General features: G+C 60.2%; 58 protein-coding genes, 1 other RNA gene and 1 pseudogene (2 of these 60 cut by a window edge). 8 read left to right on the forward strand and 52 right to left on the reverse strand.

Features of this window, described 5'->3' with window-relative positions:
• From G485_RS0101665 to G485_RS0101700, 8 genes are all read right to left on the reverse strand, one after another.
• Positions 1–913: the 5' portion of an ABC transporter ATP-binding protein gene (locus G485_RS0101665; RefSeq protein ID WP_084423052.1), read on the reverse strand. 98 nt of this gene lie to the left of the window's left edge; the window shows 913 of its 1,011 coding nt (coding positions 1–913); it begins with the start codon at positions 911–913; its stop codon lies beyond the left edge, outside the window.
• Positions 910–1,905 (reverse strand): ABC transporter ATP-binding protein, encoded by a 996-nt coding sequence (locus G485_RS0101670; protein ID WP_027091087.1) that lies wholly within the window; start codon positions 1,903–1,905, stop codon positions 910–912. Before G485_RS0101670 ends, G485_RS0101665 begins: the two co-directional genes overlap by 4 nt.
• A gap of 28 nt (positions 1,906–1,933) precedes the next feature.
• On the reverse strand, positions 1,934–2,827 hold the full coding sequence (locus G485_RS0101675; protein ID WP_205620103.1) for an ABC transporter permease: 894 nt from the start codon (positions 2,825–2,827) through the stop codon (positions 1,934–1,936).
• A gap of 32 nt (positions 2,828–2,859) precedes the next feature.
• A complete protein-coding gene (locus tag G485_RS0101680) occupies positions 2,860–3,798 on the reverse strand; it encodes an ABC transporter permease (RefSeq protein ID WP_027091089.1) in 939 nt (312 codons plus the stop codon).
• A 90-nt stretch (positions 3,799–3,888) separates the two neighbouring features.
• The gene (locus G485_RS0101685; RefSeq protein WP_027091090.1) at positions 3,889–5,532 is read right to left on the reverse strand and encodes a peptide ABC transporter substrate-binding protein; all 1,644 of its coding nucleotides are present in this window, start codon (positions 5,530–5,532) and stop codon (positions 3,889–3,891) included.
• A 248-nt stretch (positions 5,533–5,780) separates the two neighbouring features.
• A complete protein-coding gene (locus tag G485_RS0101690; protein WP_027091091.1) occupies positions 5,781–6,179 on the reverse strand; it encodes a DUF3397 domain-containing protein in 399 nt (132 codons plus the stop codon).
• Positions 6,180–6,191: 12 nt separating this feature from the next.
• On the reverse strand, positions 6,192–7,145 hold the full coding sequence (locus G485_RS0101695; RefSeq protein WP_027091092.1) for a ketopantoate reductase family protein: 954 nt from the start codon (positions 7,143–7,145) through the stop codon (positions 6,192–6,194).
• Between the two features lie 139 nt (positions 7,146–7,284).
• Positions 7,285–7,929, reverse strand: coding sequence for an RsfA family transcriptional regulator (locus G485_RS0101700; protein ID WP_027091093.1), 645 nt, complete (start codon positions 7,927–7,929; stop codon positions 7,285–7,287).
• A gap of 301 nt (positions 7,930–8,230) precedes the next feature.
• On the opposite strand from G485_RS0101700, the gene G485_RS0101705 reads away from it, so the two are divergent.
• Positions 8,231–8,467 (forward strand): DUF2626 family protein, encoded by a 237-nt coding sequence (locus G485_RS0101705; protein ID WP_027091094.1) that lies wholly within the window; start codon positions 8,231–8,233, stop codon positions 8,465–8,467.
• A gap of 379 nt (positions 8,468–8,846) precedes the next feature.
• On the opposite strand, the gene G485_RS24750 is transcribed toward G485_RS0101705, so the two are convergent.
• Positions 8,847–10,040: a class I SAM-dependent methyltransferase gene (locus G485_RS24750; RefSeq protein WP_051317944.1), complete on the reverse strand. Its 1,194-nt coding sequence runs from the start codon at positions 10,038–10,040 to the stop codon at positions 8,847–8,849.
• Between the two features lie 125 nt (positions 10,041–10,165).
• Here G485_RS24750 and G485_RS0101715 point away from each other — a divergent pair, with 125 nt between their 5' ends.
• Entirely contained in the window at positions 10,166–11,266 is a 1,101-nt protein-coding gene (locus G485_RS0101715) for a coiled-coil domain-containing protein (RefSeq protein WP_027091095.1), read from the forward strand.
• Here the strand turns inward: G485_RS0101715 and G485_RS0101720 are convergent.
• Entirely contained in the window at positions 11,237–12,565 is a 1,329-nt protein-coding gene (locus G485_RS0101720; protein WP_027091096.1) for an extracellular solute-binding protein, read from the reverse strand. The genes G485_RS0101715 and G485_RS0101720 overlap by 30 nt on opposite strands.
• A gap of 143 nt (positions 12,566–12,708) precedes the next feature.
• On the opposite strand from G485_RS0101720, the gene G485_RS0101725 reads away from it, so the two are divergent.
• On the forward strand, positions 12,709–13,200 hold the full coding sequence (locus G485_RS0101725) for a hypothetical protein (RefSeq protein WP_027091097.1): 492 nt from the start codon (positions 12,709–12,711) through the stop codon (positions 13,198–13,200).
• Here G485_RS0101725 and G485_RS0101730 read toward each other — a convergent pair.
• Positions 13,197–14,528: a PhoH family protein gene (locus G485_RS0101730; protein ID WP_027091098.1), complete on the reverse strand. Its 1,332-nt coding sequence runs from the start codon at positions 14,526–14,528 to the stop codon at positions 13,197–13,199. The genes G485_RS0101725 and G485_RS0101730 overlap by 4 nt on opposite strands.
• A 169-nt stretch (positions 14,529–14,697) precedes the next feature.
• Here G485_RS0101730 and G485_RS24755 point away from each other — a divergent pair, with 169 nt between their 5' ends.
• The gene (locus G485_RS24755; protein WP_051317945.1) at positions 14,698–15,300 is read left to right on the forward strand and encodes a YhcN/YlaJ family sporulation lipoprotein; all 603 of its coding nucleotides are present in this window, start codon (positions 14,698–14,700) and stop codon (positions 15,298–15,300) included.
• Positions 15,301–15,340: 40 nt separating this feature from the next.
• On the opposite strand, the gene G485_RS29660 is transcribed toward G485_RS24755, so the two are convergent.
• The 7 genes from G485_RS29660 to G485_RS0101775 form a co-directional block, all read right to left on the reverse strand.
• On the reverse strand, positions 15,341–15,544 hold the full coding sequence (locus G485_RS29660; protein ID WP_156922045.1) for a hypothetical protein: 204 nt from the start codon (positions 15,542–15,544) through the stop codon (positions 15,341–15,343).
• A gap of 162 nt (positions 15,545–15,706) precedes the next feature.
• Positions 15,707–16,807 carry an LCP family protein gene (locus tag G485_RS0101745; protein WP_027091100.1) on the reverse strand — a complete coding sequence of 367 codons (1,101 nt, stop codon included), beginning with the start codon at positions 16,805–16,807 and terminating at the stop codon, positions 15,707–15,709.
• Complete coding sequence (locus G485_RS24760) at positions 16,804–17,106, reverse strand: hypothetical protein (RefSeq protein WP_156922047.1); 303 nt, start codon at positions 17,104–17,106, stop codon at positions 16,804–16,806. The genes G485_RS0101745 and G485_RS24760 overlap by 4 nt, the downstream gene beginning before the upstream one ends.
• A gap of 70 nt (positions 17,107–17,176) precedes the next feature.
• Entirely contained in the window at positions 17,177–17,482 is a 306-nt protein-coding gene (locus G485_RS0101755) for a YlaH-like family protein (protein WP_027091101.1), read from the reverse strand.
• A gap of 54 nt (positions 17,483–17,536) precedes the next feature.
• Complete coding sequence (gene typA / locus G485_RS0101760) at positions 17,537–19,378, reverse strand: translational GTPase TypA (protein WP_027091102.1); 1,842 nt, start codon at positions 19,376–19,378, stop codon at positions 17,537–17,539.
• Between the two features lie 263 nt (positions 19,379–19,641).
• On the reverse strand, positions 19,642–20,124 hold the full coding sequence (locus G485_RS0101770) for a hypothetical protein (RefSeq protein ID WP_027091103.1): 483 nt from the start codon (positions 20,122–20,124) through the stop codon (positions 19,642–19,644).
• A 158-nt stretch (positions 20,125–20,282) separates the two neighbouring features.
• Positions 20,283–20,954, reverse strand: coding sequence for a TerC family protein (locus tag G485_RS0101775; protein WP_027091104.1), 672 nt, complete (start codon positions 20,952–20,954; stop codon positions 20,283–20,285).
• A 127-nt stretch (positions 20,955–21,081) separates the two neighbouring features.
• Here G485_RS0101775 and G485_RS0101780 point away from each other — a divergent pair, with 127 nt between their 5' ends.
• On the forward strand, positions 21,082–21,804 hold the full coding sequence (locus G485_RS0101780) for a TerC family protein (RefSeq protein ID WP_035154337.1): 723 nt from the start codon (positions 21,082–21,084) through the stop codon (positions 21,802–21,804).
• Positions 21,805–21,947: 143 nt separating this feature from the next.
• On the opposite strand, the gene G485_RS31400 is transcribed toward G485_RS0101780, so the two are convergent.
• The 7 genes and pseudogenes from G485_RS31400 to G485_RS0101815 form a co-directional block, all read right to left on the reverse strand.
• Positions 21,948–22,115, reverse strand: coding sequence for a transposase (locus tag G485_RS31400; RefSeq protein WP_169732281.1), 168 nt, complete (start codon positions 22,113–22,115; stop codon positions 21,948–21,950).
• 35 nt (positions 22,116–22,150) lie between these two features.
• Positions 22,151–22,497: pseudogene (locus G485_RS0101785) on the reverse strand (transposase); the annotation flags it as partial.
• A 627-nt stretch (positions 22,498–23,124) separates the two neighbouring features.
• Positions 23,125–24,360: a tRNA uracil 4-sulfurtransferase ThiI gene (thiI, locus tag G485_RS0101795; RefSeq protein ID WP_027091108.1), complete on the reverse strand. Its 1,236-nt coding sequence runs from the start codon at positions 24,358–24,360 to the stop codon at positions 23,125–23,127.
• A 1-nt stretch (position 24,361) separates the two neighbouring features.
• A complete protein-coding gene (locus G485_RS0101800) occupies positions 24,362–25,516 on the reverse strand; it encodes a cysteine desulfurase family protein (protein WP_027091109.1) in 1,155 nt (384 codons plus the stop codon).
• A 113-nt stretch (positions 25,517–25,629) separates the two neighbouring features.
• Entirely contained in the window at positions 25,630–26,352 is a 723-nt protein-coding gene (locus tag G485_RS0101805; protein WP_051317947.1) for a lytic transglycosylase domain-containing protein, read from the reverse strand.
• A 125-nt stretch (positions 26,353–26,477) separates the two neighbouring features.
• Positions 26,478–26,693, reverse strand: a complete 216-nt coding sequence (locus G485_RS0101810; RefSeq protein WP_027091111.1) for a DUF1540 domain-containing protein — start codon at positions 26,691–26,693, stop codon at positions 26,478–26,480.
• 93 nt (positions 26,694–26,786) lie between these two features.
• Positions 26,787–27,290, reverse strand: a complete 504-nt coding sequence (locus tag G485_RS0101815) for a DUF3907 family protein (RefSeq protein ID WP_027091112.1) — start codon at positions 27,288–27,290, stop codon at positions 26,787–26,789.
• A gap of 275 nt (positions 27,291–27,565) precedes the next feature.
• On the opposite strand from G485_RS0101815, the gene G485_RS24765 reads away from it, so the two are divergent.
• From G485_RS24765 to G485_RS0101830, 3 genes are all read left to right on the forward strand, one after another.
• Entirely contained in the window at positions 27,566–29,503 is a 1,938-nt protein-coding gene (locus tag G485_RS24765) for a S8 family peptidase (RefSeq protein WP_035154341.1), read from the forward strand.
• A 210-nt stretch (positions 29,504–29,713) separates the two neighbouring features.
• Positions 29,714–30,427: a DsbA family protein gene (locus G485_RS0101825; protein WP_035154344.1), complete on the forward strand. Its 714-nt coding sequence runs from the start codon at positions 29,714–29,716 to the stop codon at positions 30,425–30,427.
• A 25-nt stretch (positions 30,428–30,452) separates the two neighbouring features.
• Positions 30,453–30,893: a disulfide oxidoreductase gene (locus tag G485_RS0101830; RefSeq protein ID WP_027091114.1), complete on the forward strand. Its 441-nt coding sequence runs from the start codon at positions 30,453–30,455 to the stop codon at positions 30,891–30,893.
• Positions 30,894–31,357: 464 nt separating this feature from the next.
• Here the strand turns inward: G485_RS0101830 and rnpB are convergent.
• The 27 genes from rnpB to G485_RS24780 form a co-directional block, all read right to left on the reverse strand.
• Positions 31,358–31,834, reverse strand: an RNA gene (gene rnpB, locus G485_RS28190) — RNase P RNA component class A.
• Between the two features lie 104 nt (positions 31,835–31,938).
• Positions 31,939–33,054, reverse strand: coding sequence for a Nif3-like dinuclear metal center hexameric protein (locus G485_RS0101835; RefSeq protein WP_027091115.1), 1,116 nt, complete (start codon positions 33,052–33,054; stop codon positions 31,939–31,941).
• Positions 33,021–33,827 carry a tRNA (adenine(22)-N(1))-methyltransferase gene (locus G485_RS0101840; RefSeq protein WP_035154346.1) on the reverse strand — a complete coding sequence of 269 codons (807 nt, stop codon included), beginning with the start codon at positions 33,825–33,827 and terminating at the stop codon, positions 33,021–33,023. The genes G485_RS0101835 and G485_RS0101840 overlap by 34 nt, the downstream gene beginning before the upstream one ends.
• On the reverse strand, positions 33,824–34,663 hold the full coding sequence (locus G485_RS0101845; protein ID WP_027091117.1) for a hypothetical protein: 840 nt from the start codon (positions 34,661–34,663) through the stop codon (positions 33,824–33,826). Before G485_RS0101845 ends, G485_RS0101840 begins: the two co-directional genes overlap by 4 nt.
• Positions 34,664–34,757: 94 nt before the next feature.
• Complete coding sequence (gene rpoD, locus G485_RS0101850) at positions 34,758–35,882, reverse strand: RNA polymerase sigma factor RpoD (RefSeq protein ID WP_027091118.1); 1,125 nt, start codon at positions 35,880–35,882, stop codon at positions 34,758–34,760.
• Positions 35,883–35,915: 33 nt separating this feature from the next.
• The gene (gene dnaG / locus G485_RS0101855) at positions 35,916–37,745 is read right to left on the reverse strand and encodes a DNA primase (RefSeq protein WP_027091119.1); all 1,830 of its coding nucleotides are present in this window, start codon (positions 37,743–37,745) and stop codon (positions 35,916–35,918) included.
• 135 nt (positions 37,746–37,880) lie between these two features.
• On the reverse strand, positions 37,881–38,351 hold the full coding sequence (locus G485_RS0101860) for a YaiI/YqxD family protein (RefSeq protein ID WP_027091120.1): 471 nt from the start codon (positions 38,349–38,351) through the stop codon (positions 37,881–37,883).
• A 261-nt stretch (positions 38,352–38,612) separates the two neighbouring features.
• Positions 38,613–39,422: a pyruvate, water dikinase regulatory protein gene (locus tag G485_RS0101865; RefSeq protein ID WP_027091121.1), complete on the reverse strand. Its 810-nt coding sequence runs from the start codon at positions 39,420–39,422 to the stop codon at positions 38,613–38,615.
• 21 nt (positions 39,423–39,443) lie between these two features.
• On the reverse strand, positions 39,444–41,531 hold the full coding sequence (glyS, locus tag G485_RS0101870) for a glycine--tRNA ligase subunit beta (RefSeq protein ID WP_027091122.1): 2,088 nt from the start codon (positions 41,529–41,531) through the stop codon (positions 39,444–39,446).
• Positions 41,524–42,411, reverse strand: coding sequence for a glycine--tRNA ligase subunit alpha (gene glyQ / locus G485_RS0101875; protein ID WP_027091123.1), 888 nt, complete (start codon positions 42,409–42,411; stop codon positions 41,524–41,526). The genes glyS and glyQ overlap by 8 nt, the downstream gene beginning before the upstream one ends.
• A gap of 845 nt (positions 42,412–43,256) precedes the next feature.
• Positions 43,257–44,204, reverse strand: a complete 948-nt coding sequence (recO, locus tag G485_RS24770) for a DNA repair protein RecO (protein ID WP_084423057.1) — start codon at positions 44,202–44,204, stop codon at positions 43,257–43,259.
• Between the two features lie 57 nt (positions 44,205–44,261).
• Positions 44,262–44,420 (reverse strand): YqzL family protein, encoded by a 159-nt coding sequence (locus tag G485_RS28700; protein WP_084423058.1) that lies wholly within the window; start codon positions 44,418–44,420, stop codon positions 44,262–44,264.
• A 93-nt stretch (positions 44,421–44,513) separates the two neighbouring features.
• The gene (gene era / locus G485_RS0101895; protein ID WP_027091124.1) at positions 44,514–45,410 is read right to left on the reverse strand and encodes a GTPase Era; all 897 of its coding nucleotides are present in this window, start codon (positions 45,408–45,410) and stop codon (positions 44,514–44,516) included.
• Between the two features lies 1 nt (position 45,411).
• A complete protein-coding gene (gene cdd / locus G485_RS0101900) occupies positions 45,412–45,846 on the reverse strand; it encodes a cytidine deaminase (protein ID WP_027091125.1) in 435 nt (144 codons plus the stop codon).
• 54 nt (positions 45,847–45,900) lie between these two features.
• Entirely contained in the window at positions 45,901–46,290 is a 390-nt protein-coding gene (locus G485_RS0101905) for a diacylglycerol kinase family protein (RefSeq protein WP_027091126.1), read from the reverse strand.
• Positions 46,287–46,811, reverse strand: a complete 525-nt coding sequence (ybeY, locus tag G485_RS0101910; RefSeq protein WP_027091127.1) for an rRNA maturation RNase YbeY — start codon at positions 46,809–46,811, stop codon at positions 46,287–46,289. Before ybeY ends, G485_RS0101905 begins: the two co-directional genes overlap by 4 nt.
• Positions 46,808–49,078 (reverse strand): HD family phosphohydrolase, encoded by a 2,271-nt coding sequence (locus G485_RS0101915; RefSeq protein ID WP_027091128.1) that lies wholly within the window; start codon positions 49,076–49,078, stop codon positions 46,808–46,810. Before G485_RS0101915 ends, ybeY begins: the two co-directional genes overlap by 4 nt.
• 24 nt (positions 49,079–49,102) lie before the next feature.
• On the reverse strand, positions 49,103–50,068 hold the full coding sequence (locus G485_RS0101920; protein WP_027091129.1) for a PhoH family protein: 966 nt from the start codon (positions 50,066–50,068) through the stop codon (positions 49,103–49,105).
• Between the two features lie 61 nt (positions 50,069–50,129).
• Positions 50,130–51,317 (reverse strand): sporulation protein YqfD, encoded by a 1,188-nt coding sequence (yqfD, locus tag G485_RS0101925; RefSeq protein ID WP_027091130.1) that lies wholly within the window; start codon positions 51,315–51,317, stop codon positions 50,130–50,132.
• A gap of 119 nt (positions 51,318–51,436) precedes the next feature.
• Positions 51,437–51,715 carry a sporulation protein YqfC gene (yqfC, locus tag G485_RS0101930; protein ID WP_027091131.1) on the reverse strand — a complete coding sequence of 93 codons (279 nt, stop codon included), beginning with the start codon at positions 51,713–51,715 and terminating at the stop codon, positions 51,437–51,439.
• A gap of 327 nt (positions 51,716–52,042) precedes the next feature.
• Complete coding sequence (locus G485_RS0101935; RefSeq protein ID WP_027091132.1) at positions 52,043–52,696, reverse strand: flagellar biosynthesis protein FlhF; 654 nt, start codon at positions 52,694–52,696, stop codon at positions 52,043–52,045.
• Positions 52,697–52,701: 5 nt separating this feature from the next.
• Positions 52,702–53,694: a flotillin-like protein FloA gene (gene floA, locus G485_RS0101940; RefSeq protein WP_027091133.1), complete on the reverse strand. Its 993-nt coding sequence runs from the start codon at positions 53,692–53,694 to the stop codon at positions 52,702–52,704.
• Between the two features lie 104 nt (positions 53,695–53,798).
• Positions 53,799–55,223, reverse strand: a complete 1,425-nt coding sequence (locus G485_RS24775; RefSeq protein WP_051317948.1) for an NfeD family protein — start codon at positions 55,221–55,223, stop codon at positions 53,799–53,801.
• Positions 55,224–55,410: 187 nt separating this feature from the next.
• A complete protein-coding gene (locus tag G485_RS0101950; RefSeq protein ID WP_027091134.1) occupies positions 55,411–55,854 on the reverse strand; it encodes a GatB/YqeY domain-containing protein in 444 nt (147 codons plus the stop codon).
• Between the two features lie 15 nt (positions 55,855–55,869).
• The gene (rpsU, locus tag G485_RS0101955) at positions 55,870–56,043 is read right to left on the reverse strand and encodes a 30S ribosomal protein S21 (RefSeq protein ID WP_027091135.1); all 174 of its coding nucleotides are present in this window, start codon (positions 56,041–56,043) and stop codon (positions 55,870–55,872) included.
• 174 nt (positions 56,044–56,217) lie between these two features.
• On the reverse strand, positions 56,218–56,565 hold the full coding sequence (locus tag G485_RS0101960; protein ID WP_027091136.1) for a histidine triad nucleotide-binding protein: 348 nt from the start codon (positions 56,563–56,565) through the stop codon (positions 56,218–56,220).
• A gap of 75 nt (positions 56,566–56,640) precedes the next feature.
• Positions 56,641–57,038, reverse strand: the 3' portion of a protein-coding gene (locus tag G485_RS24780; protein WP_035154351.1) for a hypothetical protein. 196 nt of this gene lie beyond the right edge of the window; the window shows 398 of its 594 coding nt (coding positions 197–594); the start codon falls outside the window, past its right edge; its stop codon occupies positions 56,641–56,643.

Below are 57,038 nucleotides of genomic sequence, written 5' to 3' on the forward strand. Positions count from 1 at the left end.
GGAACGGGCAGCCGCTCGGCGGGTTGATCGGACTCGGCAAGTCGCCGGAGAGCACGATCCGCTCCTTCTGCGCCTCGATCTGCGGGTCCGGAATCGGGATTGCGGACAGCAGCGCCTGCGTGTACGGATGCTTCGGATTGGCGTACAGCTCCGAGCTTTCGGCGAGCTCCACCATTTTGCCGAGGTACATGACGGCGACCCGGTCGCTGATGTGCTTGACCATCGACAGGTCGTGGGCGATGAACAGGTACGTCAAACCGAGCGACTTCTGCAGCTCCTGCAGCAGATTGACGACCTGCGCCTGAATAGACACGTCCAGCGCCGAGATCGGCTCGTCGCAGACGATGAACTTCGGACGCACCGCGAGCGCGCGGGCGATGCCGATGCGCTGCCGTTGGCCGCCGGAAAATTCGTGCGGATAGCGGTTCGCATGCTCCGGGCGGAGGCCGACGAGCTCAAGCAGCTCTTCGACCTTGCGCTTGCGCTCCTTGGAGCTCCCGGCGATGCCGTGAATGTCGAGCGGTTCCGCGATAATGTCGGTGATGTTGAAGCGCGGGTTGAGAGAGGCGTACGGGTCCTGGAAAATCATCGCCATCTCGCGCCGCAGCTTCTTCAGCTCCGCCCCTTTCAGCTTGTAGATGTTGCGTCCCTCGAACCGCGTCTCGCCCGCCGTCGGCTCGTAGAGCCGCATAATCGTCCGGCCCGCCGTCGACTTGCCGCAGCCGGATTCGCCGACGACGCCCAGCGTCTCGCCTTTGGCGACCGTCAGCGACAGGTCGTTCACCGCCTTCAGCGTCTGTCCGCCGCCGACCGGGAAAAACTTGCTCAGCCGGTCCACCTCGAGCAGGGGGCCGCCGGACGCGCCGGTCGGCCGGAAGCCGTTCTCCGTTTTCGTTACCGTCGATACGCTCATGCTTGCACCTCCTTCGCGAACGGATGATGCAGCCAGCACTTCGCCGTCTGGCCTTCTCCGCCTACGGGCGCCAGCTCGGGATCGTGGTCCACGCACACTTCCATCGCTTCCTCGCAGCGCGCGCAGAACGCGCAGCCTTGCGGCGGAACGAGCAAGTCGGGCGGCGTGCCGTGAATCGGAATGAGCGGCTCGCCCTTCGGCTGATCCAGCCTCGGCATCGAGCGCAGCAAGCCGCGCGTATACGGGTGCTGGGGATGACGGAAGATGTCCCACTTCGACCCCGTCTCCACGACCTGGCCTCCGTACATGACGATGACCCGGTCGCACATGTCGGCCACGACGCCCAGGTCGTGGGTAATGAGAATGATCGACGTCCCGAACCGCTCCTGCAAATCCTTCATCAGCCGCAAAATTTGCGCCTGAATCGTCACGTCGAGCGCCGTCGTCGGTTCGTCGGCGATGAGCAGCGCCGGATTGCAGGAGAGGGCGATGGCGATCATCGCCCGCTGCCGCATCCCGCCTGAGAAGTTGTGCGGGTATTGGCCGAACCGGGTGTCGGGATTCGGAATGCCGACGAGCCGAAGCAGCTCCAGCGCCCGCTCGCGGGCGGCCTTGCGGTCCATCCCCTGGTGCTTGATCAGCCCTTCCGTAATTTGATGGCCGATCGTCATCGTCGGATTGAGGGAGGTCATCGGGTCCTGGAAGATCATGCCGATGTCCTTGCCGCGCACCGATTCCATCTCCTGCTCGGACAGCTCCAGCAGGTTCCGGCCCATGAACTCGATCGTTCCTTGCTTCACGAACGAAGGGGGGCTCGGCAGAAGGCGCATGATGCTCTGCGCCGTTACGCTCTTGCCGGAGCCCGATTCGCCCACGATGGCGATCGCCTCGCCTTTCTTGACCTCGAAATTGACGCCCCGCACCGCCTGCACTTCCCCGCCCCGCGCACGGAACGATACGTGCAGGTCGTTTACGCGAAGAATGGGTTCCATCTCGTCACCTCCCATGAATCATGCGAATTTATTTTTTCAGCTTCGGGTCGAACGCGTCGCGCAGACCGTCCCCGAACACGTTGAAGGCAAGCATCGTCAAGCTGATCAGCAAGGCCGGGAACAGCATTTGCCAAGGATACAGCGTCCAGCTGGCCAGCGCGTCGTTGATCATCGTCCCCCACGAAGCGGCGGGCGATTGCACGCCCAGACCGAGGAAGCTGAGGAACGCTTCCGAGAAAATCGCCGAAGGAACGGTCAGCGTCAGCGTGACGATAATCGGTCCGAGCGTATTCGGAATGAGGTGCTTGAACAGAATGCGCGAGCCCGAAGCGCCCAACGAGCGGGCGGCGAGCACGTATTCCTGGTTTTTGAGCTGCAAAATCTGACCGCGGACGATCCAGCTCATGTTGATCCAGCCCGTGACGGAGAGGGCGAGAATAATCGTCCACATGCTCGGCTCCAGCACGACGAGCAGCAAAATGACGACAAGCAAATAAGGAATGGAATACAAAATTTCCGAAGCTTTGTTCATCACTTCGTCCGTGCGGCCTCCGACGAAGCCCATGATGCCGCCGTAGATGACGCCTACGACGAGGTCGATGACGGCGGCCGCGAGTCCGACGATCAGCGAGATGCGCGCCCCCATCCAAATCCGCGAGAACAGGTCGCGTCCCAGACTGTCCGTTCCGAACCAGTACTCCGAGGAAGGAGGCTCGTTCGTCCGGTCCAGATTGTTGGTGAAATAATCATGCGGCGAGATGATCGGACCGATAATGGCCATAACGGCCAGCAGCACGAGGAAGACGACGCCGGCCATCGCCAGCTTGTTCGAGACGAGGCGCCGCAGGACGTCGCGCCACATCGGCACGCTCTCGCCGGCGATCATCTCCGCGGGCGGACGGAACGAGAGCCTTTTGAACATTTGCTTCGTCACGGCAGCCGTTCGATTGTCCTTCATCCGGAAGCCCCCTTTCGCGAGCGAAGTCCAATCCGAGGATCGACCAGCCCGTACGCGATGTCCGTCAGCAGGCGGGCGATCATCAGAATGACGGCGTAGAACAGCGTAATGCCCATAATGAGCGTGTAGTCCCGATTTGAAACGCTTGCGATAAAATATTGGCCGAGGCCCGGAATGCCGAAAATTTGCTCGACGACGACCGAGCCGGTGACGATATTCGCGGTCATCGGGCCGGCATAGGTGACGACCGGCAAAATGCCGTTGCGAAGCGCGTGCTTGAAAATAATAGCGCGCTTCTTCAAGCCTTTCGCCCTGGCGGTCTTGATATATTCCGCCGACAGCACCTCCAGCATCGTCGAGCGGGTCAGGCGGGCGATATAGGCGATCGGCAGAGCGGACAGCGCAATGACGGGCAGCACATAATCGAGCGGGCCGCCCAGCCCGGCCACGTTAAACCATCCCAGCTTCACGCCGAGCACATACTGCATAAACGACGCGAGCACGAAATTCGGTACGCTGACGCCCAGCACCGCCAGAACCATCGCGACGCTGTCGATCAGCTTCCGGTGGTACATCGCCGCCAGAATGCCGAGGGCGACCCCGACGACGACGGATACGACAATCGCAAAAATCCCGAGGCGGAAGCTGTAGCCGAACGAGTCCGCAATAATGCCGGACACCGTTTGATACTGGCTCTTCATGGACATGCCCAAGTCGAAATGAAGCAGCTTTTTCAAATAAATCAAATATTGTTGCCACACCGGCTTGTCCAAGCCGTAAAAAGCCATGAGCTTCGCCTTGATCTCCGGAGGGACCGCTTTCTCCTGCGTGAACGGGTCGCCCGGAATAGCTTTCATCAGAAAGAATGTCGCCGTCGCCAATACAAACAGGGACACGATAACGGAGACGACCTTCCCTCCCCAGTAACGCACCACGTCATTTCACTCCTTTCCCCTTGTCCTGTCGGAAGTAAAATCGGGATATGCTTGGGACTTGCCCGACATATCCCGATGCTCGTTCAACCTTTATTGCACGTAAGCGCGCGTGTAGTCCACCATGCCTTGGTAGTCCATCGCGATGTTCTGCACGTTTTTCTTGACCATGTACACGCCCGTGTAGTAGTACAGCGGGAGGATGGCCATGTTGTCCTTGACGAGAATCGTCTCGGCCTGGTTCATCAACTGCATGCGCTCCTTCTGATCGGCGGTGGCGTAAGCTTTCTTCACCAGTTCGTCGTACTGCGCGTTTTTGAAGCCGATGTCGTTGTTGCCGCCGTTCGACGTGAACATGTCGATGAACGTCATCGGATCGTTGTAGTCCGCGGACCAGCCGGCGCGTGCGATCTCGTAGTTCAGGTTTTGGCGGTTCTTCAGGAACACTTTCCATTCCTGGGTCTCGATCTTCACGTCGACGCCCAGGTTTTTGCGCCACATGTCGGCGAGCGCTTCGGCGATCTGCTTGTGGCCGGTGCCTTCGTTAATGGTCAGCGTGACGGTCGGAAGGCTCGTCAACCCTTTTTCCTTCAACCCTTGTGCGAGCGCCTCTTTGGCGGCCGCCACGTCCGGCTTCATGAAGCCGGTGTCCGGGTATTCCTCGCGGTACGTCTTCTTCTCGCCCTTGATGCTCGGCGGAACGAATCCGAGAGCCGGCTGTTGTCCGCCCTTCGTCACTTTCTCGACCAGTTGCTGGCGGTCGACGGCGAGCGCGAACGCTTTGCGGATGTTGGCGTTGTCGAAAGGCGCTTTCGTGTTGTTGAAGTTATAGTAGTACGTGCTGGCGATCGGCTGGATGCGCAGCTCGTCCTTGTTCGTCTGCTTCAGCTTCTCGATTTGTTCGGTCGGAATTTCGCCGGTCGGGAAGCCCGCGAAGTTCAGCTGTCCGGTTTGGAACATTTGCAATTCGGTAGACGCGTTTTTGACCATGACGAAATGCACTTTTTGCAGCTTCACTTCATCCTTGGCGTAGTAGTTCTCGTTCGGCACGAGATCGATCTCGTTGCCGTGCTTCCACGTCGTGATCTTGAACGGCCCATTCGTGATCATCGTGTTCGCTTCCGCCGCCCAGGCCGGATTGTCCTTGGCGGATTTGTGGACCGGGAACGTCGTCCAGAACGACGTAATGCTCAGGAAGTACGGCGTCGGATTTTCCAGTTGAACCTCGAGCGTATAGTCGTCCAGCGCTTTGACGCCGACTTGGTTCGGGTCGCTGATGTGGTTCGGGTTATCCGTTTTGATATTGTAGTTTTGCGCATTTTTAATGTAGTAAAGCTGATAAGCGTACGGGGAAGCCGGGTTCATATCGGGGTCCAGCACCCGCTTCCAGGCGTATTCGAAGTCGTGTGCGGTGACGGGGTCGCCGTTCGACCATTTCGCGTCTTTGCGCAGATGGAACGTATACGTCTTCTGGTCGTCGGACACATCCCACGTTTCCGCGATGCCCGGAATGACTTTGCCGTCGGCGTCCTTGCGGGTCAAGCCTTCGTAAAGTCCGGTGAGCACCGTAAAGGAGACGGAATCTTGAGCGAGGGCGGGATCGAGCGTCGGAGGTTCCGACGTCAGGTTCATGTTGAAGACTTGGTCCTTCGAGGACGATTTGTTCGAGCCGCAGCCGGCCAGAACGGTCCCGGAGACCAGCAGCAAGGCAAGCACGAGTAGCCAGGATTTGCGCATGCAGTGTCATACCCCTTCGTCTGTTTATATAAGCAGTGTCCATTATATCGTTCTTGATTATTTTGTACCAGAAGTCATTTTTTCCATCATTCCCAATTGCATTACCCAATTACCAACTAACTTTATGTAATACACTTAATCCCTTCAATTAATAATGGAAATAAAAAAAGAAACAACCTCCATCCGGGTAGGTCGCTTCCGTTACTTCCATTTATTCCGTTCGTTTTCCGGCATTGCTTGACTTTTGTTCAGGCCGGACTGCCGAATACGCGCTTCGCCAGCTCGACCAGCATCAACAGCACGTAAAGAACGCTCATGACCAAAAAAGACAGTCTCCAGATCGCCCGGATCAGCTTGGCCGTGTCGACTCTTCCTCTTAGCCGGTTCTGGGCGCCTCCGATCAGTCCGCCTGCAATCAACATAAATAAAAGGATAATATAAGGCCCGAAGGACGTACCCATCCGATTGAGCAAACTTGAGACACAGCCGATCAGAAACACCGTCGTGATGTCCATCGACAGCTTGATCGCCCGTTTCCGGTCTCCGCTGCGCAAGTTGACCACGGCAAAGACGAGCAAAAACGGAATGATCGGCACGACGGCAAGCGCCGCGTATGCTTTAACCAGAGCGTCCCAGAAAGAAGCCATGTTTACCTCTCCTTACCCGCCGGCAAGCGCTTTTACCAACGCTGAAATCTTCTCGTTCCACGGAGCGGAAAGTCCTTGCCGCTTCGCCAGACGGCACACCGCCCCGTTGATGGCGTCGATCTCCGTCGGCCTTGCGGCGAGCGCATCCTGGAGCATCGAGGAACGGTTATGGGCGGTCCGTTCGCATACGTCAAGCAATTCGTCCCATAGCCGATCATCCTCGGGGATGCCGTAAGCTTGAAGAATGCCCGCCGTCTCGTCGAACAGGGATCGCACGAGGCGAAGCCTCTGCGGCGTGGAAGTCAATTCGCCGTTCCGGATGCGGAGAAGGGCGGTAAGAGGGTTGATGACGGCGTTGACCAACAGCTTCCGAAGCATCCGTTCCTTCATATCATTCGACAGAATCACGGAAAATCCTGCCTGCACAAGTCGACTTTCCGCCTCTTGCAGCCGATTGCGCCCGGGCATTTCGGCATAGCGGGGCGGAATTTCGTCGAACAGCGGCGCCGGTCCGAGCCAAATATGCCCTCTTCCGGTATGCACGACGGTGCGCGCGTCCGTTCGCAGCGCCGCTTCCGTCGTGACGGCGGCTGCAAGCTTCACGCCCGGCAATGCCCGCCGGAGCCGGTCGAAGTGGCCGATCCCGTTGCAGAAGGCGGCAATCGCGCAACCTTCCGTCAAGATGCCGGCCAATCGCTCCAGCAGCTCGTCCGTCAGCGCCGTTTGCTTCAGGGCCAGCAGGACGGTCGTATTTCGGCGCGCGGCGACATGCTCCAGCGCCTGCGCCCGAACGGCGACAACCGTCCGGCCGCCGCCGGCGTCTTCGATCGCCACGCCTTCGCGCTCCAGCCGAAGCGCCTGCTCCTCGGTTCTTGTCCATAGCTCCACGCGGCTGCCCGCGGCGTTCAACTTGCCCGCCAGCAGCAGGCCGAGCGATCCCCCTCCCAGCACGACGATCGATTCCATTCCGGCTTCTTCCTTTCCGCATGACATTCGCTCTCTTAACCATATCACAACGGCGCGCCGCGCGCTTCGCATCGTCCCTATGACGACCGATAGGCCGCCCTCCCGATAGCGCGGGAAGACGGCCTATTTTCGCGGTCCATTATTCGATTCGCTCCAGGTTGCCGTTGGCATCCATTTTAAACCGGGTTTTCTCCTCTTCGGTATCTTCCGCGAGGAAGGCCAACCGGCGGGCCCGATCCATAATGCGGATGAGCGCCTTGTAGTCGTCGTTCACGACCCGGTAATCGGTCTGAACTTCGTTCACTTCCTTGGAGAGCCGCTCGTTCTCCTGCCGCAGCTCGGCCAACTGCTCTTCTTTTTCTTTCAGCTCTTTCTCAAGCGACCGCACTTGGCGGGTCAGCTCTTGAACGGAGTTTTTCCACTGCCGCAAATAACGGATAACGGCGTCCATCGATAACGTTTCCGCCGTTACGACGTCGGATTTGGCCGTATCCCCGTCTTCCGACGTCAGCTTCTCCGATCCGCTTAACGGAGGAATGCCTTGCTTCTTCAAATAATTGCGTTTTTGCCGCTGCTGCTTCGCAATGTTGATGGCTTCGTGGTACCGCTTGCGGACGCAGCTGTTCCAGCGAAATCCGCATGCCGCCGACGTGCGCGCAATCCGCTGCCCCACTTCCTCGAAAGCGGCGAGCTGCGTGCTTCCTTCGCGAATATGCCGAAGCGTCACCTCCGCCAAAATCATATCGTCATCCGGACTCCAAGCGTCCTGTCTTACAGCCGTCATGCAATTGCTCCCTCCTCGTCGATATATCCAACGCGCCATTCGGCTTTTGATTCATTTCTATGCCCATGGTAGAGTTCATAGAATCTATCGGATACTTCTATGTATATCCACTTTTTGTCACGGTATACCTCGGAGGGAGCAATCGCCGAACGCATGCATAAAAAGGCGAACAACGCGGAACATTGAAGACATGGACGAAAAGTTTGCCAATTCGTCACTTCTTCCGGTTTACACTTTGCTGGGGCAAAAGGTATAATATGCTTTAGAAATTCAGGGGAACGAGCAGAGAGGGGGATCAATCATGGCACGCATGTTCCGGGTGTTGGGCTTCTTTACGCTGGTAATCGCTCTGATGTCGTTCGCGGGCGATATGTGGGAGATGTCGTTGCTGTTCTTTATTCAGTCGGCCGTATTCTTCTTGTTCGGCTATCTGAATTTCACGGAACGTACATACATCTTCATGTTTTGGGGCTATATGATCATCGCGTTCCTGGGCTTCACTTATTGGAGCGTTTTCGAAATGGGATTGCCTTACTGATTCCGCCAAATAAGCGCGTTGACAAAGAAGCCTGCCGGCTCCCCTTGCAGAGATCGGCGGCTTTTTTTGCGTTTGCAAGCGCTCGTGGGAAGAATGGTCCCCTCTCCGTTATTCCCTTTGACGCACTTTTGGAGGCTTATCCCCGTAGCTCAGATGGAGGGTGGTCCGCCAATCCAGATGTTGCCCCCTCAGACAAGTCATCTTATGGCTACCTTCGAATCCATGTATTTTCAGCCGGCTAAATCTAGCCACCTCCTTCAGAGGAAAATACATGACTGAGCAGCGGGGTAAGCCCTCAAATGCAGCAAGAAGAGCATCCAACAGCCGCGGCGAACGCCGAGATTTCCACGTAAGAGCCCGAGGGACAACGATAGCCGAACTACTTCTCCAGTATGAGCACCTTGAACAGCTCGCTCATGCCGTCCGACAGCAGCAGCTGCCGAATGGCCCGATTGCGCCGCGCAACCGGGTGGAACGGATCGGTCTCGTCGTGCCCGACCAACCGTTCCAGCAGCCCCGCCTCCACCAGAAACCGCTTCTGCGTGCCGTACCAGAGCGTTGTCCAGCCGGCCTCCCCGGCAGCTTCCCGGATCGAAGTGAAATTGACATGCGCCGTGATGTCCTGCTCTCCCGGCGCTTCGTACGGATCGCTTCCGGCGATATGGCGGCGGTAGCACATCAACGTGCCGTCCATCCGGTGGGCGGCGGTTAACTCCCCGGCTTCGTCTCCATAATCGATCAGAACGAGAATCGCCCGGCCGAGCTTGCCGGCCAATCCGGCCACCCAATCGGCCGCAGCGAGCCCGATCTCCGCGGTCTGCCCTTCGCGAAGCTTCGTCCCTTCGGCGTCCAGCATCTCCGCCAGCCGTTCCGAGCTCGGCTCCGTCAGGCATGGGACCGGCTTGCCGGCCGCTTCGTCCCAGGCGACGCCCCATTCCAGCAGCCTGCCTCGCCGCATGCACACCCGATGGACGGGCATTGCGTCCAGCAGCTCGTTGCCGATGACGACGACCGGCGACTCCCGCCACGGATGCGCTTCCGCTTCCGCTTCGTCCATAACGGCCGCGAGACCGGATCGCCTCTCTTCCGCAAGCGCTTCTTCCGCCTCCCTGCGATGGGCCGGATTGCCGTCCACGACCGTCAGACAGACGCTCCGCCGGGCGTTCGCCCCCGGCTCGTCGTTCGCCCCCGGCGCTTCCGCCGCCGACAGCCAACCGTGCAGCATTTGCCGGGCCAGACGGCCCGTCCCTCCGCCCCAATCGACAAGCTCGACCGGCGCTCCGCCCCCGCCGAACCGCTCCTCCGCAAGGCGGAACAAATAAGCCCCCAGCGTCGTCCCCATCGCGTCCCCGATATAGGCGCTGGTATAGAAATCGCCGCCGCGGCCGACTCTCGCCGCCGTTCCGCTGCGATAGTAGCCGTGCGACGCATCGTACAAACAGATGTCCATATACTCCCGAAACGTGATGCACCGCGTCGATTCGCCCGTCAGCGTCGTGCCGGTCCGGGCGCTTCTTGCGATCCGCTCCGCTAGGATGGCCGCAAGCGGCGACAGGGCGGGCAAAGGCTCCATTTTCCAATCTCTCCTTCCCCGTTCTCTCTCCATCATATTATAATAGCCTGGAAGCATGAAAGCGGAGCTCGACTCATAGATTGGATTACCGCGACGCCTGTCCGGACGGAAGGGGGAATGGTCCGATGACGCGCCGCTTGAAGTGGACGGGATGGGTCGCGCTTCTGCTCCTGCTGGCGCTGACGCGGGCGGGGACGCTCGCGCCTCCGGCGTTCGCCGCTCCAGCCGATAACGTGGACGAGGAGACGAGGCGCCTGCTGGAAAAAGGCCTCTCCGTCGTCGAGATCGACCGCGAGATCGAGCGGATCTCCGGACTCCGGACGGCCACCCAGGACGAAATCGCCAAAACCGAAAAGCGGCTCGCCCAGCAGGAGATCGCCATTGCCGCCCAGCGGGAACGGGCGGGACGCGTGCTGCGCTCGTATTATATGGGACAGAAGGACGCTCTTTGGAACGCCCTGCTGAATTCCCGTTCGTTGAACGATCTGCTGCGGACCTGGGAGACGATGGATTTGATCGTCCGCTCGGATCGCGAGACGATGAACCGTTACGATACCGAGTATAAAAAAATAAAAACGGGCTACGAGACGCTGCAAAAAAACAAAACGGAGCTCGCCCGGGTGGAGAACGAGTTGCGCGCCCAGCGGGAGCGCGTCGTCGCCCTGCAGAAGGAGCTCGACCTGGCGATATCGGCGAGCGGAGAAGCGGATAAGCTGAAGCGGATGATGGAGGAAATGCAGGCCTATTGGAAAAACGTCGGGCTCTTCGAAGTCCGGCAGCACTTCGACGCGCTCGCCAAAGCGATGGATAAGCTGCCGGAATGGATTCAGAACCATCCGGAGACCCTCCAAACGAGCGGCTTGAAAACGACGCTCACCTTGACGGACGAGCAGCTGAACGAATTTTTGCGCAGCCAGGACGAGAAGCTAGAGCGGGTAACCATTTCGTTCGTCCCGGACCAATTGAAGCTGGAAGGCAGTAACGGGGACGTTCAGGTCGACATCGAAGGCCATTATACGGTCGAGAACGAACCGGAGAACGCCATCGTCTTCCATATCGACAAGCTTGTGTTCAACGGCCTGGAACTTCCCGATACGACCCGCGCGGATTTGGAGCGCGAATTCGATCTCGGCTTTTATCCGCAGAAACTTATCAAATTCGTCAAAGCGGACAGCGTCAGCCTGGAGCAAGGCCGATTAATCGTACGTCTTCGCATCGGCAAGTGAGGCTAGCCACTGCTCCTTCCAGGCTTCCACGGTCAGATCGCCCGCCAGCCACTTGGAGTATAATCCGCCGAGGCGGAGGAACAAGGCGGGCAAGTCCGGCTCCGCTGCGAGCGACGGCTGGTTCGGGAAAGACCGGGAGCCGGCGTCGGCGAGCGGCACCGGAATGCCGGCGACGCCTTCATAGAGCGTTCGCAGCGTCGGGAGCTTGCCGCTTTTCTCGTAATTTTGCAGCTGCTTGTCCGCTTCCGACATTTCGGCCATCCACGCCCGGGCGGCATCCTCGTGCTCCGTGCGGGAAGATACCGCGAAGCTGGAGCCGGCCGGCCAGACGAAGGGCGACTCCCACGCCGCCCGGTCGATTCTCAGCGCCGCCGCGGCGGAATCCGGCAGCGCGGCGATCCCCCGCGACGCCTCGGAAGAGCGGACGACGGCCGCCGCATAGCGCCCGGCCGCGAACGCGGACCAGAACGCGCCTTCCGGCTTGACGTCGGCTATGCCGCTCCTCTGCTCGGCGAGCAGGCTGAGCGCCCGATCGAGCGCGGGGTCGCTCCATATGTCGTCCGCGCGATCGAACAGGGCATCCTCTCTGCGGCCGGTAACGGCGCCGAGCCAACCGAGAAACGCCAGAGGATCGTTCTCGTCGATGGCGAGCCAGGACGCGATCAGCCCCTTGTCCGCCATCCGCTTCGGCAAGTTTTGCCATTGCTCCGCGCCGAGCGGCGGAACAAGATCCGGTTCGCCTCCCTCGGTGCGCAGCGCTTCGAGCACATTGCGGTTCCAGACGAGCACGTACGGATCCATATCGAGCGGCACGCCCCACAAGTAGCCGTTCCATCTCATCTGGGAGACGACGGCGCTGAATTGCTCGGACAAGGCTTCGCCCACATAGGCGGAATCGGCCGGAAGCAAGTAGCCGCCGACGGCCAGCTCGCGGATCCACTCGTTCGGCAGAAGCAGCACGTCCGCTTCCCGGACGCTGTCCCGAATGGCGGACAATAGCGAGGGCGCATTCGGATCGATCCGCAGCCAGGCGACGCCGATCTCCGGATGGCGGAGGCGGAAGGAATCGTTCTGCGCCTGCAGCCGCTTGAACCCTTCCTCGTCGATGACGGCGGCCACCGTCAGCTCGGCGGGCTCCGTCTCCGCGGCCAGATCCGATACGGGGAGCGGCTTGGCCGCCTGGTCTTCCGTCACGGCCTGAGGCTTCGGGGCAGGCACCGGAGAGGAAGTCCAAGGAGACAGGAACAGCACCATCAAGCCGAGCACGACGACGATGAGCAGCGATTTGCGAAGACCCACCGGGACTCCCCCTTCGGCTCCAAAGTCATCTTGCCAACATAGTCGTTATTCATCATAGCAGGAAAGCGAAGGAATGTCGCGCTTTTTTTGTTAACGTTTCAGAGGCTGAAATGCACCACCAACCGAAGAGGAGCGAATCGCACATGGAGCGCAAGCGCGCGATCGAAATGCATTTGCCGGACGGCAAACTGCCGGGCTACTACGCCCAAATCGTCAAAGGAATCGCCGAGCGGACGGAGCTGTTCGACCGCATCAAGGAGTTGCTCGTCCTGAACTCGCCGGAAGATGCGGCCCCCGTTCTGGAGCTGCTTCGCCATTACAAGACGGAAGCCGAAGAGCTGGAGCTGGTGCTGCTGCCGGAAGAGGGTGTGGAGCGCGAAGCGTTGTACGAGGACTATGTCATCGAATCCGTCGGCGGCCGCGTCTACACCGTATGGTCCGATACGGCGTATTTCCGGATAACGGCCGAAGAGCCGGAAGCGGAACCCGCCCCGGCCCTTCTCCAACTGCAAGAGAACATGATCGCCTCCGTCCGAGAAGACGGATTCGTCTGGCACGCGGTCGACCGCAAGGAAGAGGAATGGGTCGAGCGGGTCGCCCGCGCTTACCGCTGCGGCGTCGTCTGGCTCCGTTAAAGCCGCTCCGCCGCGAGCTGGGCCAGCTTGGACCGCTCGCCCTTCTCCAACATCACGTGGCCGCTGACGCTCTCCGCCTTGAACTGCTCGATCAAATAAGTCAGCCCGTTGCTCTGGGCGTCCAGATAGGGATGATCGATCTGCTCCGGATCGCCAAGCAGCACGATTTTGCTGTTCTCGCCGACCCGCGAGACGATCGTCTTCACTTCATGCTTGCTCAAATTTTGCGCTTCGTCGATGATGATGAACTGCCCTGGAATGGAACGGCCCCGAATATAGGTCAAAGCTTCGACCTGAATGCTGCCCAGACCCATCAAAATTTTGTCCAGATCCCCCGATTTTTTCGTATCGAACAGAAATTCCAGATTGTCGTAGATCGGCTGCATCCACGGCCGCAGCTTCTCCTCCTTCTCCCCCGGCAAATAGCCGATGTCCTTCCCCATCGGTACGACGGGCCTTGCGATGAGCAGCTTCTTGAACTTGTGCTCGTCCTCCACCTTCATTAATCCCGCCGCGAGCGTGAGCAGCGTCTTGCCCGTTCCCGCCCGCCCCGACAGCGTCACGAGCGGTATTTCGTCGTTCAGCAGCAGTTCGAGCGCCATGCGCTGCTGGGCGTTTCTGGCCGTGATGCCCCATACGGGATCGTTGCTCAAATGCAGCGGCTCCAGCCGCAGTCCGTCCGCGCTGACCTTCAGCAGCGCCGACTTCGATGTGCCCAGCTCATCCCGGAGAATGACGAATTCGTGGGGATGCAGCTTCGCTTTGAGCCCCAGCTGGTTGACGGCGAGGAACCGGTACGTGTAAAACTCGTCGATGACCGACGGATGGACGTGCAGGGACAGGTGTCCCGTATATTGATCGGAAGGAGATGCGACCCGGTCGGACAAATAGTCCTGGGCGGTAATGCCGAGCACGTCGGCCTTCACCCGCACGAGAACGTCCTTGCTGACCAGGATGACCGGTCTCGGCTCCTGCTGCTCTTGCTCCTCCATGTGGTAATTCAACGCCACCGCGAGAATGCGGTTGTCGTTGGTCATCTCCCCGAACAGCTCCTGAACGCGAACGAACCGCCGATGGTTCAATTCCACCTTGAGCAGCCCGCCGTTTTCGATGCTGACGCCGTTGTGAAGATGCCCGATCTCCCGCATCCGGTCGAGCTCCCGCGATACGAAGCGGGCGTTGCGCCCGATCTCGTCGGCAAGCCGCTTTTTGGAGTCGATCTCCTCCAGGACCACGGACGGTATGACGACTTCGTTCTCTTCGAACGAGAACATGGCGAGCGGATCATGCAGCAGCACATTCGTATCGAGCACGTAGATTTTTTTCAACGGCGGTCCCTCCAGGGTTCGACGGATTTTGGCGATTTGGCCATTCCTGAATCGAAGGTTGACGACGGGGAACAATGAGATCAGGTTGAACGGTTGCTGCGAAAGCGCCTTTCCGGGCGGCTTTCCGGGCATCCCCTCCATACAGGATGATAACGAGGATGGTGATCGAATGTATTTCGGCAAAACAGGTTACGGGATCGTAACCGGACTGTTGATCGTCGGCCTGGCGTCAGGCGCCGCAGGCTGCGGAACGAGGCAAGCGACCCCTTCGCCGGCGGACCATCGCGGCGTGAAGGTTCAGAGCACGACGCCGGGAGCTGTTCGGCCCAGTGCGAATCCGAACGAGGTGGCGGCTCATCTGGAGCGGCTGGCCAAAGGCGTCAAAGGGGTTCGAGGCGCCAACTGCGTCGTCTTCGGCAAGTATGCGATCGTCGGGATCGACGTCGATCCGAAGCTGGATCGTTCCCGTGTCGGCACGATCAAATATGCGGTGGCGGAAGCGTTCCGCAAAGATCCTTACGGCATCGACGCTCTCGTCACCGCCGACGTCGACTTGGCGCAGCGGCTGCGCGAAATTCGCGCGGACGCTCAGCAAGGACGCCCGATTGCGGGCTTCGCCGAAGAACTGGCGGACATCGTCGGCCGGCTCGTGCCCCAGCTTCCGCGGAGCGTCATCCCGCCGGCTTCGCCGGACGGAAACGCGGGCGCCCGCCGGTCGCAAGTGGACGGGGCCACCGTTCCTCCTCACAACCATGGCTCCGTCAACCGATAAAGTTGGCCTGCCGGCAATAAAAAAAGCCCAGTGAACATACTCACTGGGCTTTGCTCATGAAGAAGCCTACTTGTCCGGCCGGGCATTCGGAACGGGCGCCGCGAAGCGCGCGGGAACGCACGCCTCGCCCGGCCGCGGCGGACGCGCCGCAGGCCAGGCCGCGCGGGCGGAATCGGGGGACGACGGAGCCGGCAGACGTCCGGCTATGCCGATCTTCGGTACAGGCAGCCTTCGTTTGCGCCATCCGCTTCCCTCCCTGCCGCTCGAGTCCGCTGATTGCGGCGGACACCGGTTCCCGTAATTGGCCTCATTATAGCACAAGGCCAATTCGGATTCCAAGCGGCAATATGACCGCTAGGCTTGCCTCCCCCCGCCGGGGGACGTACCAAGCCGCTTGCGGCTTCGCTTATTCGCCGGACGAATCCGCGGAAGCCGCGGATTCGGCGGCGCTTCGGCCGTTCGCCGACAGTTCCTCGGCGAGCGCCTTTTTCGCTTCCTCCAGCTTCTCCTGATCGAGGTAGACATAAGGACTCTTCCATTTGCCTTCGAGCGGGATGAAGCGGATATCGCTGCGGTTGATGTCGTAGTACGTTTTCAGCATGTTTTCGATCTGCGTCTTCGGGATGTCCGTCCGCAAGTTGTCGCCGACCGCTCCGATAACGCCGGCCAGCTTCGTGATGCCGCCGACCGATTTCATCTTGTCGACGATGGCGCCGAGCACCCGGCTTTGCCGATCGTTGCGGTCGAAGTCGCTGGACGCGGCCGTGCCCCGGTTCGACTTCCGGTAACGGACGAAATCGAGGGCGTTTTTGCCATCCAGATGCTGATCGCCTTTTTTCAGATTGATGTCGGTTCCGTCCGCCGTGTCCACATACCTCATATCCTGATCGACATAAACATCGATGCCGCCGAGCGCGTCCACGACGTCCGCGAATCCCTGGAAGTTGAGAACGGCCGTATAGTTGATCGGAATATCGAAGAGCTTGCCGATCATTTCGCGGGTTTTGTCGCGCGCGTATGCGTCGGCCGCTTCGTCCTTCAAATTCTCCTTCGTCGTCGCGGTCCTATGGAAGCCGGCATAGAACTGGTTGATCTTCTGTTCCTTGTAGCCGGGCAGCTCCGGATCGGTGTCGCGAGGCACGGAGACGACCGTTGCGGTGTTCGATTTCGGATTCATGGCGATGACCATGACCACATCGGTGTTCATGCTTCCCGTCTGTTTACGATAGTCCATGCCGAGAAGCAGCATGGCCAGCGGTTTGACCTGGGCGCGCTCCGAAGACGGGATCGGCTGGGCGTTGCCGCCCGGCAGGGCGACGTTGCTCAGCGCGTTGTCCGCCTGCTTCCACAAATAAACGGCATAGCCGGCTAAAACGAGAATGATGATGGCCAAAAACGAGAAGAAAAATTTCAACGCTCTGCGGGGACGGCGCCCCGGCTTTTTCGAAGCCGCGGTCTGGGCGCCGGACCTGCGCGACCGCGGCGGCAAAGACGTGCTCGAATTCATGATGTCACCTCGGAGTCGTCGTCGTCGGGATGGTCTTCGGCTGCCACGCCGTACAAATCGTTGCCAAGCTGCTCCGCCGCTTCCCGGTCGAACCAGACGGTGTGGACGGACAGCTCCTTGTCCCGGTACGAGACGTATATTTTGGACCGATCGCGGGATGCGACTTCAAGCGCGTCCAATCCGTGATCTTCCGACAAAATTTGCGCAAAATAGCGAAGCGACTCCCGGGCCGCCTCGTCGTCGGGGCGGCGTTCGGTCATCAGCTTCGTCTGCAGCCAATAGAACAACGTATCCGTCATGCGCATGAGGCTTCCCCCATTCGTCACTCGATCGGTCGGGCGTTCGGGCCGGTCGCGGCCGCCGCCTTTTTCAGCGGGATTCCGAGTTGTTGGCGGACGGCTTGTCGCCGCCCTTGCCCCGCCATTTGTCGTAAAGCTGCCGGCCGCGAAGCATGAGCATCATGACGACGGCGACGGCCATGCATTGAATGATCGGCAGCTTGTCCAGCTGCAGCAAGAGCAGCACGAGACAGCCGATCGCCATGATGATGTGAACGATGACTTCCTTCAGAATCGGAAGCCTCCCCACGCGGAAGACGGAGTTAAAAATATAAATCGTAAAAGCGAGAATGAGCAGATAGGAAATAACGGGGTGATTGTGGAACCACGCCTGCATCGCAAATTCCTCCTACCTTGGGCTGAGTGCCTTAAGCGGCGGGGAGAACGGCGATCAGACGCCGGCCTCCGCCATTTTGCGTTGTTTGTCGAACTTGTCGCGCTCGCTCTTGTTCAGGATTTTCTTGCGGAGCCGAACGGATTTCGGCGTAATCTCGCAAAGCTCGTCGTCGTTCAAATATTCGAGCGCTTCTTCCAGCGACATGAGACGCGGCGTCTTGAGCCGGACAGTCTCTTCCTTCGTCGCGGAACGGACGTTCGTGAGCGCCTTCTCCTTGCAAATATTGACGACGATGTCGTTGTCGCGCGTATGCTCGCCGACGATCATCCCCTCGTACACTTCGGTTCCAGGCTCGAAGAACAGAATGCCGCGGTCTTCCACACCCATCATGCCGTAGAAGGTCGACGTTCCCGTCTCGCTGGCGATCAGCACGCCTTGATGGCGTCCGCCCACCTGGCCGCCGACAAACGGACCGTAGCTGTCGAACGCGTGGTTCATGACGCCGTAGCCGCGGGTCAGCGTCAGGAAGTTCGTGCGGTAGCCGATCAGACCGCGCGCCGGAATGAGAAACTCCAGCCGGATTTGGCCGTTGCCGTTGTTGATCATGTTGACCATCTCGGCTTTGCGGGTTCCGAGGCTCTCCATGACGCTGCCCATGCTCTCTTCCGGAATGTCGATGAGCAGCCGCTCGATCGGCTCGCATTTGACGCCGTCGATCTCGCGAACGATCACCTCCGGCTTCGACACTTGCAGCTCATAGCCTTCGCGGCGCATGTTCTCGATCAGAATGCCGAGATGAAGCTCGCCGCGTCCGCTGACGATGAACGCGTCGGGGCTGTCCGTCTCTTCGACGCGCAGCGAGACGTCGGTCTCGAGCTCCTTGAACAGACGCTCGCGAAGCTTGCGGGACGTGACGAATTTGCCTTCGCGTCCGGCGAACGGGCTGTTGTTGACGAGGAACGTCATCTGTAGCGTCGGCTCGTCGATCTTCAGCACCGGCAATGCTTCGGGCTTGCTCGGGTCGGCGATCGTCTCCCCGATGTTGATATCCTTGATGCCGGCGATCGCGATGATGTCCCCTGCCGCGGCTTCCTCCATCTCGATCCGCTTCAACCCCTGGAAGCCGAACAGCTTCTCGATGCGCGCCTGCCGGCTCTTGCCTTCGCGGTCGAGGACGACGACGGACTGGCCCTGGCGGATCGTGCCGCGGTTGACGCGGCCGATCGAGATTCGGCCCAGATACTCGTTGTAGTCGAGCAGGGTGACGAGGAATTGCAGCGGCTCTTCGGTATTTTCCTTCGGGTACGGGATCTTCTCGACGATCGTCTCGTAGAGAGGCTCCATCGTCGTGCCCGGCACATTCGCGTCCAGGCTGGCGATGCCGTTCAGGCCGGAAGCGTACACGACCGGGAAGTCGAGCTGGTCGTCGCTCGCCTCGAGCTCGATGAACAGTTCCAGCACCTCGTCGATGACTTCGGCCGGGCGGGCGGCGGGACGGTCGATCTTGTTGACGACGACGATCGGGGTGAGGCCCGCTTCGAGCGCCTTGCGCAGCACGAACTTCGTCTGCGGCATGCAGCCTTCGAAGGCGTCGACGACAAGCAGCACGCCGTCGACCATCTTCATGATCCGTTCGACTTCGCCGCCGAAGTCGGCGTGCCCCGGGGTATCGACGATGTTGATCAGATAATCCTTGTAGTGAATCGCCGTGTTCTTGGCCAGAATCGTAATGCCGCGCTCGCGCTCCAGATCGTTGGAGTCCATCGCGCGCTCCTGCACCTGCTCGTTGTCCCGGAACGTTCCGGATTGGCGCAGCAGTTGGTCGACTAGCGTCGTCTTGCCGTGGTCGACGTGCGCGATAATGGCGATATTGCGAATGCGATCTCTTGGATGCATAATTCCACTCCTATCTTTATATGAGGGGTTGGCGAATTCTTGTCCTGCCTTGCCTCGCGCAGGGATTCCGCACAGGCCTCTCTTGGCTTGCTGTTTGCCCAAAACGCGACGCGTTACTCGATAAAATCGAGCAACGCCGGCAGACCGAGCCGTCGATCCGTCGTTCCTTGCTTCACAACAAAACGCCGACGCGAGGTCGGCGTTTCCACCTACATCCCTTCTATTATAAGCCACAGCTCGCAATTATCAAGCGGAAATCGCGATCAGCGGAAGCGCGGGCGCCGAATGACCAGCCACGCTCCGAGAACGATCAGAGCGAGGGCGATGATATAGATGCCCCAGGTCCACAGCAGCGTCAAAATAAACAGAACGACTGACAAAGCCGCGAGTCCGATGGAAGCGAGCCAAAGCCCGCGCGAACGAACCTGTCCGAAAATGTAATATTCGTACAAGCCGACCGAGACGGCCAGCAAGAAAAACGGCCAAAGGTACTTCATCGCGCTCCAGTCGAACCAGTTGCCGATCAGCAGCAGCACCGAGACGACGGTCAAAATGCCGGCGGGCACGAGCGAGATGGCCGGCAGCATGCCGCCAAAGTACAGCACGTGGAGCAAAACTCCCGGAATGAGAATGAACAGCGGCCAGAACACCGCTCCGATAAAGGCGAAAACACCAAGCTTGCCCAGCAGAATGACCAATCCCGCAGCCAATATCAGGATACCGACCGCGGCGGATTGCTTGTTCACGACGCTCCCCCACTTTATCTCTATTCTGCAATACCTGCGCGGATCGCCGGCCGCAGGAGGCGGACGGCAGCTTTACATTAACAGTTTAAAGGAAGTCGGGAGAAAAAACCAGTTCTGCGGCCGAAAAAATGGGAGCGTCTAGGAGACGACAAGCCGGGCTACGCCCGTCGCCTTCTAAGCAGGAGAGCGGCGGCGACGAGCAGTGCGACGGCCGCGTAAGGGGCCCCTTCGATGAACTTCGCGGCCGCATTGGGCAGCAGCCGCTCCCAACCGGGATCCTGCACGAGCATTTCGCCGGCGGCATAAGCCAAGAGGCCGCCTCCGATGTAAGCCAGAAACGGCAAGCGGTCGAGAACCCGCATAATAAAAGAGCTTCCCCAAATAATAATCGGGATGCTCATCGCAATGCCGATGAGCAGCAGCGCCGCGTCACCGCGGGCTACGGCGGCAACGGCCAGAACGTTGTCCAGGCTCATGACGAAGTCGGCCATCACGATCGTCCATACCGCGCCGGCAATCGTCGTTCGGGCGGATCTCATCTCGGCTTCAGGCTCCTCGCGGTTGTCCGTCAGCAGATTTAGAGCGATGCCGAAGAGCAGCAAAGCGCCCGCCGTCTGAACATAAGGCACGCCAAGCAGCTTCACGGCCGCAAGCGTCAATCCGCAGCGCAGCAGAACGGCCGCGGCGGTTCCCCACCATACGGCGGCCTGCCGCTGTCCGGGCGACAGGCGCCGCGCGGCCATTGCGATGACGATGGCGTTGTCGCCGCTGAGCAGCAAATTAATCAGGACGATCTCGGCAAACACCATGAAGCTTTCCCCAATCCCCATGCCCGCACCCCCTCAGATGAGATGTATGTACAGGCTCTGACGGATATGCGAAAGTTTTTTGCGGCCAAAATGAATCGTATTCCGGATCGCCGCGTATTACACAATGTATTGTACAGGGGGGATCGCAATGGACATTTTCAGTCTTGAATTTTTTACCGCTTTGATCACGATCATCTTCATCGATTTGCTTCTTGCCGGCGACAACGCCATCGTCATCGGCCTGGCGGCGCGAAATTTGCCCGCGCAGCATCAGAAAAAAGCGATATGGCTGGGAACCGGCGGCGCCGTGCTCATTCGGGTCGTCGCCACGCTCCTCGTCGTATATTTGCTTAAAATACCGTTCCTGCTCGCGGTCGGCGGCGTCGTACTTCTGTGGATCGCGTACAAGCTGCTCGTGCAGGAGGATCACCACGAAGATATTCAAGCGAGCCATTCCCTCTGGGGAGCGATTCGCACGATCGTCGTCGCCGATGCGGCAATGGGGCTGGACAACGTCATCGCGGTCGCGGGAGCGGCGCACGGCAGCATGCTGCTGGTCGTGCTCGGGCTGCTCATCAGCATCCCGGTCGTCGTCTGGGGAAGCACCCTGTTCGTCAAGCTGCTCGGCAAATATCCGTGGATCGTCTATCTCGGCTCCGCCGTCCTTGCCTATACGGCGGCCAAGATGGTGACGCACGAGCCGAAGTTCGAACATTTGTTCGGCGACAATCCCGTGCTGAGCTGGACGTTTATCGCGATCATGATTGCGCTGGTCGTCGCAGGCGGACTGTGGACGAACGCCGTCAAAACGAGAAGGCGGCAAACCGAGCAACAGGCGGCAGCCCCCCTCACCGGACAGAAAAGAAGCTGATCTCCCAAAAGTAAGTCTGCTCACTTTGGAGACAACTCGCTTAGATCCAAAAGTACGTGAAAATGAAGAAATGGCGGCGTTAGGGAGGTTATCCCTTCGCTGCCATTTCTCGATTTTGGTCTATCGCCGCCTTCTTCAGCAAATTATGGGCAAGCGAAATCCCCCCGACCTCGAGGCTCACCTTCAGCAGGCCTTAAAGCAGAACGCCGGAATCCCCGGTTGTTCTTCATTTGCCCAAACACGCTTTCCGGCTCGATCATCCGCCTGACCGACAGCGTATAGCCTTCCTCGCTTCGGAGCTTCTCCCGCACTTGCTGTTTGTAGCGCAGATTTCTCAGACTGACGCCGCGAGAAACTGAAGCACATGCGTGAAGACCGTCTCAAGCACCTCTTTGATCCGCTCGGAGCGGAAGCGGTTGAGGGGCTGGAAGTACGGGCGCTGTCTGCCCGCACTCACATAAACATGACGTTCTCGCGGACGACTTTGGCGATCTGACGAGAGGAGTAGATCGGATGTAGGCGTAGATGATGCATCTTGGGGTGGTAGCTGTCTCGTCCGCCGCCGGGGTAGGCGGCAGCGAAGATCTGGTCGTCCAAGCGATTGACTGCCTCGCTGACGACATGATAAGGAGGGATGTCATCCTCCAAGCTCATTGGCAAGCAAAGCGGGTCCATGGTATATTGAATGTACAAAGAAACCTCTCCTTTCGTAATGGTTGCTCGTCACTTCCATTTTACCAAAGAGAGGTTTCTTTTTGTTTGGTTAGTTGAAGACAGAAGGGGGTGCCCTTTAGGTCAGTTTATGACCTTTTGGGACAGCCCAGTTCTCCGCAAAGCTCCATCGGCGCGTGGGTTTGTCCCAGATGGTCAAAATCGACGTCTGGGACAGCCTACTGCTCATTCCGTCGAACGCCGGCCAAAGAAGCTCAAAATCTGAGCTATATTCGCCCATTCCGCCGAACGCCGGCCAAAGAAGCTCAAAATCTGAGCTACATTCGCTCATTCCGTCGAACGCCGGCCAAAGAGGCTCAAAATTTGAGCTACATTCGCCCATTCCGCCGAACGCCGGCCAAAGAGGCTCAAATTCTGAGCTATATTCGCTCATTCCGCCGAACGCCGGCCAAAGAGGCTGTCCTCCCATAAGTCATGAAAATGACTGAGGGCTAGCCCCCTTACCTCCTGAAGAAAGCGGTGGTTGTGGAAAACAAGGCAAGCAAAAAGGCGGGATAAACGTTCTTCTCCCCGATGGCATCAAGAGGCTGACTCTCAGTAAATTTAGCTACTTTTGGGACGGCCCCTTTGAATTCGTATCGGGTTTCGTCAGAACCAGCGATCTTCTTCCGCCGGCGCAGCGGCCGCTTCGCGCGGCGCCGACCGTCCGGCCTCCGTCATAACGATCGTCTCGGTTCCTTGCACCGCCTCTTCGATCATCCGCTCCAGGTCGCTGCCCAGCACACTCTCCACCTTTTCTACGATGCGCAAGTTCGGGTTGGTCGCGGGCGACTTCGGGACGAACAGCGTGCAGCAGTCCTCGTACGGCAAAATGGACGTCTCGTACGTGCCGATCCGTTCCGCAATGCGGATAATCTCCTGCTTGTCCATCATGACGAGCGGGCGGAGCAGAGGCAGCGTCACCGTGCGTCCGATCACGTTCATGCTGCCCAGCGTCTGGCTGGCGACTTGCCCGAGACTGTCCCCCGTGACGATGGCGAGCGCTCCGCTCTTCTCTGCGAGCCGTTCGGCGATTCTCAGCATCGTTCGCCGCATCAGCGTAATAATGAGATGATCGTGCCCGCTCTGCGCCATGCGCGTCTGCAGCTCCGTGAACGGGACGAGATGCAGCTTGATTTTGCCGCCGTAATGGGCCAGCCGCTGCGTGAGGGTGATGACTTTCTCCGTCGCTTGCTCGCTTGTAAACGGATAGCTGTGGAAGTGCACCGCTTCGATCTCCAGTCCTTTGCGCATCGCCATCCAGCCTGCGACCGGGCTGTCGATTCCGCCCGAGAGCAGCAGCATCGCCTTGCCGTTCATGCCGAGCGGGAATCCCCCCGCTCCGGGGATGACCGCGCAGGACAAGTAAATGCCCTCCGGCTGGATGTCCACTTTAAGCTCCACGTCGGGATTGCGCACGTCGACCTTCAGCGCCGGCGTATTGCGCAGCACATGCGCGCCTACCAAATGGTTCATCTCCTGCGAATCGTGCGGGTACGGCTTCCACGCGCGCTTGACCGTAACCTTGAAGGTGCGCGGCGCGGGATCGAGACCGTTCATCAGCTTAAGGGCGGCGTCCCTGACCGCTTCCAGCGCATGCTCCGAGCGAACGGCGGGGCTGAACGAATGCACGCCGAAGACGTCCTTCAAGCGCGATTCGACCCATTCGAAGGACTCGCCGTTCAGGCGGATGTAGATGCGGCCGTAGGTGCGCTCGTATTCCAGCCGGGGCGATTCCGCCAGCGCCGAACGGATCCTGCTTAGAATCATCCCTTCGAATTTGGAGCGGTTCCGCCCTTTGATCGTCACTTCCCCCAGCCGAACGACAACGAGATCGTACTTCATATTAACTCCTCTCCAGCGGCTTCAGCTTGGAGACGACCGTCTTCAGCCGCTCCGCCAGCAGGTTGATATCCTCTTCCGTATGCTCGTCTCCCAGACTGATCCGGATGCTCCCGGACGCCCGCGACTCGTTCAATCCCATTCCCAGCAGCACCCGGCTCGGCTTCAGGCTCTTCGAAGAGCATGCCGATTGCGTGGAGACGAGAATGCCGTGCTCCTCGAGCATATGGACGAGCACCTCCGGACGCATGCCCGGATAGGAGGCGTTGACGACGTGCGGCGCGGACTCTTCTTCTCCCCCGGCCGCGTTCAGAACAAGCTCCGGAATTTCGCCGATCTGATCGATGAGCATGCGCCTCAGCGCATGCATCCGCCGATATCGTTCTTCCCGCGATTCCAGCGCCAGCCGAAGCGCCTGGGCCGTTCCGACGATTCCGGGCAGGTTGAGCGTTCCGCTGCGGATGCCGTCTTCCTGGCCGCCGCCGGTCAGCAGCGGCTCCAGCGGCGTTCCCTCGCGGACGAGCAGGAAGCCGGCACCCTTGGGTCCCCGAAACTTGTGCGAGGAGGCCGAGTACAGATCGACGCCCGCCGTCTGCCAATCGAACGGAATTTTGCCGACCGCCTGAACTCCGTCGACGTGAAAGCGCGTCTGCGGATAGGCCTTCAGCATTTGCCCGATCGCTTCGATCGGCTGGATGGCGCCGGTCTCGTTGTTGACGTGCATGACGCTGACCAGCACCGTCTCCGGGCGCAGCGCCGCTTCCACGTCGCGCACCGACACGCGTCCCGTCTCGTCCGCCGGCACGAACGTCACGTCGACGCCCAAGCGTTCGAGCTGCTTCGCCGTGTTGTATACCGACGCATGCTCGATGGCGGTCGTGATCAAATGTTTGCCCGTTCGGCGCGAAGGGCCGATGAGCAAGCCCTTGAGCGCCAGGTTGTTGCTCTCGGTTCCGCCGGACGTGAATACCACCTCATGCGGCTTCGCCCCGAAGCCGGAGGCGACGGCGGCCCGCGCCCGCTCCGCAAGCTTCATCGCCTCCGTCCCCGCCCGATGGAGGGCGCCGGCGTTGGCGTAATGAAGCTTCATCAGCTCGCTTACGGTGCGGATGACCTGCTCGTAGGGAGGGGTCGAGGCGCAATGGTCGAAATAGAGCATCTTCACCTTGAATTTCTCCTTTGTCCTGCATAAAAAAGATCAAAGCTAGATGACCGCATCCGCTTTGATCCCCATCACACGTATTCGATAGCCGGTTGCGGCGGAAGCCGCCGTCAAACCGGGGAAGTCCAAGCCTCGCGGGCCTGAAGCACTTTCCGAACATAAGCCTGCGTCTCCGAAGGAAGATCCTGCAAGCGGGAAGCGAGGTCTTCGTTCGTCCGCAGACCGAGACGGTCGACTCTGCCCGGACCCGCGTTGTAAGCGGCGACAGCGACTGCTTCGTTGCCGTCGTACTTGCGCAATAAATACGACAAATAGCGCGTGCCGGCGTCGATATTCTGAACCGGATCGAACGGATCCGTGACGCCGAGTCCCCGTGCGGTGTCGTCCATAAGCTGCATAAGCCCTTTGGCGCCCGCGGAAGAGACGGCATTCGGCCGGAACGAGGACTCCGATTGGATGACGCCCTTGATCAAGGCCGGATCGACGCCGTATTTGGCCGCCGCTTCTTGTATGAGATCGTCGTAAGCCGATGTAGAGCCGCTGTCGGCAGCAAGACGGGCGCTCATTCCGACCGTTCCGCCCGCACCGAACGAGAGCAATGCTCCCGCGTTCGGCGCAAGATCCGTCTCGAACAGCGACGAGCCGTTATCGGACAGCCCGGAAGGCGAAGACATCAGTTGACTTAGCAATAGAGCGAATGCGCCGTCGTTGTTCGGCTGCGAGGAAGATACGGACGTACTGTCGCCGCCGAACGGATCGATGCCCGACAAGAACTGCGACAGAAGCAGCTCCTTCAGAATGCGAGGATCCGTTGTTACTTTCATATCCGTCATGTATGGATCGCCCCCGGGTCGTTGTACCATCTCTCCCATTGTACAACAAGTCCCGGGGGCGCGAAAAGTCCCGTCTTTGTCAGACGGCGGATTGTCCGCCCAAGGTCCGAAGAACCAGGCGGGATCTACGATTTCTTCGGCTGGAAAGTCTGGCAGCAGGTAGAGGAGGAACGTTCGGCCGTATCGCGGTGTCCGCCGTACAGCTCGTCCGCGAATTCTTCGCCGCCTCTGCCGCGGCCCGCGTGTGCGTCGATCTCGATGGCGATCTCCTTGGCCCCGCAACGGTTCCCTTCGCCCCAATAAGTGCAATTGCTAACGCTGCATGCGACGCCTTGCGGCATGAATCATTCACCCCCCGATCGTATTGTGCGCACCGCCGGAAGCGGTATGCGGATCGGAGGGTGGAGGTTTGCGGCAGATTCGGACGGTATTCCTTATTTGGATTGGCCCAGCATGCGGCGCTGAGTCAAATATTCGCTCTCGTAATACGACAGATCGTCGCGCAATTCCTCGTACACCCGCGAAACGTTCAGCACGACGTCCCGGACGGCGCGGACCGGCTTGGCCCGGAAACGGATGGCGTCTTGCCCGGTATAGGCGTAGCGCCCGTCTTCGGAGTACCCTTCGTTCTTCGGATAGAAGAAAGCGTTGACGCATTGATGATAAACCTCGTAGAGGGTGCGTTCCGCCAGTTCAACGTCGAAATTCGGCCTGCGCAGGATGGCGCCGAGCTTCTCGTAAGCCACTTCGGAGAAGACGAGCAGATGGCGCAAATCCGACAACAATCCGGCGTGAACGGCGATCGATTCCTTCGTGGAATCTTCGTTCGTCAATTGCGGAAGCGCGTATCCGTTCAGAAACGTCTCCAGTTCTTGAATAGCCGTTTTCAATTTCTCCCTGGTGGATTCGGCAATCGCCTTTACGTTGGCGGTTGGCATAAATGGCTTTCCCCTTTCGTTTTCCACAAGCCTGTTCGAGTGAAGTTCACAGTGTCTGATCGGTTGGTGTTGGCGATGATGCCCGAGTTTGCCATTCGGATAATCACAAAAATTCGCTGCTGAACGACGCGGCGAAAAATCAACATCATCGTACCACAAATCGGACCGAAACGGTACTGCGAGACCGAAAATTCCAGTATAATTTTGCCCTTCCTCCCCAAGCTAACCTTAGTCCGTCATACGGAATGAGGTACGTCAAAAAGGAGGCTGGGCGGATGCGCCGCAATGCGTTGATCGGATTGTTGTTTACGATAGCCGTCGCCGTTTTTGTCTTTCCGCTGGTCGCTCCTCCGAGAGTCGCGAAATCGCCCTCTCCCGCGCCGAGTCCCCACGCGGTGTCCCCCGCCCGGAAGCCGGCGATGGAGGAGAAATCCGCCAAGCGCGCAACTGTGCGTCAAGATATGGAAGCGACGGAAAGGCTGTGCCGAATCGACTGCGCCCGCGACGTGTCACGGTTCATCCGGGAGCATGCCGCCGTTCGAACGGGCGACCGGTCGGCGCATTTGCGCCAGGTCGTTCGGGAGCATCCCCATATGCTGAGCGTCTCCTGGACGTCGGCCGGCAAGACGATTCGCGCCGGGCAGGTTCCGGCCGGCTTGCGGCAAGCCGCCGCCAGCCATCTGGAGCAAGCCCGGCTCGCCCTGAAGGAGGGGCGCTCCTACGAATCGCCGACGTTCAAGTACGGCGGCAAAAGCCATTTCGTACTCGCGTTGCCCGACCGCAAGCGCGGAGACGGCGTGACGGCGCTCGTCTGCACCGACGTCGTGCAGGAGGTCGAGCGCCATCAGCGAAGAAATATGCGCCTCGTCCCTTATCCGGCAGAAGGCCGGTACCGGATCGAATCGGTCGTGCCGAACACGAACAAGGACACGACGGTCCGAACCGGCGAAGACAACGGCAACGTGAGCCATTATGCGGTGGACGAAGTCGTCGTCAAGTTCCGCTCGACGCTGACGCCGAAGCAGCTGCTGGCGCTGCGCAAGGAACTCGGTCTCACGGTCGTCCGCCATCGCGGTCCGACGTATTTGTTCCGCTCCGGCAAATACAAGATGGATGAGCTGAAGGCTTATTTCGCCAAATGGAATCCTGTCTACGTCGAACCTCACTACCTGTATTTGACCAACGACACGACAGCGGGAAGTTATAAAGCGAAAGCCGATGGTGGCAATGCCCAGGTTATCGTTCCGAACGACACGCTGTACGGCAAATACCAATGGAACTTGCCGGAGATCGCGACCGAGCGCGGCTGGAACGTGACGCGGGGCAGAGACGACGTCATCGTCGCGATCGTCGACACCGGCGTTCAGTCCGACCACCCCGATCTTAAAGGCCGGCTCGTTCAAGGAACGAACATTATCGACCCGTCGAAGCCCCCCGACGACGATGTCGGCCACGGCACCCATGTCGCCGGCATTATCGCCGCCGAAGTGAACAACAACGAAGGCATTGCCGGGATGACGTGGTATACGAAAATTATGCCGGTCAAGGCGCTGGACAGCTCGGGGGCGGGCACGACGTATTCGGTGGCGGAAGGCATCATTTGGGCGACCGACCACGGCGCCGACGTCATCAATATGAGCCTGGGCAACTATGCCGAAGCGCAGTTTCTGCACGACGCGATCAAATATGCTTACGATCACGGGGTCGTCCTGGTTGCGGCCAGCGGCAACGATAACACCGACCGTCCGGGCTATCCGGCGGCTTACCCGGAAGTGTTCGCCGTGGCGGCCACCAATTCGGACGAGTCCAAGGCCGAATATTCCAATTACGGCGATTATATCGACGTCGCCGCTCCCGGAACGTCCATCGCGAGCACGTACCCGGGCAGCCGGTATGCGGCGTTGTCCGGCACTTCGATGGCAAGCCCGCACGTAGCCGCGCTCGCCTCCCTCGTGCGGTCGGCGAATCCGAATCTCGGCAACGCCGACGTCATGGAGCTGCTGCGGCGGACGGCCAAAGATTTAGGCGCGAGAGGTAAGGATAACGACTTCGGCTACGGCCAAATCGACGTGAACGCGGCCGTCGAAGCGGCGAGCGGCAGAAGGACGGCGGAGTCGTCGCAGAAGGAAGCAACCCCGCCGACGCTGGAGACGGGCGAAACGCTCGCCGACTATATCCGCCGCGAGATCTCATGGCTGTTCGGCGGCGGCTGAGGCGGATCGATTGGTCGATCCCTGGGCTTGGACTTCGGCCCCGCGATTCGCAATTAGCTCGCGCAAGAACCGGAAAGGAACGCAAGCTCCTTTTCGGTTTTTTTGTGAAAAAATGGGCCCGTCTCATGTATTTTTAAGGTTTTGCATGTACAATAAAAACTGGGCAATTACGCTCTCATCGGTTCCGAAGGGAAGAAAGGAAGAAGACCATTGCAGAAAGCGCAGCGCAAAGCGCAAAATAAGCAGCTTAGACAAAAACAGCAGCAGCAAAAACAAAAGCGCAACCGCATTCTCATTTGGGCGACCGCCGTCGTAGTCGTCGCCTTGATCGTCGTTGCGTTCGCGCTCAAGCCGAAGGAAGCGCCCATCGCCATCGATTACGATCAGGTGCCGACGCTGGGCTCCGCCGATGCCAAAGTCAAGCTTGCCGAATTCGGCGATTTCCAATGCCCGACGTGCCGGCTTTTCAGCTTGAGTGTACTGCCCGAGATCAAGAAGAACTACATTGACAAAGGGCTCGTCTCGATCTCGTTCCTGAACTATACGATCATCGGTCCGGACTCCTACACCGCGGCGCTGGCCGCCCAATCGGTCTACCATCAGAACAAAGACGAATTCTGGAAATATTACGACGTGCTGTACAAAAACCAGCAGGACGAAAACAGCGGGTGGGCTACGACCGACCGCCTGGTCGAATTGGCGCGGAACAACGGCATCCAGGTCGATTACGACAAGCTGCGGTCGGATATCGAGAACAAGACGTATGCCGACGAAGTGGACAAGCAGAACAATCTGGCGGAGCGCAAGCGGTTCCCCGGCACGCCGACCGTTCTTCTGAACGGAACGAGGCTGACTGACAATCAGGCCCTGCAGGCAGACCATCTCAAGGCCGAGATCGACAAGGCGCTTGCCAAGGCCAAATAGACTCTAGTAACGGAGGAAAAGCGGCGTGGCTGCATGGTTACGGAATTACGGCCTCTATTCGGCCTGGCTCGTCTCGCTGGTCGCTACCGGGGGCAGTCTTTTTCTGAGCGAAGTGATGCATTACATCCCTTGCAATTTGTGCTGGTTTCAAAGAATTTTTATGTACCCCTTGGTGCTTCTGCTCGGCAGAGCGGCGCTGCGGGACGACCGCGGCATCGTCGGCTACGCCTTGCCGCTCAGCGTCATCGGCGGCTTATTCTCGCTCTATCACTATATGGAGCAGAAAGTGCCCGGAATGGCCGGCATTGCGCCCTGCCGCACAGGCGTTCCTTGCAACAAGGACTATCTGGACTGGTTCGGATTCATTACCATTCCTTTTCTGGCGCTGATCGCTTTCGCGCTCATTACCGCCATTCTGCTGCTGATCCGGCGGACGCCGGAGGAAGCGGAGGAAGTCGAGGCGTAAAGGGATATGTGCCTGAGGCGCGAATGACCGCTCTAAGAGCGAAAATCAATCTTACAGGCTCCGCTCGTGCGCCACGGGCCGCTCTAAGATCGAAAATCGATCTTGCACGCACCGCCGGACGCTCGCCGGCTTCCGGTCGCGTTCACAAACTGGGATTGAGCTATCCCCATCGCCTAGCTAACGAACCGTGTTGTTCTTATCGACCGTGCAAATGGTGTTTTACGAGACTAACGAACTTCAGACACGCTAATGGGTCGAAAAATCGAGTGAATGCCTCCGATTGATGGGTATAGCGATGCTAGAGTTCGTTACAATTTCAAAACCCGTGGTTTTGACCGAATAACGTTCATTGGATTCGTTAGCAACGAAATGCCTGTTTTTTCAAGGCTTCGCCTCACATACGAATCCGTCATTCTCTAAATTTAAACCCCCAAGGCCAACGCCTTGGGGGTTTAATGAACATGCCGGAAAGTTTGCCGTAAGCCGGGTTCTGTACTTCCGGTGGTATCGCGGACCGGGCGGTCCTCCCACGGATGGAAGCGACAATCATCTATCTAGGCTTGCCGTTGCCGACAAGCTCAAGCGACCAACCCGAACGCGCCCCGGGCAAGGGCCGCGGCCTCGAAAGCCGCTGCGTTCCTCTCGGTCTTGCTCCAGATGGGGTTTACCAGGAACAGGGTCGCCCGTGTTCCTCGTGGTCTCTTACACCACGGTTCCATCCTTGCCTGTGCCCATCTCCCAGTGGGGCCCCCGCAAAGTAATCGGAATCCGCTTCGAAAGCGACACGTCACTTTGTGGAGTTTTCATAGGCCATCGGCGGTCCATTTCTGTGGCACTATCCTTCGGCTCGCGCCGACTGGACGTTATCCAGCATCCTGCCCTGTGGAGCCCGGACTTTCCTCTCGCGGCACGAAGCCGCCAGCGATTGTCTGTCAAACTTTCCGATGTGCAACGTCTAGTATAACGCGAATCGGCTTCCGACACAACGGCAATGATTAGCGGGACTGGAACTTGACTGTGACGTTGGCCAAAAAAACTGCCAGAATTAACGCAGCTTGAACGGCTCCGTATTGACTTTGGACGCGATCGCCTCGGTCGCGTATCCTTTCTCCCGCAGCCTCTCCTGCAGCCATTCGGCCGTTTTCGGCTTCATGATTTTCTCCGCGTTGTGCCCGGGGTCCACGATCGCGAGACCCATCGCGTCGGCGTCGTGAGCGGTGTGATAATCGATGTCGCCGGTCACGAGCACATCCGCTCCCGCGAACTTGGCGTGCCGGATATATTTCCCCCCGGAGCCGCCGAGCACGGCCACTTTGCGCACGGAGCGCGAGCCGTCCCCGACGATGCGGACGAACGGCACGTCGAACGCCTTCTTGACGCGCTCGGCGAACGCGTCCAGGGTTTCCGGCTGCGGCAAACTCCCAACGCGGCCGAGCCCGAACGAGCGGCCCTTCAAATCCATCGGATACAGATCGTAAGCGACCTCTTCGTAAGGATGCGCCTTCAGCATCGCCTGGATAACCGCTTTGTGCACGCTGTGCGGCACGACGGTCTCGATCCGCACCTCCCGCGCCCGCTCCAGCTTCCCTTGCTGCCCGATAAAAGGATGGGTTCCTTCGCGCGGCAAAAACGTCCCCGTTCCTTCGACGTTAAAGCTGCAATGGCTGTATTGGCCGATCCAGCCGGCGCCCGCGCGAAATATCGCGTCGCGAACGATATCCTGGTGATCGATAGGGACGAACACCGCAAGCTTGAACAGCTTGTCGGTATGAACCTCCTCCAGCACGTCGCGGCCTTCCAGTCCGAGCGCCTCGGCCATCCAATCGTTCATGCCGCCCTCGGCGGTGTCCAGGTTCGTATGCGCCACGTACACTGCGATGTCGCGGCGCAGCAGCGAAGCCATGAGCGACCCCTCCGGCGTATCCGTCTGCAGATGCTTCAAGGGCCGATATAGCGGCGCATGGTGCGCGATAATGAGCTCGGCGCCCAGCTCCGCCGCTTCGTCCGCGACCGCCTGGGTGACGTCCAGCGCCACCAGCACCCGCTTGACCTCCTTGCGCAGCGATCCGATCTGCAGGCCGATCCGGTCGTCCGGCACCGCGTAATGCTTCGGCGCCAGCTTCTCCATCAATTGAACGATCGTCTCTCCCCGGGCCAGCATGCGAGCACCTCCTTAATTTTTCTGTTCGTCTCTTCCCAGTCCCGCGCCTTGGCGGCGGCCTCTTCGGCCGCGGACAACCGAAGCCGGCCGACGATGGCCTCCCGCTTGGCCAGCTCCGCTTCCCACTTCCGTCGGAACGCTTCGTCCGAGCCGCGCAGCAAGAGCGGGCCCATGTCGTAGATTAGCGCTTGCGGAATTTCCGGACAGCCGGGGCCCAGCAATCGCTCGTCGTAAAGCTCGGCATTGCGCTTTGCCGCCTCCGCTTCATCCTTCCGGACGGCCTTGAGCAGCGTGTACGTCTCGCCGTCCTCTTCCACCAGCCGCTCGCCCTCCAGCACGTACGCGTGCTGGACGAGCCAGCGGCGCACCTGATCCTCCGCCACGTGAGGCGACAAAATGAGCGTGCCGACGCCATCCAGCCGGCTCCCTGCCGCATCGAGCAGGCGCACGATCAGGCTGCCGCCCATGCCGGCGATGCACACCGTATCCGCTTCGTCCGGCTCCAGCACCGTCAGGCCGTCTCCTTGCCGCACCGACACGACGTCCGCGAGCCCCGCCGCCGACACTTGGCGGCGCGCCGTCTCGACCGGCCCGCGATGCACGTCCCCGGCCACCGCGGACGCAACTTTGCCCGTCGCCGCCAAAAAAACCGGAAGCAGCGCGTGATCCGTCCCGATATCCGCGAAGCGGGCGCCTGCCGGCACCCACTCCGCCAACGCCGCGAGCCGATCGGACAGCTTCACGCCCGCTCCGCTTTGTTTCGCTTCCGTCATCCTTCCACAACCCATTCCATCCATTGTTTTCTGAACCGGTACATTCCGAATCCGAGCAGCGCCGTCTTGATCAGCAATTCGATTTGAATCCATTCCGGACTGATTCGATACACCGCGGAATAGAGCTCCGGCATAAACCAGAGCACGAGCGCGTTCGCGAACAGCACCGTCCCCGCCGAACGGAACTTGACGTGCACGAACCAGCTCAACCACCCGAACAGCAGCGAAGCGGGCAGCCAGAACAGCTGCACTTCGATCCACGAAGGATGCGGCACCTGCCGCGCCAGCATCCAGGCGTACAGCACGATGATCGCGAGCCAGCCGAACCAGTGGAGCAGACCGAACCGCACCGCGATGCCGCAACCGATCCAGACGAGCGCGCACACCATGAGCAGCACGACGGGCCCCGCACCGGTCAGCCAGCCGTGCAGATGCAGCAGCCGGGCGCCCGCTCCAAACAGGAACAACATCCCGGCGCCGAGAAGCAGGAACGAGCGAAGCGGCAGCTTATCCCGCCACCAGGCTCCGCCGGCGACGAATCCCGCCGTAACGAGGCCGATCAGGCCGATTTGCAATGCGAGGGGAAACGCGCTAAAATGGAGTACAACCAAGCAAATGACGGCAAATATTCCAAATGCAAACAGCCAATGTTTGCCCTTGGCTTGCCCGATTTTTTGCACCGCCGCTCCCACAATATTTTTCGGGCGATCGGCCGGATCGTCCAAATATAAATTTTGCAGAAAGTCGCAATATTGCTCGGGCAGCATTTTGCCCCGTCGCCATGATTCGATCTCTTTGACGATCAGCTTCTTCTTCTCATCTTCCGATAACGGCATCCGATTCCGCTCCTCTCGCCGACCGTTCTGGAACAAAAAGACCTTCAACCGTCTCGGCAGAAGGTCTCCCAACCAGGCTAATACCTGTATCGGCTTATTCGAGGAAATCTTTTAGCCGTTTGCTGCGGCTCGGGTGGCGAAGCTTGCGCAACGCCTTCGCTTCGATCTGGCGAATCCGCTCGCGCGTAACGCCAAATACTTTGCCCACTTCTTCCAGCGTGCGGGTTCGGCCGTCATCCAGGCCGAAGCGCAGACGCAGAACGTTCTCTTCCCTTTCGGTAAGCGTATCGAGCACGTCTTCCAGCTGTTCCTTGAGCAGCTCGTAAGCCGCCGCGTCGGCCGGGGCCAGCGCTTCCTGGTCCTCGATGAAGTCGCCCAGATGCGAGTCGTCTTCTTCCCCGATCGGCGTCTCTAGCGATACCGGCTCCTGCGCGATTTTCATAATTTCGCGGACTTTGTCCACGCTGAGCTCCATCTGTTCGGCGATCTCTTCCGGCGTCGGCTCGCGGCCCAGTTCCTGCAGCAATTGCCGGGAGACGCGAATGAGCTTGTTGATCGTCTCCACCATGTGAACCGGAATCCGGATCGTGCGGGCTTGGTCGGCGATCGCGCGGGTAATCGCTTGCCGAATCCACCAGGTGGCGTAGGTGCTGAATTTGAAGCCCTTGAGGTGATCGAATTTCTCGACCGCCTTGAGCAGTCCCATATTGCCCTCTTGAATCAGATCGAGGAACAGCATGCCTCGTCCCACGTAGCGCTTGGCGATGCTGACGACCAGACGAAGGTTGGCTTCCGCCAGCCTTTTCTTCGCTTCTTCGGCCTCCTGGCCTCCGAGCTCGATCTTCTTGGCCAGCTCGACTTCGTCGTCCGCCCCAAGCAGCGGGACTCGTCCGATCTCCTTCAAGTACATCCGGACCGGATCGTTGATCTTGATGCCCGGCGGCAGCGACAGATCGTCGTCGAAGTTAAAGTCGTCGTGCCCTTCCTCGTCGCTTCCGCGTCCAAGTTCGTCGTGATCGTTGACGACTTCGATGCCGAGATCGGCCAGCTGCTCGAAGAAATCGTCGATCTGATCCGCGTCCTGATCGTAGGGCGAGAGCTTCTCCATGATATCTTTATAGGTCAGGGCGCCTTTTTTCTTGCCCTGTTCAATCAGTTGGGCCTTGACTTGCTCAAGCGACATTTCCGTCTCCAAACCGGTATGTTGATCGTTCGCCATTTCCGACTCCCTCCTCCCCGGACATGCAGCGGGTCAACCCTCTTTCCGCTGCTTCTCCAGGGCGATAATCTTTGTTAAAATTTGCGCGGCGCGCAAAGGATCGCCTTGTTTCTCTGCACGATGCATTTCCTCGTACATCTGCTCGATTGTCGAAGCCGCATCCACGGATTCGATCGTGCGCAGGCAATCCTCCAGTTCCCGTTCGCCGAAGGGGACTTCGATCAGCGCGATGGCGCTGGCCGCCCGCTCCAGGCGATCGTCCTGCAAATATGCGATGAACCGGCCGAAATCCGGATCGTTGCCTTGCGAATAATAGCTATATAAATAAGCGGCGATGGCCGCGTGATCCTCGACATGAAAACGATCCCCCAGCCGGTTCTGGACGAGGAACGCCGTCTGCGCATCCTGCATCATCCAGGAGATGAGCTGCCGTTCCGCTTGCACGAACGCCGGCTCGAGAGGAGGGTGTTTGGTTGAAAATCGGTATTTATTCCATACATTATTCCACGTTCCGTCCGGAATATCCCCAGACGTTCCCAATTTCTCTTGTCTGCGGATGTCCGCGACTTCCTGCTTCAGCGAATCGACCGATACGCCGAATTCCTGCGACAGCTCCTTCAGAATCAATTCCCGTTCCGTCGGGGAATCCCGGCGGGCGACGAGCCGGACCGCGTCCCGCAGATACCGGATCTTCCCATCTTCCTCTAGGAGTATATGGGATTTCCTTAAATAGATGAGCTGAAATTTGACCGCCGATACGGCGCCTTCCACGATCTCCCGGACGAAAGCTTCCGGACCGTGCGTTCCGATGTATTCGTCGGGATCCATCCCTTGCGGCAGCAAGCCGACCCGAACCCGGAAGCCCGCGTTCTCCAGCAGCGGCAAGCTCTTGTAAGCTGCGGCTTGTCCGGCGTTGTCGCCGTCGTAGCAGACGATCGCTTCGTCCGCGAACCTTCGCAGCAGGGCCGCATGCTCGGCGGTTAACGCCGTCCCCATCGTGGCGACCCCGTTCTCGACGCCCGCGGACCAGGCCTTGATGACGTCGACGTAGCCTTCGAACAGGACGACCTGACGCGTCTTGCGAATGGCGCTGCGCGCTTCGTATAGCCGGTACAGCGTCCGGCTCTTGGCGAACAGCGGCGTCTCCGGCGAGTTCAGATACTTCGGCTGCCCGTCCGACATCAGCCTTCCCGCGAACGCGATGACGCGCCCTTCGTTGCCGTGGATCGGGAACATGACCCGGTCGCGGAAGCGGTCGACGTAGCCGTCGCCGTCGTGCTTGGCCGACAGCAGCCCGCCCTTCTCCATCTCCGGCAGTTCGAAGCCGTTCCGCTGGAGCGCCTGCGCGAGCGTATCCCAGCGGGAAGGCGCGTAGCCGAGGCCGAATTCCTCGATCAGCTTGTCTGTAAAGCCGCGGGACCGCAAGTAATCCATCGCGGGCTTGCCGGCCGCGGTATTGCGCAGCACGTAATGGTAAAGCTTCTTCGCGAAGCCGTTCGCCTCAAGAAGCTTCTCCCTCTCCTTCTGCCGCGGGGACGGTTCCTCCCCTTCCTTGGCCGCCGACCAAGAGACGGGAATGCCGGCCTCCTCGGCCAGCCGCTTGACGGCTTCGGGAAACGTCTCGTTCTCCATCTCCATGACGAACTTGATGACGTTGCCGCCTTTGCCGCAGCCGTAGCAGTGAAAAATTTGCTTCTCCGGGGTAACCGTAAACGAAGGCGTCTTCTCGGAGTGGAACGGGCAAAGTCCCTTCAGATACTTGCCCTGCTTGGTCAGGTGGACGTAACGCCCAACCGTCTCCGCGATGTCGAAACGGCGCAAAATCTCGTCGATGGTCGCTTGTGGAATCATGCCGTTGTTCATACTTTGAGTCCACCTTCTCTTACGCGATTCGTCCAAGACACCAAAAGCCGATCTCTTCGGAATCTTTCGCCCGACGGTTCCGCCCGGACCGTTCGCCCGAGCGGAACCATTAGACACGGCACGTAATACAATTCGCTAAGGTTGCCGATTCTCCTGCATCCCCCGCAATAGAAAAGTCAGTTTTTGTTGGAATCTGGCGCGGTCTTCGTCGGTGAAAGGCGGCGGACCCTTGGTGCGCTTGCCTCCGCGGCGCATCCGGGCCGAATGGTGCCGCTGCGCGAGCAGTCCGTCGATATCGGACTCCCCGATCTGGCGTCCGCGCGGCGTCAGCACCGCTGCGCCCCGGGCCAGCCCGAGCGCGGCCAATCCGTAGTCGCCGGTGACGAGCACGTCCGACGGCTTGATCGCGTTCGCGATATACAGGTCGGCCGCCTGATCGGAAGCGTCCACCGTAACGACTTCGACGCCGGGCTCGGCTTCGAGCCGATGGGCGTGCGACGACACCATCAGCGCCGTTGCGCCGCAGCTTCGGACCGTTCGGGCGATTTCCGGCTTGACCGGACAAGCGTCGCCGTCGACCACTACCCGATTTTTCAACGGGATCATCCGACATCACCACATATCCCGTCCAATGTTTGCCGTATTATTATATACGCTAAACGGGCGCAAAATCCTGCCTGCGCCCCATTAAATTTTAAAATGATATACCTTGCGCCCGACGATGTCAAGACCTCAGCCTTAATTCTGTGGATTTTTTGTCAAAAGTTCCCTTCGAGCCTCTTCATGCAACAACCAGCCGAACCGCGAACGGCAGGCTGGTTGAAGGTTGAAGCGCTTGTCGAAAAATCGGATCGGCCGCGGCCGACGTTATTCCTTCTCCAGATACTCGATGATCAGACTGGCCGTCTCCTCGACCGCCTTGTTCGACACGTCGATGACGAAGCACCCGATCTTCTTCATAATCTGGCTCGCGTATTCGAGCTCCTGCTCGATTCGGGCCGTCGTCGCATAGGAGGCGGAATCCGGCAGGCCGAGCGCCTTGAGCCGTTCCTTGCGGATGGCGTTCAGGGCGTCGGTGCGGATCGTCAGCCCGATGACCTTGCGCGGGTTGACGAGGAACAGCTCCCGCGGAGGAACGAGCTCCGGCACGAGCGGAACGTTCGCGACCTTGTACGTTTTGTGTGCGAGCACCATGGACAGGGGCGTCTTCGACGTGCGCGACACGCCCGTCAGCACGAGGTCCGCCTTCATGATGCCGGTCACGTCCCGGGCGTCGTCGTAGCGGACCGCGAATTCGACCGCCTCCACCTTGCGGAAGTAGCTCGCGTCCAGCACGTGGTTCAAGCCGGGCTCATGACGCGAAGGGCGGCCGAACATCCGCTCCATGTTGTCGATCAGCGGTCCGAGCAAGTCGATCGTGACGATTCCGCGCGCCGCCGCCCGCTCGTTCATATATTCGCGCAAGCGCGGAATCACGAGCGTGTACAACAGAATGCCGTGGTCGCTTGCGGCCATATCCAGCACGGCGTCGATCGCTTCGATCGTCTGAATGAAGCCGACTCTCCGGATATGAACGTGAAGCGGATGGAACTGCGCCGCCGCCGCCCGCACGGCCAATTCGCCGGTATCGCCGGCGGAGTCGGAGACGACGTACACCGTTACGTTTTCGGACGACATCGGCCTCACCTCCCTAACGGATTAACCGACCCACTTGGAGAAATCCGCGAACGACTTCACGTCGTCCGCAATGCTGGCGAGCAGCGCCAGACGGTTGCGGCGGACGGCTTCGTCTTCGGCCATGACCATGACCGCGTCGAAAAATGCGCCTACGGCATTCGTCAGCGAACGCAGCGCTTCGAGCGCATCCGCCATCCGCGCTTCGACAAGCGCCTTGGCGAATTGGCCGTGCGCGTTCTGCCAAGCCTCGTACAGCGCCCCTTCGGCGGCGTCCTGGAACAAGCGGACGTCCACAAGACGGGATTCGTCGGCTTTCGCGGCGAGGTTGCAGACGCGGTTGAACGCCTCGACGGCCGGCCGGAACGCTTCCTTGCGGCTGTCTGCGGTCTCGGCCTGCAGCGCCTGCGCCCGCAGCAAGGTGCGGCGGACGTCGTCGCAGCCCGCGCTGAGCACCGCGTCGATCACGTCGTAGCGAATTTGCTGCTCGGTCAGCACGTTCTTGACCCGGAGAGAGAAGAATTCGTTCAGATCCTTCACAATATCGTACGCTTCGCGCTTCAGCGGACGGGCTGCGGCTTGCGCATCGAGTCCGATCTGGAACAACTCCGGCAGCGGCAGCTCCAGCTCGTGCGCCAACAGCGTGGAGACGATGCCCGCCGCCTGGCGGCGCAGCGCGTAAGGGTCCTGCGAGCCGGTCGGCACGATGCCGATCGAGAAGCAGCCGACGATCGTATCGAGCTTGTCGGCGATGCCGACGATCGCGCCGACGAGCGAAGCCGGCGGCGTGTCGCCCGCGTTGCGCGGCGAATAGTGCTCGTTGATCGCCCGGGCTACGGCGTCCTTCTCCCCGGCCTTGCGGGCGTAATCTTCGCCCATGATTCCTTGCAGCTCGGGGAATTCGTACACCATTTGGGTGACCAGGTCGAATTTGCACAGCTCGGCCGTGCGGTCGACTTCGGCCCGAACCGCATCGTCCACGCGGAGCCGCTGGGCCAACCGGTCGGAAATGGCCCGAACGCGTCGAACTTTGTCAGCGACCGTACCCAATTCCTCGTGGTAGACGATGTTTTCCAGCTTCGCAAGGAATTCCGGAATTTTGACCTTCTGGTCTTCCTCGTAGAAAAACTTCGCGTCCGACAGACGCGCCCGCAGCACCTTCTCGTTCCCTTTCGCCACGACGTCAAGCGACAGCGCGTCGCCGTTGCGAACGGTGACGAAATGCGGCTGCAGCTTGCCTTCCGCGTTCAGCACCGGGAAGTAGCGCTGATGCTCGCGCATCGACGTGATGAGCACTTCCTGCGGGATGTTCAGGAACGAAGGGTCGAACGAACCGGTCAGCACGGTCGGCGTCTCGACGAGGAACAGCACTTCCTCCAGCAGATCGTCCTTCACCGCGATGTGCCAGCCGCGTTCCTTCGCCAGCTGCTCGATGCCGGCGACGATGGCCGCCTGGCGCTCCTCGACGTCCGCGATGACGTGCTGCTCGCGCAGCTTCGCCAAATATTGCGAAGGCTCGCCGATGACGGCGTCGCTGCCGAGGAATCGGTGCCCGCGGGAAACGTTGCCGGTCGCAACGCCGGCGATCTCGAACGGCACGACTTCGGAACCGAACAGCGCCACCAGCCAGCGTATCGGCCGGACGTAACGCAGCTCGTAGGAGCCCCAGCGCATGTTCTTCGGGAACGTCAGCGATGTGGCCAGCGCGGGCAGCGCCTCCGGCAGCAGCGCCGCGGTCTCGACGCCGACGCTCGACTTGTTGGCGTATACGTACTCCACGCCGCCGAGCTCCTTGAAGAACAGCGCTTCCGGCTCCACGCCCTGGCTGCGCGCGAAGCCGAGCGCAGCCTTCGTCCAGGCGCCGGACTCGTCTAGCGCGATTTTGCGGGCCGGTCCCTTGACTTCCTCGCTGACGTCCGCCTGCTTCTCCGACAGCTCCGTCACGAGGACGGCGAGACGGCGGGGCGTCGCGTAGGCCTTCACTTCTTTGTACCCCAAACGGCTGCTTTCGAGCCATTTCTCCGTTTTATCCTTCAACTGGTCCATCGCGGCCCGCACGAAGCGCGCCGGCACCTCTTCCAGCCCGATCTCGAGCAGCAGGTCCTTAGCCATCGATCTCCACTCCTTTCTTCAGCAGCGGGAAGCCGAGCCGTTCGCGCTCCTGCAGGAAAGTCGCGGCCACCTGCCGCGCCAGATTGCGGACCCGTCCGATATAGCCTGTGCGCTCCGTGACGCTGATCGCGCCGCGCGCGTCCAGCAGGTTGAACGTATGCGAGCATTTGAGCACGTAGTCGTAGGCCGGGAAAACGAGGTTCTCGTCCATCGCCCGCTTCGCTTCGGCTTCATACGTCGAGAACAGCTGGAACAGCATCGGAACGTCGGACACCTCGAACGTATATTTGGAATGCTCGTATTCCGGATGCTTGAAGACGTCGCCGTAGGTGACGCCGTCCACCCATTCCAGGTCGAATACGTTTTCCTTCTCCTGAATGTAGGAGGCGAGACGCTCCATGCCGTAGGTGATCTCTACGGCCACGGGATGGCAGTCGATGCCGCCGACCTGCTGGAAGTAGGTAAACTGGGTCACTTCCATGCCGTCCAGCCACACTTCCCAACCGAGCCCCCACGCGCCGAGCGTCGGCGATTCCCAGTTGTCTTCGACGAACCGGATGTCGTGGTGGCGCGGATCGATGCCGAGCCGGCTCAGGCTTTCCAGGTACAGCTCCTGGATGTTGTCCGGGGACGGCTTCATGATGACCTGGAACTGATGATGCTGGTACAGGCGGTTCGGGTTCTCCCCGTAGCGGCCGTCCGCCGGCCGGCGGGAAGGCTCCACGTAAGCGACGTTCCACGGCTCCGGACCGATCGCGCGCAGGAACGTCATCGGGTTCATCGTTCCGGCGCCCTTCTCCACGTCGTACGGCTGCACGACGATGCAGTTCTGTTCCGCCCAGAACTGCTGCAGCGTCAGCGTCATTTGCTGAAAATTCATGTCTGGCACTCGCTCCTTTTATATTCCCTCAAGCGGGCTGAATTCGGGCGTTCGCGGGAATCGTCGGAATGCAAAAAACCCCCGTCCCACGTCTGCCCGTTGCAGACGTAGGGACGGGAGCGTATGTCCCGCGGTTCCACCCTACTTGGCTTCCGGCCTTAAGTTCGCGCGAACCTTCCGCATCCCGGGGACGCTTCGGTCCGGCGCGCGCCGAAAACCCGCTCTTTCACGCCTAGCGGCCATCTCTCCGGAGCGCCATGTTCGCCGGTTCGTCGCGCCGGGCTCGCACCTTCCCCGGCTCGCTGCGGTTGCCGACGGGCAACCGGCTACTTTCTCCTTCATCGAGAGCATATCCGTTTGTAGGCTCATTCTATCTTATCGGGGCGCCGCGTGTCAAACGTCCGGCTCGTCGATTGATGTGGCAGCAAGGCGTCTCCATCTACCATTGCGGTATGCGTCGTTATAACGGCGTTCAACGCCTCACGCCGGGAAAGTGCTGCCGTCCCGCGCTGGCGCTCTCAAGCTTGCCCTTCCTAAGCTTGCCTCCCTAAGCTCATCTTATTAAGCCTGCCTCCCTAAGCTTGCCTCCCTAAGCTTGCCTCCCTAACGAACCGTAGCGTTCTTATGAGCGTCTAAATTGTTCTTTTGAAGTTTTAACGAACCGAAAACACGTTAATGAGGACCAAATTCGAGAAAATGCCGCCCAATGTATGGAATAGCGACGCTGGAGTTCGTTACAATTTCAAAACACGTGATTTTGTGCAAATAAGGTGTACTGAGTTCGTTAGGCATCGGTTCGTTAACGCGGTTCGCAATGAACGCATTCTAATTGCAACGCCGGCATGTTAGGAATCCGCATCCCGCCGCGGCTCCGCTTGCGGCGTCGGCAGCCCGCCAAGCGCATCCGCTGGCCGATCGGTCGCCGTTTCCGCCGACCTTCCGTGCGACGCTTCCGATGCCCGTTCAGTCGCCGCTTCCGCCGGCGGCTCCAGTTCCGCCTCCGCTTGCGCCGCAGCGTTCCGCGCCGCGCGAGGCTCCGGCGAAGCCAGCTCGGCCATCTTCTCCCATTGATCGAGAAAATGCTGCGACTTCAGCTTCAGCCCGAGATGATGATCCAGCCATTTGCGCATCGCCCGGCGAAGCTGCTTCTTGTAAACGTCCTTGACGCTAATCTGCCCGAGCCTGCGAAGGTCTAGCGCCGCGAACAGCCGCAGCAGCTTCCACACCGTCTCGCCAAGCTCCATCGCCGTCGGGTCCTTGTGCCTGCATCGGCCGCAGAGCGCTCCGCCAGCGGCCGGACTGAACCGGAACGGCGCGTCGGTCCTCCCGCAGCTTGCGCACTCGTTCAACACGGGCGCGTAGCCGACGACGGCGAATATTTTCATCTCGAAGGCGCGGATGACGATCTCGGCGTCCTTCCCCTCCGCCAACGCGGTCAAGCAAGCTTTAAACTGGTGAAAGAGGAAGCTTCCTGCGTCCTCTTCCCCGACCGCCCGGTCGCACAGCTCCGCGGCATAGGCGGCGTAAGCGGCCGCTTCAAGCCCTTCCCGAAGCTCCCGGAACGATTCGATGATCTCGCCGCTGTTCAGCGTTCCGAGCTGACCGGATTTGTAGAAAGAGAAGTCCCCGTATGTAAACGGCTGGGCGAGCGAGGAATAGCGGCTTTTGAGCTTGCGCGCTCCCCTTACCACAATGCCCACCTTGCCGTGCGTCGGGGTCAAAATCGTAATGATTTTGTTGCCTTCCCCGTAATCCGTGCCGCGTATGACGATTCCTTCCATCCGATAGAGCATCGGACTCTCCTCCGTATCTGCATCCGCGCAAAGTGCGGATAAGCCGGCCGGCGCCCGTCAGGACGAGGCCGGCTCGGCGGCTGCTTCGCCGCCTTGCAGCTCGGCAGCCGGCTCCGGTGCGGAGCCTTCCGTTCCGAGCTCGCTCATTTCTTTGTACAGCAAGTAAGCTTCGATATCGCCGGTTCTCGTAAAAACGTGCCACGTGAAATCTCGCACGGCGCCTCATCCTCTCCCGACGGAAATGAATTGCCCGAATTCCGTCTTTAGGATGCCTCCCGAGGTCCGGCGGTATGCCTGACAATGTCTAGACTATTCGTGGCGGAAGCCGAGCGATTTGAGCACCGACTCGCGGTTGCGCCAATCTTCCTTCACTTTGACCCATAGCTCGAGAAAAATTTTGGAACCCAACAACCGTTCCATGTCTTCCCGCGCGAGCTTGCCGACTTCCTTCAACATCGCCCCGTTTTTGCCGATCACGATGCCCTTCTGCGACGGCCGCTCGACGTAAATGACGGCCCCGATCCGGACGACGCCGTTGTCCTGAACGCCCATGCTCTCGATTTCGACCGCGATCGAATGAGGCACTTCTTCTCGCGTAAGCTGCAAAATTTTCTCCCGAATGAGCTCGGCGCAGACGAATTGCTCCGGATGGTCCGTCACCTGGTCGGCGGGATAATACATCGGCCCTTCCGGCAAATATTTGGCCACCTGCGCCAGCAGCGTCGAGACGTTGTTGCCGTGCATCGCCGACACCGGAACGATCTCGGTGAAGTCGTGCAGCTTGGCGTATTTCTCGATGACCGGCAGCAGCGCTTCCGGATGCACCTTGTCGATTTTGTTCAGCACGAGGAAGACGGGCGTGTCGACTTTTTTCAACTGTTCGATAATAAACCGGTCGCCGCCGCCCAACTCCTCGGAGACGTCCGTCAGGAACAGGACGGCGTCCACCTCTTCGAGCGCGCTCGTCGCCGACTTGACCATGAAGTCCCCCAGCTTCGAGTTGGGCTTGTGAATGCCCGGCGTATCGAGGAAAACGATCTGCATCTCGTCCGTCGTGTACACGCCGTGAATTTTGTTGCGGGTCGTCTGCGGCTTATCCGACATGATCGCGATCTTCTGCCCGATCACCTGGTTCATCAGCGTCGATTTGCCGACGTTCGGACGGCCGACGATGGCTACGAACCCGGACTTGAATTTCTCCTTCACGTTAAGCGTCCTTCTTTCCGTAATTCAAATCTCGCGGCGTGAAAGCTCCCGGCAGCAGCTCCGCGGCCGTGCTCACGCGCACGTCCCCCTTCAGGTTGCCCATAATGACCGGCATGTCGGGCGCGCACAGCTCCGAGATCACTTGCCGGCAAATGCCGCAAGGCGTAATCGGCCCCGGCGTGTCGCCGATGACGGCGATCGCCTGGAACGAGCCGGCCGCGTGCCCGTCGGCGACGGCCCGGAACAGAGCGGTCCGCTCCGCGCAATTGGACGGCCCGTAGGCTGCGTTCTCCACATTGCACCCGTAATGCACGTTCCCTTCGGAATCCAGCAGGGCGGCTCCGACCTTGAATTTCGAATAAGGCACGTAAGCGCGCTCCATCGCTTCGGCCGCAGCTTCGAGCAGCCGCTCCTTCGTCCAGCCGTTCCAGTTCATCGTCTCCCGCTCCCCTATAAAAAATGGATGATAGCTTCGCGCGCCGCTCCCGCTCTACCCGAGCAGCCGGCTCCAGAGCGGCGGTCCCAGCACGATGACGCCGACCGCGATCGCGTAGACCGAGGCGGCGAGCACCGCTCCGGCCGCCGTATCCTTGGCGACTTTGGCCAGCTCGTGCGAATCCGGCGAAACCAGGTCGACCGCCCGTTCGACAGCGGTGTTCAGCAGCTCCGTCACCCAGACGGCGGCCACCGCGGACAGCAACCACAGCCAGTCTTCGGCCGGAAGCTCCAGCCAGGCGGCGGCCGCCAGCACGACGACGGAAGCGGCGAAATGGATCCGCATGTGCGGCTCGTTCTTCATAGCGTACAGAACGCCTTCGATAGCATGCCGGAAAGACTCCCTTTCCGTTCGGTTCCAGTGCCGATTGCCTCTCCCGTTCAACGGGACAACCCCGCTTTCGACAGAACCGCTTCCTGCTTCGCGAACATTTCCTTCTCCCCGTTCTCGTCTTCGTGATCGTAGCCGAGCAGGTGCAGGAATCCGTGCACGAACAGAAAACCGAGCTCGCGCTCCACGCTGTGGCCATATTCCTCCGCTTGCGCCAGCGCGCGGGGCACGGAGATGACGATGTCCCCGAGCAGTTCCGCGAACGGATCGCCGTCCGCTTCCTCCGGGTTCTCGTCCTCAAGCGTCTCAAATTCGTCCTCGTAATGAATTTCCGGGTCCTCGCCGCCGCGCATCGGGAACGACAGCACGTCCGTCGGCTTGTCGAGGCCGCGGTACTCCCTGTTCAATTCGCGGATGCCTTCGTCGTCCGTCAACGTCAGCGTGACGACGCCGTCTTCGATGCCTTCCATCTCCCCGGCCGCGTTCAAAAGCTTCTCCAGAAGCGCCGGCCAGCCGCTCTCCGCCGCCTCGTCCGCTTCGCTTCTCTCGTCAATCCATTCCAGCGCCAGTGTCATGCTTGCTGCTCCTTTGTCTCTTTCCGATTTTTCAATTCCTTGTCGTCAGGATACTCGATTCGCGAGTGGAACATGCCGATGACCGTCTCCTTGAGTGTCTGGGCGATCTTATCCATCTCGCGCAGCGTCAGGTCGCATTCGTTGAACTGCTGGTCGTCCAGCCGATCCTTGATGATCTTCCCGATGATGTTCTCCACCTGCTCGACCGTCGGATGATCCAGGGAACGGACCGCGGCTTCGACGCTGTCCGCGATGCCGACGATGGCCGCTTCCTTCGACTGGGCTTTGGGCCCCGGATAGCGGAAGTCGTCTTCCTGCCACTCGTTCTCCTTCCCTTGCTGCTCGGCCTGCTTCACCGCTTTATAATAGAAAAATTTCAGAAACGTCGTTCCGTGGTGCTGCTCCGCGATGTCGCGGATTTGCTTCGGCAGCTTATACTGCTTCAGCATCTCCGCCCCGTCCCGCGCGTGGGCGATAATGATCGACGCGCTCACCTTCGGGTCGAGCTTGTCGTGCGGATTGACGCCGCCGTTCTGGTTCTCGATAAAATACGACGGCCGCTTCGTCTTGCCGACGTCGTGATAGAACGAGCCGACCCGGCAGAGCAGACCGTTGGCCCCGACCGCCTCCGCCGCCGCTTCCGACAAATTGCCGACCATCAGGCTGTGATGGTACGTGCCCGGCGTCTCCGTCAGCAGCTTGCGCAGCAGCGGGTGGTTCGGGTTGGACAGCTCCACGAGCTTCAGCGCGGACAAAATGCCGAACGTCGCTTCGAAGAACGGCATAATGCCGATGACAAGCACCGCGGTCAGAAGACCGCTCGCGAACATGAAGGCGACCGACTGCAGCAATCCGAACCGGTCGATGTCGGTTTCGACGAGCATCAGGGCCACGACCGCGACCGAGCCGAACAGGCTGACCATGATGCCCGCTTTAAGGATGGACGACCGCTGGCTGGCGCGATGAATGGCGAGCACGGACGTGAACGAGACGACGGCGGCGATGAAGCCGTACCGGAAGTCGAACACCGACTGCTGCCCGACGTTCAGAATGATGCTCGCGAACATGGTGAACAGCAGGGAGCTGACCAGTCCCAGATGCATGTCCAGAAGCAGGGTGACCAGCATGCTGCCCATGGCGATCGGCGCGAGGAAGCCGATGTTCGGCCATCTCTCGCTGTGCGCCAGCGCGACAAGATGCATCATCAGCAGATTAATGGCGAAAATGATCAGCAGCATGAGCAGGTGCACGTTGCTGCGCTTGCCGGCCGATTTCGCCGATTCCCCTCCGTTCGTCAGCTCTCCGTAGACATAGAACGACAGAACGAACAAAATCGACAGCAGCAGCGTGCCGAGCTGCGGCCAGTAGTTTTTCTTCTCCTTGAGCAGGCCCATGCTGTCCAGCCGGTCGTACAGGTCCTGCGTAATCGTCTGTCCCGCCTTGACGATGACGTCGCCCTGCTTGATGACGACGGCCGGCGTATTCTGCTTCGCCTGCACCTTCGCTTCTTCGGTGGCTTCCTTGTCGTAGAACTTGTTCGGCGTCACGACGAACTTCGCCAACTCCTGCACCGTCTCGCGCTGCACCCGCTTGGACAGCGAGCTGCCGTTGACGAGCTCCGCCACCTTGATGCGGGCGGTCTCCGCGTCGGCCAGCGACTCGCTCACCAGCTTGCGGACGATTTCCTTCGCGACAGGCCGCATCTCCGCGATCTCCTCCGACGTCAGCTGCGGAAGCTTGTAAAACGTCTCCTGCGGGATGCTGTATTTCTGGTCCTTGATGACCTTCTGCATTTCCTCCAGAAGGCTCGCGGAATATGTCTCCGAACCGGTGTTGGCCAGCACGAACGAGGAGATGAAATTGTCGAGCCGCTCGGGAATTTCCCCGCGGTAAATCTCGACTTTGTCCGCCGTCGTCACCTGGTCGTCCTGGTTCAATTGATCGATCCGCACGAGAATTTCGTCGATGAGCAATTCGTTGTGCAGCGCCACGTTGGAGTAGACGGGGCCCACCTTGTCCGCCGCCTTCTCCTGCGCCTCCAGCGTCGCTTTCTCGTCCACGACCTGATGGGGGGCTTTGATGTCGTGCGCGCTCTTGGCGTTCAACGTAATATCGTACGTCTCCGGCACGAGCCGGGAAGCGAGACTGAAATAAAAAAGCAGCACAAACACAAGCAGCAACAAACCCTTTACTGCTCCGCTGTGCTTCCATCCCCCTGCTGAAAAGGATGACGATACACTCGCCGGGCCTCTTCGTTTCCGATTCATCCGGCGCCCTCTCCTTTACGTTGGTTATTCTTGCTGATCGTTGTTATAAGCAAGGATAATCTTCTGAACGAGCGGATGCCGGACGACATCCTGCTCCGAGAAGGTGACGATGCCGATCTCCGGAATCGATCCCAAAATGCGCCGGGCTTCGATCAGACCGGACTTCTTGCCCTTGGGCAAATCGATCTGCGTGACATCGCCGGTAATGACCATGCGGGAGCCGAATCCGAGCCGCGTCAGAAACATTTTCATTTGCTCTCCCGTCGTATTCTGGGCCTCGTCCAAGATGACGAACGAATCGTCCAGCGTGCGGCCGCGCATATAGGCGAGCGGCGCGATCTCGATCAGCCCCCGCTCCTGCGCCTTGGCGACGCCGTCGGGGCCAAGCACGTCGTTCAGCGCGTCGTAGAGCGGCCGCAAGTAAGGGTCGACCTTCTCCTGCAGATCGCCGGGCAGAAAGCCGAGGTTCTCGCCCGCTTCGACCGCGGGGCGGGTGAGCAGAATTCGCTTGACCTTGCCTTCCTTCAGCGCCGCGACCGCGGTCACGACGGCCAAATACGTCTTGCCCGTGCCGGCCGGGCCGATGCCGAATACGATGTCCTTCTTGCGGATCGTCGTGACGTAATGCCGCTGTCCGAGCGTCTTGGGGACGATCGGCTTGCCGCGGAACGTCGTCGTAATCTCGCCGTGGAACAGGGAGAGCAGCTGGTCCGCCTTAAGCTCCCGGGCCAATTCGTGGGCGTAACGGATGTCCCGCTCGCCCAGCGTCAGTCCGCTGCGAATCAACTGGAGCAACGTCTCGAACAATTGCTGCAGGGAGCGAACTTCCGCTTCGGGTCCTTCCACGACAATTTCCGCATCGCGGGAATGAATCGCCGCATTCGCCTCCTCCTGAATGAGCCGAAGGTACCTGTCCTGCGGACCGAATAACGCAAGCCCTTCCGCCGCGTTGCGGAGCGGTATCGCGATGATTTGCTTGGTTTCCGACAAAAAGCCTCATTCCCCCTGATCGATCATGCTAGCGATGAATGCGCCCGCGAAACGGGCCGCTTCACGGGACACTTTGAACGATTGGACGTTCGACCGCGATGGATTGCTCCACCTCGAATAGAACATTTAAGATCACTTTACCATTCTCCGTATGTTCATGCAAAAGTTTTTCGGCTTTGATGACGGCCCCCTTGCCGCTTGCCGCGAGCAATTCCTTGCGCGCCTGGGCTAGGCCCGCCGCCTTCGCCTCCGCTTCGGTCAGCTTCCGTTCCTCGAAGACGACTTCTTTCTCCTCTTCGATATATTTACCCAGCGGCAGCGTCCAGTTCCCGATCCGGAACCGCTTCAGATCGGACAGCACTTCGGATTGGGCGAACGGTTCGTGCCCGTAGCCGGAAATTTGCAGAGCCCGGTTCCCGATGAGCAAATAGCTGCGGTTGTGCGCTTCGCCCGTAAACCCCTTCGTCTTCGTCGTCAAGGGGGAGACGATCCGATATTCGTGCCAGACGAGCCCCCGCACTTCCCCTTTGGAGACGACCATTTTCGTCCGGTCGCCTTCGCCCACGATGCCCGAGATGAGCACGTCTCCCTTGCGCACCCGGTCGTTGCGCTGCACCTTGGGCCGCCCGTTCTCCGCAACGATCCGGGTGACGACCGCGTCCGTCTTCGCGATCAGGTCGCGCGGACTTTCCAGCGGCTTCTCCTCCGGCTTGGTCGACTCCACGACGGTTATCGTAATGCGCGTTCCCGTCTTCACCACGCCTACCCAGGAGGCGCCCGGAAGCCGTAGGGCGAGCTTCTCTGCCAGCTGCGACGGGTCCTGCAGGCGGAACGACCATTGGAACGGGTAAATGCCCTCCGCTCTGGCCGCCTGGCGGATTTGCTCCGCCGGTATCCGCTCGGTCCCCTCCACCTGCACGTCCCAAACGAGGGTGGACAAAAGGAACAGCATGAAGACGAAGCCGAGCATGCCGGCGGCGAACGTCTTGCGGCGGGACAAGCGCGCCATCTGGAAAGGCAGGCCGCTGCGCTCCATAATGCGCGTGCGCGCCCGGGCCCGGCGAAGAATGGGGCGCATGCGGAAAAAATCCGCGAGCGACACCCGGAACACGAGCTTGCCGTCCCTGGCGTAGGAGATGTCCCACAGCTCCAGCTTCGAGACCGCCTCGGCCAGGAAAGCGTCGGCGTCGCCGGACACCAGCTTGACCGTTACGAATCCGCGTGCGTATTGAAACCAGTTTCCTTTCATCGAGACCTCATCCTTCCCGGACCGGACCCGCAGGCGCCTGCGCGCATCGGGCTTGTCCGCCGCTTATCCGTCCGTCGCGCCTCTACCGCCTCCGAATGCCTGGCTTCGGGGCGGAGAGGTCAACGCTTCAGCAGTACTCCCGTAATTGTGCCTTCCACCAGCACCTCTTCGGCGCCGATGTTGCGGATCGTCAAATCTTGTCCCGTCACTTCCAGCTCGCCCTTCTCCATCGCAAGACGAAGCGATTCGGGCGAGAAATGGAGAACGCCGCGGTGGTTCTCCACCGTCAGCTGTATGCCTCCGATCATCGTCACCCGCGGAAGGTCGAGCACGACGTCCTGCGGCAAGTCGAGGATGCGAGCGGTCCAGTTGCGGAGCTTGCGGACGACTCGTGGCATGACGCGCCTCCCCTCCTTTACGGTAAAACATATGCAGCGGGGACGCGGAAAATGATTTGGGGAGGGAGCTGCCAAGCAACAGGAGTGCGCGGGGATGAGCGATGGGGGTGCGCGGGGCGGCGGGAGAGAGCGGAGGCGGGCACCGCCACCCCAGCTCGCGGGGACCGGTGCGCCGGAGCAGCCACACTGGGGGGCGGCAGGGTCCGGTAGGATGCGGGCAGCGGCGGCGGGTGGGGGCGCTGTAAGCTACCGTCTGTGCTAGCGAAAACAAAAATGCTATCCCCCGGCCGGCGCTTCTGACCGGAAGGGATAGCATGCAGGCTCGCGCTAGCGTCTATAAGGCTTGCGGGCGCGCGGCGGGCCGAGAATTTCGGCCAAGACGACGGCGCGGCTCCATTCGTCGCGCGGCAGCCTTATACCCGGAGCCTCGGCCGCGGAAGCCGGCAATTCGCCGATCGAGCGCGCGGGCGATTCCCGCGTCCGCTCGGCTTCCTCCAACCGGGCGGCGACGCCAAGCCCATCGGCAGGCCGGCTCACAGTCGTCGCCGGCGCGTCCGAAGGCGCAGCCGCGCTCCGGCTTGGGCGCTGCTCGGCCTCCGTCCGCTGCGGCGGAAGCTCCGCGGGCCGGGCTTCCAGCCATCCCGGACGCGGACGAGACTCCGGCGAACGCTCGCTTCGCGGGAGCGTCCGTTCGCGCTCGCTCCGCCCTAGCGGCAGCGGTTCGCCCTCCGGGCCGGGGCTGCGCTCCGGACCAGGGGCGGCCGGGCGCGCCGTCTCCTCGGCCGCTCGCTTGCGGGCGCTTCCGCCGGGCGGAGCCTGCCTCGGGCGCCGCAATTCGCCGCCGCCGCCGAAATCGGGCATCCGACGGTTCGGATTCGGCTTTTCCAACGGGGATTTGCGGAAAAACATCCCGTAGACAAGCCCGACGACGACGATGACGACGTAATAGTGCCGGATAAGAAACTCGATGATCGCCTCCATCGCAATCAACGTTCCTCTTTGCCGTTACCCGGGGATGCGTCGGACCGGCCGATCGAGCTGCGCATTTGCGTGTCGGCTTCGAGATTTTTCAAATTCATATAATCCATGACGCCGAGCTTGCCGCCCTTCAGCGCTTCGGCCATTGCCAGCGGCACTTCGGATTCGGCCTCGACGACCTTCGCCCGCATCTCGACGACGCGCGCCTTCATCTCCTGCTCCTGTGCGACGGCCATCGCCCGGCGCTCCTCCGCCTTCGCCTGCGCGATCCGCTTGTCGGCTTCCGCCTGCTCCGTCTGCAGATGCGCCCCGATGTTTTTGCCGACGTCCACGTCCGCGATATCGATCGACAAAATTTCGAACGCGGTCCCGGCGTCCAGCCCTTTGTTCAGGACGGTGCGCGAGATGGAATCCGGATTTTCCAACACATCCTTATGGGAGTTCGAAGAACCGACCGTCGTGACGATCCCTTCGCCGACGCGGGCGATGATCGTCTCCTCCCCGGCGCCGCCGACGAGCCGGTCGATATTCGCGCGCACCGTAACGCGGGCTTTGACCTTCACCTCGATGCCGTCCTTGGCGACGGCCGAGACGATCGGCGTCTCGATGACGCGCGGATTGACGCTCATTTGAACCGCCTGCAGCACGTCGCGCCCGGCCAGGTCGATCGCCGCCGCCCGTTCGAACACGAGCGGAATGTTCGCCCGCTGGGCCGCGATCAGCGCGTTGACGACACGGTCGACGTTGCCGCCCGCCAGAAAATGGCTCTCGAGCTGGTTGATCGTCAGGCCGAGTCCGGCCTTCGTCGCTTTGATCATCGGGTTGACGATCCGGCTCGGGATGACCCGCCGCAAGCGCATGGCCACGAGCGTAATGATGCTGATGCGCACGCCCGAAGCCCAGGCCGAAATCCACAGCATAAACGGGAAAAAGCTGAAAAACACTGCAAGCACGATGACGACGACAGCGATCAAAATGAGCAATTCAACGTTCCAGTCCATAGAACCCCTCCGCTACCTTAATAATATCGGCTTCACCGTTCACCATCGGCTAACGCCGCCGATTCCAGTCCCTTGAGCCGCACGTTACGACCGTGAGCCGTACGTCACGACGACGCGCCGCCGGCATTCGCGTTCCCCCGGCCGATCTCCTTCACCACAATCCGGGTTCCGTCCGCCGCCGTCACCCGAACGGACCGGCCGGCTTCCACGAATTCGCCGGACGTCACGACATCCACCCGCTGTCCGTCCAACTCCGCCACACCCGCAGGCCGCAGCGCCGAGAGTGCAACGCCTTCCTTGCCGATCCAGCTCTCCCGCGAAGCCTGGGGAATGTATCCTTGCTCCGCCGTCAGCCGTTCGCTGAGCACAAACCGGTTCCACACGCCCCGCTTCCGCAACGCGTAGACGACAATCGCGACGAGGACGAGCGCCGTCAGCGAGGCGATGCCGAGCGACCGGAGCGCGTCGCCGGTATCGAAGGCGGCCATCCCGATTCCTGCGGCCACGCCGGCGATGCCGAGAATCCCCAAAATGCCGAAGCTCGGCACGAACATCTCCAGAACGAGCAGCGCGATCCCCAGCAGGAACAGCACGATCGATTCGGCCCCGGCAAACCCTGCGATAAACTGCCCGAAGAAATAGAGCCCGAACGCCAACAGTCCGACGATTCCCGGTACGCCGAAGCCCGGCACGAGCAGCTCGATCAAAATGCCGGCGATGCCGGCGATCAGCAGAACCGTCGTCATGCCGTCTGCGGTCAGCGCGTGCGACACGCGTTCGAACAGCGTCGGCGTCACGTTGACGGTCGTCCAGGCGTTCATGCCGCGCCACTTGATCGCATCCTCCACCGACCCGGCGACGGTGTCCGCATAGCCGACTTTCAACGCTTCTTCGGCGGTAAGCGAAATGATTTGCCCCTTTTCCTTCGTCTTGCCGAGCGGCTTCATCTCCACGACGAGACCCGGATCAACCATGCCCGCCGCAATCGCTTCGTCGCGTCCGTGCAGCTCTGCGGCCGACCGCATCTCGCTCGTCCAGAAGGAGACGGTCTTCGGATTGTCCACGGCCTCCCCTTCGGCGTTCACCACCATCGCCGCGCCGATCGTCGAGCCGGGCGCCATCGCGATGCTGCCGGCGTTTAGAGCCAAGTATGCGCCGGCGGAAGCCGCCTTGCCGTTCACGAAGGCGAGCGTCGGAACGGACGAAGAGCGAATGCGGCTCGCGATCTCGTCGGCGCTCCGCAAGCTTCCTCCCGGCGTGTCGATCTCCAGAACGATCAGAGCGGCGCGCGCTTGCTCGGCTTCGGCGATCGCCCGATCCAGGAACGAAGCGAGCCCCCGCTCCACTTCCATTTTGACCGGAATGACATAGACCGTTCCTTGCGCGGGCACGGCCGGAGCCGCTTGCACCTCCGCACGCGCCGATTCCGCCGCCGGCCAGCCAAGGAAGAGCGAAGCGGCCAGCACAAGCAGCATCGCGAGCGGTCCGAGTCGGCTGCGGCCGGTTCTGTCCGATAGAAGCAACGGCATCCCTCCCGATTCGTATGGGTTCCCCCGGCCGCAAGCCGCGATCCGGGAGCTTCCCCTTATGATTTTCCAAATTACGCTTTCATACGTCCTTCGTGTGCATCCGGTTGCAAAAATCGTCAAAAACCGTCCCTCTCACGCAAAAAGCACTCCCGCTCTCGGGAGTGCTTTGCTTGTTGTCTCGGGAAAATCATTGCAATTGTTGCTGGACGATTTGGTTGACGAGCTTGCCGTCGGCGCGTCCCTTCACCTTCGGCATCAACGCTCCCATCAACTTCCCCATATCCGCTTTGGAAGAAGCACCGGTCTCTTGAATGGTCTGCGTAACAATTGCTTTGATTTCTTCTTCGGTCAGCTGTTGAGGAAGGTATTGGGCGATGATATCGATTTCCGCTTGCAAATCCTTAGCCAGATCGTCCCGGCCCGCCTTCGTAAATTCCTGGAGGGAATCTTTGCGTTGTTTGACTTCGCGGCTCAGAATATCGAGCACTTCGTTATCCTCAAGCGGTCGGCGCAATTCTATTTCTTGATTCTTGACCGACGCACGAACCATTCGAATCGCGGAAAGCCGGAACTTGTCCTGTGCCTTCATCGCTTGCTTCATGTCTTCGTTCAAACGTTCCGCGAGGCTCATGTAGCGAAACTCCTCCTAGAACTTCCGTTTACGAGCAGCCTCGGATTTCTTCTTCCGTTTGACGCTCGGTTTCTCGTAGTGCTTACGTTTTTTCAGTTCCGCGAGAACGCCGTCTTTTGCGATAGACTTCTTGAAGCGGCGGAGTGCAGCGTCGAGTGATTCATTTTTGCGAACTTTCGTTTCGGACACCAGTTTTCCCTCCCTCCGGAACAGACCACAACACACGGTTATCAAACCTCATTATAGGTGATCGGGAAAGGGGGTGTCAACTTTCGCCCAACCGTTTCCTCCGATTTTCGGTCTTGGGGAGCCCACGGCCGCCGGCGAGCTCCTGCCGCGGCTTCCCGCAGCCGTGCCAAACCGTCAGTTCTTCGCGTTTAACGGCCCCAGTTTCTCCCCGCCCAGCACGTGAAAATGGATGTGGAAGACGACTTGTCCGGCATCCTTGCCGACGTTGTTGATCACCCGGTAGCCGCTGTCGCCAAGGCCCGCCTCGCGCGCCACCCTCTGCGCCGCGAGCGCGACGCGTCCGAGCAGTTCGGCGTCCTCCGGCGCCGCTTCGTTCAGGGAAGCGATATGCTTCTTCGGAACGACGAGCAGATGAACGGGCGCTTGCGGCTGAATGTCCTCGAACGCGTAGACGTATTCGTCCTCGTAAACTTTGCGGGAAGGGATCGAACCTTCGACGATTTTGCAGAAAAGACAGTCCATCCGTTGCATACCTCCACAAGTGGTCAATAGTTCCATCTTACCTCAAAGGGTCGGGCGCGTCCAACGCCCGTCACGCTACTTGAGCGCGTCGGCCAGCTGCCGAAGCTGCTCAAGCGCCTTCTGCGCCGAGTCGGGCCACTCGTCTCCCGCGGCCATCTGACGGTAACGGTCGCCGCTTGTCGGAACGGTATAGGCTTGCAGCGTCTGCTCCAGCTCGGCGCCCGCTTCCTGCACGAGCTTCAATATGTTTTGTTCATTGCTTGTCAACGGACCGTCGTGGTTGCCGATCGGCTCCAGCTTCGTCCAGAGCGTCTGGAGCGGGCCGGAGGCGGCTTCCGCCGCCTGCTCCTTCGTCTGGCCGTTCAGAAGGGCGGACTTGTACAGAACGTTCACGCATTCGCCCGACAACCCCTGGGCCTGGCCGAGACGCTGCTTGATCGGCAGCCGTTCGGCCGCGTCCGCGGACTGCGCCA

Source organism: Cohnella thermotolerans DSM 17683, assembly GCF_000429825.1.
Classification (GTDB): Bacteria; Bacillota; Bacilli; order Paenibacillales; family Paenibacillaceae; genus Cohnella; species Cohnella thermotolerans.

Coding starts and splice junctions, on each gene's coding strand:
- G485_RS0101670 (WP_027091087.1), bottom strand. CDS start 1,905: ATGGAACCCATTCTTCGCGTAAACGACCTGCACGTATCGTTCCGTGCG.
- G485_RS0101675 (WP_205620103.1), bottom strand. CDS start 2,827: ATGTTCAAAAGGCTCTCGTTCCGTCCGCCCGCGGAGATGATCGCCGGC.
- G485_RS0101685 (WP_027091090.1), bottom strand. CDS start 5,532: ATGCGCAAATCCTGGCTACTCGTGCTTGCCTTGCTGCTGGTCTCCGGG.
- G485_RS0101690 (WP_027091091.1), bottom strand. CDS start 6,179: ATGGCTTCTTTCTGGGACGCTCTGGTTAAAGCATACGCGGCGCTTGCC.
- G485_RS0101695 (WP_027091092.1), bottom strand. CDS start 7,145: ATGGAATCGATCGTCGTGCTGGGAGGGGGATCGCTCGGCCTGCTGCTG.
- G485_RS0101700 (WP_027091093.1), bottom strand. CDS start 7,929: ATGACGGCTGTAAGACAGGACGCTTGGAGTCCGGATGACGATATGATT.
- G485_RS0101705 (WP_027091094.1), top strand. CDS start 8,231: ATGGCACGCATGTTCCGGGTGTTGGGCTTCTTTACGCTGGTAATCGCT.
- G485_RS24750 (WP_051317944.1), bottom strand. CDS start 10,040: ATGGAGCCTTTGCCCGCCCTGTCGCCGCTTGCGGCCATCCTAGCGGAG.
- G485_RS0101715 (WP_027091095.1), top strand. CDS start 10,166: ATGACGCGCCGCTTGAAGTGGACGGGATGGGTCGCGCTTCTGCTCCTG.
- G485_RS0101725 (WP_027091097.1), top strand. CDS start 12,709: ATGGAGCGCAAGCGCGCGATCGAAATGCATTTGCCGGACGGCAAACTG.
- G485_RS24755 (WP_051317945.1), top strand. CDS start 14,698: ATGTATTTCGGCAAAACAGGTTACGGGATCGTAACCGGACTGTTGATC.
- G485_RS29660 (WP_156922045.1), bottom strand. CDS start 15,544: ATGGCGCAAACGAAGGCTGCCTGTACCGAAGATCGGCATAGCCGGACG.
- G485_RS0101745 (WP_027091100.1), bottom strand. CDS start 16,807: ATGAATTCGAGCACGTCTTTGCCGCCGCGGTCGCGCAGGTCCGGCGCC.
- G485_RS24760 (WP_156922047.1), bottom strand. CDS start 17,106: ATGACGGATACGTTGTTCTATTGGCTGCAGACGAAGCTGATGACCGAA.
- G485_RS0101755 (WP_027091101.1), bottom strand. CDS start 17,482: ATGCAGGCGTGGTTCCACAATCACCCCGTTATTTCCTATCTGCTCATT.
- typA (WP_027091102.1), bottom strand. CDS start 19,378: ATGCATCCAAGAGATCGCATTCGCAATATCGCCATTATCGCGCACGTC.
- G485_RS0101775 (WP_027091104.1), bottom strand. CDS start 20,954: ATGGGGATTGGGGAAAGCTTCATGGTGTTTGCCGAGATCGTCCTGATT.
- G485_RS0101780 (WP_035154337.1), top strand. CDS start 21,082: ATGGACATTTTCAGTCTTGAATTTTTTACCGCTTTGATCACGATCATC.
- thiI (WP_027091108.1), bottom strand. CDS start 24,360: ATGAAGTACGATCTCGTTGTCGTTCGGCTGGGGGAAGTGACGATCAAA.
- G485_RS0101800 (WP_027091109.1), bottom strand. CDS start 25,516: ATGCTCTATTTCGACCATTGCGCCTCGACCCCTCCCTACGAGCAGGTC.
- G485_RS0101805 (WP_051317947.1), bottom strand. CDS start 26,352: ATGACGGATATGAAAGTAACAACGGATCCTCGCATTCTGAAGGAGCTG.
- G485_RS0101810 (WP_027091111.1), bottom strand. CDS start 26,693: ATGCCGCAAGGCGTCGCATGCAGCGTTAGCAATTGCACTTATTGGGGC.
- G485_RS0101815 (WP_027091112.1), bottom strand. CDS start 27,290: ATGCCAACCGCCAACGTAAAGGCGATTGCCGAATCCACCAGGGAGAAA.
- G485_RS24765 (WP_035154341.1), top strand. CDS start 27,566: ATGCGCCGCAATGCGTTGATCGGATTGTTGTTTACGATAGCCGTCGCC.
- G485_RS0101835 (WP_027091115.1), bottom strand. CDS start 33,054: ATGCTGGCCCGGGGAGAGACGATCGTTCAATTGATGGAGAAGCTGGCG.
- G485_RS0101840 (WP_035154346.1), bottom strand. CDS start 33,827: ATGACGGAAGCGAAACAAAGCGGAGCGGGCGTGAAGCTGTCCGATCGG.
- G485_RS0101845 (WP_027091117.1), bottom strand. CDS start 34,663: ATGCCGTTATCGGAAGATGAGAAGAAGAAGCTGATCGTCAAAGAGATC.
- rpoD (WP_027091118.1), bottom strand. CDS start 35,882: ATGGCGAACGATCAACATACCGGTTTGGAGACGGAAATGTCGCTTGAG.
- dnaG (WP_027091119.1), bottom strand. CDS start 37,745: ATGAACAACGGCATGATTCCACAAGCGACCATCGACGAGATTTTGCGC.
- G485_RS0101860 (WP_027091120.1), bottom strand. CDS start 38,351: ATGATCCCGTTGAAAAATCGGGTAGTGGTCGACGGCGACGCTTGTCCG.
- G485_RS0101865 (WP_027091121.1), bottom strand. CDS start 39,422: ATGTCGTCCGAAAACGTAACGGTGTACGTCGTCTCCGACTCCGCCGGC.
- glyS (WP_027091122.1), bottom strand. CDS start 41,531: ATGGCTAAGGACCTGCTGCTCGAGATCGGGCTGGAAGAGGTGCCGGCG.
- glyQ (WP_027091123.1), bottom strand. CDS start 42,411: ATGAATTTTCAGCAAATGACGCTGACGCTGCAGCAGTTCTGGGCGGAA.
- recO (WP_084423057.1), bottom strand. CDS start 44,204: ATGCTCTATCGGATGGAAGGAATCGTCATACGCGGCACGGATTACGGG.
- cdd (WP_027091125.1), bottom strand. CDS start 45,846: ATGAACTGGAACGGCTGGACGAAGGAGCGGCTGCTCGAAGCTGCGGCC.
- ybeY (WP_027091127.1), bottom strand. CDS start 46,811: ATGACACTGGCGCTGGAATGGATTGACGAGAGAAGCGAAGCGGACGAG.
- G485_RS0101915 (WP_027091128.1), bottom strand. CDS start 49,078: ATGAATCGGAAACGAAGAGGCCCGGCGAGTGTATCGTCATCCTTTTCA.
- yqfD (WP_027091130.1), bottom strand. CDS start 51,317: ATGAAAGGAAACTGGTTTCAATACGCACGCGGATTCGTAACGGTCAAG.
- yqfC (WP_027091131.1), bottom strand. CDS start 51,715: ATGCCACGAGTCGTCCGCAAGCTCCGCAACTGGACCGCTCGCATCCTC.
- G485_RS0101935 (WP_027091132.1), bottom strand. CDS start 52,696: ATGGAGGCGATCATCGAGTTTCTTATCCGGCACTATTACGTCGTCATC.
- floA (WP_027091133.1), bottom strand. CDS start 53,694: ATGGACTGGAACGTTGAATTGCTCATTTTGATCGCTGTCGTCGTCATC.
- G485_RS24775 (WP_051317948.1), bottom strand. CDS start 55,223: ATGCCGTTGCTTCTATCGGACAGAACCGGCCGCAGCCGACTCGGACCG.
- G485_RS0101950 (WP_027091134.1), bottom strand. CDS start 55,854: ATGAGCCTCGCGGAACGTTTGAACGAAGACATGAAGCAAGCGATGAAG.
- G485_RS0101960 (WP_027091136.1), bottom strand. CDS start 56,565: ATGGACTGTCTTTTCTGCAAAATCGTCGAAGGTTCGATCCCTTCCCGC.